Origin of the sequence: Mesorhizobium delmotii, from assembly GCF_900149755.1 — a bacterium.
GTDB lineage: Bacteria > Pseudomonadota > Alphaproteobacteria > Rhizobiales > Rhizobiaceae > Mesorhizobium > Mesorhizobium delmotii.
In genome coordinates this window covers 1-55,536 of the sequence record NZ_FUIG01000023.1, presented here as the reverse complement: position 1 = coordinate 55,536, position 55,536 = coordinate 1, and the positions used below count along the sequence as shown (strand labels likewise).

Here is a 55,536-nt window from a genome sequence, read left to right as displayed (position 1 = left end):
TGCTGAGAAGCCGCTTTGCCGGCCGGCTCGACGCACTGGCCATCGAATTGCCGCCGCCGAACCTCAAAGTGATGGGCAACCGGGTCCGGCTCGAACAGGTGCTGATCAACCTCTTCCAGAACGCGCTGGAAGCGCTGGACGGCCGCGACGATGCCAGGGTGCAGGTCTCGGTCGAAGAGAAGGCGGACGGCGTGACGGTCGGCGTGTCCGACAACGGCTCGGGCATTCCGCCTGCGATCCTTAAATCGCTGTTCACGCCGTTCAACACGTCCAAGGAAAAGGGCCTCGGCCTTGGTCTCGTCATCTCGAAGGACATCGTCGCCGACTACGGCGGCCGCATCGAGGTTTCGAGCGACGACAGCGGCACCCGCTTCACCATCCATCTTGCAAAAGCAGCGTAATGGCGAAAGCAGAAATGACGAACGATGACGCCGCGCCGGTCATCCTGATCGATGACGACAGCGATCTCCTGAAGGCCACTGCGCAGACGCTGGAGCTTGCCGGCTTTTCTGTCTCGGCTTTTTCGGTGGCGGCCGAGGCGCTGGCGACGCTCGACGCCGGTTTTGCCGGCGTGGTGGTGTCGGATATCCGCATGCCTGAGATCGATGGCCTGCTGCTTTTCGACTGCGTCCTGCGGCTGGACCCGGACGTTCCGGTCATCCTCGTCACCGGGCATGGCGACATCGCCATGGCGGTCAAGGCGATCAAGGACGGCGCCTACGACTTCATCACAAAGCCCTTCGCCGCCGACCGGCTGGTGCAGAGCGTGCGCCGCGCCGCGGAAAAGCGCCGCCTGGTGATGGAAAACCGCGCCTTGCGCGAAGCGGCCGGAGAGGCGCAGGACGGCCTGCCGCTGATCGGCCAGACGCCGGCGATGGAAAGGCTGCGCCGGACGCTGCGCCAGATCGCCGACACCGATGTCGATGTGCTGGTGACCGGCGAGACCGGTTCCGGCAAGGAAGTGGTGGCCAGCCTTCTGCATCGCTGGAGCCGCCGCGCCAGGGGCAATTTCGTCGCGCTGAATTGCGGCACGCTGCCGGAGACGGTCATCGAGAGCGAGTTGTTCGGCCATGAGCCGGGCGCCTTCACCGGCGCGCAGAAGAAGCGGATCGGCCGCATCGAACATGCCAGCGGCGGCACGCTGTTCCTCGACGAGATCGAAAGCATGCCGGTCTCGACACAGGTGCAGATGCTGCGCGTGCTGGAGATGCGCGAGGTCACGCCGCTCGGCACCAACGAAATGCGACCCGTCGACCTGCGCGTCGTTGCGGCCGCCAAGGTCGATCTCGGCGACCCGCACCAGCGCGGCACGTTCCGCGAGGACCTCTACTACCGGCTCAACGTGGTGACGATCTCCATTCCGCCGCTGCGCGAGCGCCGCGACGACGTCGCCCTGCTGTTCTTCTATTTCGCCGAGCGCGCCGCCGCCCGCTTCAGGCGTTCGGTGCCGGCGGTGCCGGCCTCGGTGCACCGCCATCTCAGGGAGCATGACTGGCCGGGCAATGTGCGCGAACTCGCGCATTTCGCCGAGCGGTTCGTGCTTGGACTGGAGGAAGGCGCCGGAGCGCCATCCCCTGCCCCAGCCCAGCCGGATGCCGCCATGAAGCTGCCGGAGCGGCTGGAGCGGTACGAGGCCGACATCATCCGCGAGACGCTTGGCCGCAACGAGGGCGACGTCAGGCGCACGATCGAAGCACTGGGGATTCCGCGCAAGACCTTCTACGACAAGCTCCAGCGCCACGGCATCGTGCGCAGCGAGTTTTCCAGATGAAGGCTGACAGGCCGGGGCCGCCCCTCATCTGCCCTGACTTCCAGCGTCGGTAATTGGCGAAAGCCGAATTGGCATCTAATCTGCCCCCTTGCGGGGGAGATGTCCGGGGGTGGGAGGGATCGCCAACTTCGACTCCAGCATTCTCAACCGGAAACAGCCTAAGAGGGTGGCTGTAATTTGGTTGACAGGTCGGAGGGACAGCACCCCCCTCTGCCTTGCCAGGCATCTCCCCCGCAAGGGGGAGATTGGCAGCTTCGCCGATGGCGCTACGCTGAAATCTTTAACGTAGGGCTGCAGCAGGGCAATAAGGGGCAGAGCACCAACATCTGCGAACATCCCTCCTCCGCAGCAACTCTCCTGACACGAACCCGATTCCGATCTCCGCCATCCTGCGCTACACTTGGTCTTCAACCGGACCACCATTTCATGATTGTCCAGACCTGCATCAATGGCGCGCGCAGCGCCGACTTCCACCCGCAACTGCCGCTTGACGCGGAAGCCATGGCGCGAGACGGCGCCGCATGCGTGGCCGCGGGTGCGGCCGAGCTGCATGTCCATGTGCGCGGGCTCGATGGCCGCGAAAGCCTCGCACCGGCGGCGATGGACCGCACCATCCTTGCGCTGCGCCGCGCCTGCCCGGGAACGCTGATCGGCGTCTCCACCGGCGCCTGGATCGAGAACGACGACGAGCGGACGCTTGCGGCGATCGCCGGCTGGAGCGAGCTGCCCGACTACGCCTCGGTCAATTTGAGCGAGGAAGCCGCGCCCGAGGTCATGCAAAGCCTGCGGCAGCGCGGCATCGGCATAGAGGCCGGGCTCGCCTCCGTCGCTGACGCCGAGCGCCTGGTCCGCCTCGACCATGGCGGCCAGATGCTACGCATCCTGATCGAGATCTCGGAGCAGGCGCTGGACGCTGCATGGGAAGTCAGCGAAGGCATCGCGGCCGTGCTCGACCGCGCCGGGATGCGCCGCGCCATCTTGCTGCACGGTTCCGACGCCACGGTGTGGCCGTTCGTGCGCAGGGCGGCGGAGCGCAACTGGTCGACGCGCGTCGGGCTGGAGGACGGCAAGGCGCTTCCGGACGGCACTACGGCATCAGGCAATGCCGCACTGACGGCTGCTGCCGTCGCGATTTTCCGGGTCGGTCGCTGATTCATCCCATAGGTTTCCGCGCCTTGCCCGATCTTTTCGGGACCCTGCGTCAGGCCACGTCCCGCAAAGTCGAACGCGGCGTCGCCGATTTGGTGCCGGCGCGATCCTCGTGAAGCGCGAAACTCGCGGCGCCCGGATCGCCCAGTTCGGGGCGGAGCTGCATGCTCGGGATATGGTAGTCCCCGCCATTCTGCTGCCGATAGGGAATCGGCCGGATTGTCTCGAGCGTCCGCATCCTTTCGCGCAGGCGCTCTGCGACAGGCTCGAAATCGGCCTCCCCGAAACGATCCACTCTGTAGACCACGAACGGCGGAAGCACGTCGTAGCCCGGATAGTAGAGAATCCCATGATTGATCGGGAACAGCAGGTCGTCGATCGGGCCGTTGACGCCGCGGGCTGAATAATGCTCCTCCCAGCCGCCGGTGGTCACGATCAGCATCGCGCGCTTGCCGGCGAGCGTTCCCTCACCAAAGCGGTCACCCCACCGCTTGTCGCTATGCTCGCCGACGCCATAGGCAAAGCCGTAGGCGTACACCCGGTCGACCCAGCCCTTGAGGATCGCCGGCATGGCATACCACCATAGCGGGAACTGAAGGATCAGGGTGTCGGCCCACAGCAGCTTGTTGATCTCCGCTTTGACGTCATCGGTCAGAGTGTTGGTCGCAAAAGCTTTTTTGGATGCCCCAGCCGGCAGGAAGCGTTCTTCGGGCGGCCACGACGGAAAGTCGGCAGGGTCCACCTCGGATTTCCAGCCATCGGCATAGAGGTCCGACACCCGCACCTCGTGGCCCTGGGCCTCGAGTTCCCTGATGGCGACGTCACGCAGTGCGCCGTTGAGCGAACGCGGTTCAGGATGAGCAAAAACAAGCAGGACTTTCATGGATCAACTCCGAAGAAGGACAATGAACGCTGAAGGTAGCCAGCCCGGGGTGATCCGCTATATCTAGGCAATGCATAAGATTGTGCCGAATAATGGATAGATCTGATGTGACCCTCGAGCGCATGCGCACCTTCGTTCGCGTCGCCGAGCGCGGCAGCCTGTCGGCGGTGGCGCGCGAACTCGGAGTTGGGCAATCGACGGTCACACGGCATCTGCGCGAGCTCGAGGAGGCCATCGGCGTGCCCTTGCTCAGCAGGACCACCCGGCGTGTCACGATGACCGATGAAGGCAGCCGTTACTATGCCGACAGCATCCAGATCCTGCGCCTCGTTGAGCAGGCCGGCGATGAGGCACGGGGCACGCGCGGGGCTTCAGCCGGCACGATCCGGATATCCTGCACGGCGGCGCTCGGGGTCTTGCACATCAGCCGGCTGATCTTCGCCTTTCAGGACCGCTATCCCGACATCGGGGTCGATCTCAGCCTCACCGACGAGCGCATCGACCTTGTGCGGGAGGGCGTCGACGTCGCGCTTCGCCTCGGTCCGCTCACCGACAGCTCGATGAAACTGCGGGCGCTCGGCCAGTCCCGGCGTCTGCTGGTGGCAGCGCCGGCCTATCTGGCGGCGCGGGGCAGACCGGCTGTCCCGCAGGACCTGCCTGGCCATGAAGGCATCCGGATGTCGAACATCGCAGGAAGCGACACGCTCGCCCTGCAGGGGCCGGGCGGTGAACGCCATGCGGTGCCTTTTGGCGGCCGATTTCGGATCGACCATGGGCTTGCCGCGCGCGAAGCGCTCGTCGCCGGGCGCGGCATCGCACCTGCCCATCACTGGCTTGTCGACGATCTCCTGGCGGCCGGCCGGCTGGAAGTGATCCTGCCGGACTACGCCCCGCCTCCCATTCCGCTGAGCATGCTGATCGTCCCGGAGCGCGCGGGCATTGCCAGGGTCCGGCTGCTGGTCGATTTTCTCGCAGAGCGGATCGGCGGCATTCCTGGGATCGAGAAGCCGCGTTAGCCGGCATGCTCCCGGTCGGCTGCGGCACCGGCAACGCCCAACCCCAGACCGATCGCAGCCGTGCCTTCCTGAGCAAGATCCTGCGGCATTAGGGTCAAACTCACTCAGTTGGCTGCGCCGATGGCCGAGAGGGTGGATAATCGCCTGAAGCCTTGCCAAGCTATTTGATCTTGATAACAACCTTGCCCTTGGCGCGGCCCTGCTCGATGTAGGCCAAGGCCTCATTGGTCTGCTCAAGCGGGAAGACGCGATCTATAACCGGGCGGATGACGCCCGTTTCGATGAGAGACGTGATTTTGGTCAACTGCTCCCCATTGGCCGCCATGAACAGGAACGAATATCGGACACCTGCGCGTTTGGCCCGCCTCCTGATGCCGGCGCTCAAAAAGCGCATGACCAAGTTCAGCACAACGCTCAGACCCTTCTCCCTGGCAAACGCAGCATCGGGCGGACCGGAGATCGAAACGGCGAGGCCACCTGGCTTCAACACACGCAGGGACTTTTCGAGGGTCTTGTTGTCCTGGCTGTTCAGGACGACGTCGTAGCCCGAAAGGACTTTCTCGAAGTCATCCTTCTTGTAGTCGATGATGACATCGGCGCCCAGCTTCCTGACCATATCCATGTTCGACGCGCTTGTTGTCGTGGCGACCGTCGCGCCGAGGTGCTTTGCCAATTGAATGGCGAATGTTCCCACTCCGCCGGAACCAGCCTGAATGAAAACCATCTGTCCTTTCTTCAGCTTCGCTCTTTCAACCAGCGCCTGCCAGGCGGTCAGCCCCACCAGGGGAATGGACGCAGCCTCTTCCATGCTGAGGTTCTTCGGCTTCAGGGCCAAGTCCGCATCATTTATGGCGATGTACTCGGCGAAAGCCCCGACCCGACCGTCGCGCGGTCGCGCATAGACCTCGTCGCCCGGTTTGAACTGTCGGACTTTCGAGCCGACGCGAATGACCGTTCCGGCCACGTCATGTCCTGCAACGAAGGGCGGGCGATAGGGCAGGATGAGTTCGAATTCTCCGTCCCTGATCTTTGAGTCCAGCAGATTGAGACTGGCGGCATGGATCTGCACCAGCACGTCATTCTCCCTTACTTCCAGCTCCGGAACCTCTCCAAGCCGTAGGGGAGCGTTCTTTGCGTATCGATCGACGATGAAGGCCTTCATTGTAGCTTTCCCAAATTGAGCGACATCTCCGATGCGTCGCCCCATTGCATTACGATCATTTAATGGTAATATGATCGTAATGCAATAGCTGATCGAAGGAGAAAAACATGCGTTACGAGAAGGGCAGGAAGGAAGCATCGCGGCAGCGGATCATGGATGTGGCGACCGACCGGTTTCGCTCCGACGGCATCGCTGCATCAGGTCTCGCCGGCATCATGGGCGAGGCGGGACTGACCAATGGAGCTTTCTATCCCCATTTTCCGTCCAAGGCGGCGCTTGTGCGTGAGAGTTTGGCGGCCGCCCTGGAGGTTCAGGCGACCCAGACTCAGGAGCTATTGGCCGCCGGCGGCCCGTCACTGGCCATCGACGCGTATCTGTCGGCGGAACACCGAGACAATCCAGGCAAAGGTTGCGCTTCAGCCGCGCTGTTGCCCGAAATTGCGCGTGAGCCGGTCGAGACGCGCCAAGTTTACGCCGAACACCTGCTCAAGCTCGTACGCCAGGTGGCGGCCGAACTGACGCCCGACGCCCGCGACCCCGAGGCTGTAGCGTTCGGTGTCTTTGCGACCCTGATCGGCACGCTTGAGCTGTCCCGCGCGGTGAACGGAACCGAACTGTCCGATCGCATTCTTGGGGCTGGCGCGGTAGCGGCGAAGGCGCTGCTCCAGCCCCGCGAGAACGACAAGCCAGAAGAAAGGAAACCATCATGAACGTGCATCAGCTGTCGCGACTATCGCGACCTGCCGCGATCATCAAACACAGGGACGTGCCGACGAAAACGGTCGACGTCGGCGGTACGAAATTCGCCTACCGGGAACTCGGGCCCACAACCGGGGTACCGGTGATCTTTCTTACCCATCTGAGTGCGGTTCTCGACAATTGGGATCCCCGGGTCGTCGATGGCATTGCCGCAAAACGGCGAGTTATTACCTTCGATAACCGTGGTGTTGGAGCATCGGGCGGCTCCACTCCCAACACGGTGGAGGCGATGGCCCGCGACGCGGTCGCCTTCATCCGGTCCTTCGGTTTCCAGCAGGTCGATCTGCTCGGCCTATCTCTTGGCGGCTTCATCGCCCAGGCGATTGTTCAGCTGGAGCCTAATCTGGTTCGCAAGATCATCCTCGCGGGAACCGGTCCAGCCGGGGGTACCGGCATCGACAGGGTGACGTTCGTCACCGTCTTCGACATGATCCGCGCCGCGCTGACCATCAAGGACCCAAAGAACTACCTCTTCTTCACCCAAAGCCCCAACGGCAAGAAGGCGGCGCGCGAGTTTCTTCAGCGATTGAAGGAACGGACCAATGACCGAGACAAGCCCATCGCGCTCGGCGCCTTCAACCAGCAGCTCAAGGCAGTCCGCGCCTTTGGCCAGGAGCGCCCTGCCGACCTGTCGCGTATCCGGCACCCGGTCCTCGTGGTCAACGGCGATCACGACAGAATGGTGCCCACCAGCAATTCCGTCGACCTGGCTCGGCGCTTTCCCAATGCCGAGCTGGTCCTGTACGAGGACGGCGGGCATACCGCCATTTTCCAGTATCACGGCGCCTTTGTGGAAAAAGCCCTGGATTTCCTCGAGGCCTAGCGCATCGGCCCGAAATTCGGAATCGATTTTCGGAAAGCACGATGCGCAGATTCGAAAGTGCTAGAGCGTACTTTGTGCGTCCAAGTGGACGCACGTCGCCCTAGCGGCGGCCCGCTTGGTCCGATCCATCGGGTGACGACCAGCTGTCACCTGCAAATGCAAGGTTGAACGACCGCTCAGAGTGATTGGATTTTTCCCTAAAACCTCAGCCTGCCGCGGCCGGCGTCTTCAGCCGAACGTCGCCAGAGGCTCAGTGCGGACCTCGACCCACTCGCAGCGCCGGCTGTCGTGATAGAAGGACAGGAAGGGCGGCGGGAACGATGGGTCGGCGAATGCGCCCACCGGAATGGCAATCAGACCGGGTTGGACATCGATCCGATAATGGACGGTGGTGCCGCAATCCGGGCAGAAACTATAGATGACACGGCCGCCCTCGTCACCAACGCGCGTGAACTCCGCCGCTCGTCCCTGGATCGACACATCATTCTCCGCAAACCGCGCGTTGAAGCTGAACGCGCTGCCCGTGCGCCGCTTGCAGGCCAGGCAATGGCAGACGGAGACGCGTACCGGCTCGCCCGGACAGGTGGCTGATAGCTGACCGCAGGAACATTCGGCGCGACGCGTCACCATGGCTGGCTCCTTTCAGCGAACGACATCACTGGGTTTCAGTATGGGCCCTGAGCTCAGCCCTCTTCTCGTCGGAGACGACGGCGAGGTCGAGCACCTTCTGCAATTCGGCGGCATGCCGGAACGACGGTTCGGGCGGAATGCCAGTGCGCGCCGCATCGACAAAGCGCTGGTAGTTGGTCGGCACCGTTCCGGCGTCGAGAACCTGCCATTTGGCGTTCTCGATGTTCTCGCCCATGCACGCTTTCAGCTCCGAGCCGTTCAGATTGTGCACGACTTCGATGCCGCCCTTGTCGCCATAGATGCGCAGCCGCAATTCATTGAGATGACCTGTTGCCCAGCGGCTGGCATGGACGACGCCGAAGGCGCCGTTGCTGAAATCCAGCGCCATGGTGAAACTGTCGTTGGCGTCGAGCTCGTACTCGCCGATCCGGTTGCCGGGCGCCTTGTCGAATGACCTGAGGCGGCAGAACACATGATCGATGTCGAGCGCGGCGCCATAGCTGGCGAAATCGAGGATGTGGATGCCGACATCGCCCAGCACGCCATTGGAGCCGTGGCCGCGCGACAGTCGCCACAGCCATTTCGGATCGGTGCGCCAGTCGCCCCAGAATTTGGAAACCAGCCAGCTCTGCAGATAGGACGCCTCGACATGCCTGATCTGCCCGATCTCGCCGGCAAGCACCATGGCGCGCGCCTTCTGCAGCGGGGCGACGTTGCGATAGGTCAGGTTGACCATGTTGATGATGCCGGCTTGCTCGGCGGCATCGGCCATCTCGCTGGCCCTCTGGTAATTTTCGGCCAGCGGTTTTTCGCACAGCACCGGCTTGCCTGCCGCGACCAGCATCATGGTGGTCGGATGGTGGATGCGATCCGGCGTCACGTTCGCCACTGCGTCGAACTTGTCCCATGCGAGCGCGTCTTCCAGCGACGCGAACCGGTTGGGGATACCGTAGCTGTCCGAAAACTTGTCGACACGCGCGCGGTCGAGATCGATGGCACCGATCAGTTCGACGCCCTCGATCTTGCTGAACTGCCTGGCGTGCTCTTCCGCCATCCAGCCGGTGCCGAGTATCAGGAGACGCATGATTCTTATCCTTAGGATGAGGCTTTATCTTCTTATTCGACCGTGGATTTTCCGAACCGAAGGTTCGGGATCATGGTCTAGCGATAGCCGGCTTCGCCCTCGGCATGGAGTTTTCCGCCGCGCTCGACGATCGGCTCGAGCGCCTTTTCCACCGGCACGTTCGGCGCATCGAGGATGGCTGGATGCGAGCCCTGCGGGTTGTGCGCCCATTTCACCGCATTGCGCAGCACCTTTTGGACATTCGCATCGTGATAGGTCGGATAGGTCTCGTGACCTGGCCTGAAATAGAAGATGTTGCCGGCGCCGCGGCGATAGGTCAGCCCCGACCGGAACACTTCGCCGCCCTGGAACCAGGAGATGAACACCGTTTCCAGCGGCTCCGGCACGGCGAACTGCTCGCCATACATCTCCTCGTTCTCGAGCTCGAAATACTCGCCGATCCCGGCAGCGATCGGGTGGTTGGGGCTCGTCACCCAGAGCCGCTCGCGCTCGCCCGCCTCGCGCCATTTCAGCGTGCAGGGCGTGCCCATCAGCGTCTTGAAGATCTTCGAGAAATGGCCGGAATGAAGGACGATCAGCCCCATGCCTTCCCAGACGCGGCGCGCCACGCGCTCAACGACTTCGTCGGCGACGGCGCCATGGTCCTTGTGTCCCCACCACACGAGCACATCGGTTTGCGCCAAACGGTTGGCCGGCAGGCCATGCTCCGGCTGCTCAAGGGTCGCCCACGATACGGAAATTTCGGGGTCGAGCTTTAGGGCGTTGGCAATCGTGGCGTGCATGCCCTCGGGGTAGATCCCCGCGACCACCTCATTGGTCCGCTCATGGATATTCTCGCCCCAAACGACAGCGCGTATAGTCATGACATCCTCTTGATTGGTTGAAGCCGCCGCTGCCCCGGTACCGGTCAGTCATAGTATCCCTGGCCGGGAATGAAAACGCTTTCGAGGTCGGTTGCTGACAATTGGGTGGAAATCCGGCGATCCCGGCGGGACAGCGCCCCCCTCTGTCCTGCCCTCTTTGCCACCACTTGGCATCTCCCCCACTTGGGGGGAGATTGGATGTCACGTCGGCTTCGCAAATCGCCAACGTTGTAGGAATGAGCGGAGCGTGGAAACTGCCGATCTCCCCCCTTGTGGGGGGCGCGAAGGATCGCTACAGAACGCCTTGTTTCTACACCGCCGCAGATGGTCAGGCGCCGCGCCCTTCCGACGCGACCTGCATCAGCGGCTTGGTTAGCCGCGCACGACGAGACGTTTGATCTTGCCTTTCTTGAAGGCGGCGAGGAAGCGGGCATAGTCCTTGAAAGCGACGCAGCCGCTCGATTCCGCGCGGCCGCCGCGCAGCAGGTAGGTGTGCGCAAGAAAGCCGTCGCGGCCAAATTTGTTCTTGCCGTCGATAGGAGTGAGACGCAGGGCCTCCACCCCATGGAAGCGCGATTCACGCAGCCTCAAATCGTAGGTGTGGGGCGGCGTCGGGCCGGCATTCTTCCGGTTGGCATAGCGCGGCTGGTCGGCCATCGAGCCCAGTCCCGAATGCGCCTCGAGCCGCGAGCCGTCCGGCATATAGACGGTTTTCGCCGAGATGTCGTAGACGGCGACGCCGCTGCCCATGCTGGGCTTGGTGAACAGGTTGCGGAAGACCCCACCGCCCGCCGGGCTGTCGGGCTTGGCGTAGGCCAGCATGTCTGCAGCCTTCGGCTTGCCCTGGCTGCCTTGCATGCCCGGGCTGCCCTGCATGCCCTGGCTGCTTTGCATGCTTGGTATCGCCGCCGGTGACGAACTCCTCGGTGACAAGGCTGGCGCCCGGGGCGTCTCGACCTGCGGAGCGTCGGCGGTCTGCTCCTTGTTGGCTTTGGATGGCTGAGACTGGGCCTTGGCGGCCTTCGATGCCTGGACCTTGGGCGCTTTGACCTTGGGTGCCTCGACCTCGGGCGCCTCGTCTGACTGATCGATTTCCGCATGCGGGCGAAAGGTCGGCAAGGGAACACTGTCGGGCATCTCGTCCTGCGGCGGCAGCGAGGCCAGCTGCACCTCGCCCTCTTGCGGCGCAGCAGGGTCGGCCGTCGTCACCTCCGGCAGCACGTCGATCATCTCTTCCGGCAGTGCATTTGCAAGCGCCAGCGCCAGACGGAAGGATCGTTCGATTTCCGCAACCTCGGGCCCGAAGCGCACGGACGCGGGACCATCCTGATCGGGCAGGCGCACCGGCTCCGCAGAGCGCGCGGCCGTTGGCAGACTGGCGACCGCAAAAGGGGCGGCCGCGCCGGAGGCTCGGGCAAAGGCAGCAGCAAGCTTTTGCGGCGACAGCGCGGCTTTCGCCACCACGCGGTCGAAGCGCGCTTGCGCCGAGATTTCTGCGACAACCGGCACAATATTCGACTTCGCTGAGGGCTTGAGACGCGCCACCTTGCCTTCATGCACGAAGCTCGCGGCGGCCTGCGCGCAACCGGCATCACATCGGCTGAGCAGCGACGCCTGACGCTGCCGGCTTGCCAGTGGCGCCCACGAATTGGTCCATGAATTGGGAAGCGTGCGCTGGGGATCGGCGAGCGCGATGGTGCGCGGCGCGAGCAGGTTTTGCGGAAGACTGTTGGAGGCGGCGGTGAGCGAGGTTCCCACCGAATGGAGACCGGCCACGGTCGCCACCGACCACAGAGCGATCGCCACGCCGACAATGGGAATTGCGGCCCAGCGCAGGCCGGGCCTCATCGAAGTCAATCCAGAATCAGGATTGTCACCCCGGTTTTTCAAACGCACAAACGCCATACACCAACCTCAATCGGCCTTGCGGCATGCGGGGCTCGCAGCCGTCACAATCACAGTCGCCTAGTGCCCCCTGCACGCTTCGCGTCTGTTGCCGATTGATTCAAAAGATGGACAAACTTGGTTAACCAATCCCTCTACCGATCGCCGATTGGGCGAAGGTCGATATCAAAAAAGCTCCCTCCAAAAACTATGAAAATGGCGGAAAAGCCCTCCGTGTCAGGCTTTGCTGCCCGTTTTTGCAGGCCGAGTCAAGAAAACGAAAGCACTAGACCTTGCCTGGGCGGGCGTCAGCTGAAGGATAAAAGCGTTCGCATCCCCATGATCGTGCGCGCAGGCTGCGCTGCCGGCGCCGCCTTGGCCCGCGTCCTCCGTCGGAGGCGCGGGCCATTGCGTGCTCCCGCCTATGCGGCGCGCAGGCTTTCCGCCGGGCGCAAATTCTGGTTCATGCGGAACAGGTTCAGCGGGTCATAACGCTGCTTGATTTCCAGAAGCCGCCGGTAGTTGCCGCCATAGGCTGCTTCGACCCGGTCGACCTCGTCCTCGGGCATGAAGTTCACATAGGCCGTGCCGGCGGCATAGGGCCTGGCCGCCTCGTAAACACCGCGCGCCCAGTCGATGCAGGCGCGGTCCATTTCCGGTTCGCGCCAGCGGGCGTGAACATTCATGACGAAATGCGCGCTGCGTTGCGGAAACGCCGTTGCATCCGCTGTCACGCGGCCCGCGGCACCGCCGATATGAGCGAAGAATATCTCGCATTCCGGCCCCGGAAGCCGGGGTATCGCGGCCGTGACGACCTCGATCGCGCTGTCGGAGAGCTCGGTGAAGTCATGGCTCTTCCAATAGTTGCGGGCGCCGGGCGTCAGCAACGGATCGAATGCCTGCTCCCAGCCGGTGAACGGGTTAGGGCCGACCACATCGGCAATCGGTGTGCCGATGGCGCGAAGCCTTTGCGTCGCTTTCTCGCCCTCCTGAAGGCCGCCGCAATAGCACATGGCCAGAACCAATACCTCCTTGCCATGCCATTCGGCCGGCAGGAACGGCAGCGGCGGCGCCTGCCGCATGACCACCCAGCAGGTCAGCTCATTGGGCGCTGCTTCGAGCGCAGCTCGGTATTCCCCCAACACGTTTTCGGCATCGGCGAAGGGATGAACGACAAGCCCCGATAGCACCTGCGGACCGACTTGGTGGAGCTTGAACTCGAAAGCCGTGACGACGCCGAAATTGCCGCCGCCACCGCGCAGCGCCCAGAACAGGTCCGGATTTTCGGTCTGGCTGGCGCGCAGCAGCTTGCCGTCGGCGGTAACCACATCGGCGCAGAGAAGATTGTCGATGGTCAGGCCGAATTTCCGCGTGATCCAGCCGAAGCCGCCGCCCAGCGTCAGGCCTGAAATGCCGGTGGTCGAGTTGATGCCGATCGGCACCGCCAATCCGAAGGCCTGCGTTTCCGCGTCGACATCGGCGAGCGTCGCGCCAGGTTCCACCCATGCCCGCCGCGTCGCCGGATCGACCCGCACCGATCTCATCGGCGACAGATCGATCATCAGGCCGCCATCGCAGACAGCGCTGCCGGCGATGTTGTGGCCACCGCCGCGAACCGCGACGAGCAGCCTGTTTTCCCTGGCAAAATTGACGGCGGCGATAACGTCGGCGGCGCCGGCGCAGCGCACGATCAGCCCGGGCCGCCGGTCGATCATGGCATTCCAGATGCTGCGTGCGTCGTCATAGGCGGCGTCGCCCTCCCTCAGCACAGTGCCGCGCAATTGTGCCGAAAGCGCGTCCAGAGCCGCGGCATCGACCGTCGTCTTGCTGCGATCAAGCGTGGTGAGGCTCATGCTATCCATGGCTTTCCTCCCGATTGTTTTTGAGCCGTTTTTCCCTCCACCCGTTTCGAAGTGTGCCCTTATATTAGAAGTCGCACAAGTTCCCAGCCGCTTGCTGAGCGGTATTGCGCAACCCGCCTACTGGTTAGCTCTCACTGAGACTAGGGCCCGGGTAAAAGCCCCGCCGGCAGGCCAAGCCGAGATGGGTGCTAGATCGCAGTAAGGCGGTCTCCGCCGGTTCGATCGAGGAACTACGCAGCGGTCCCCGGAGTTAGACGTATGAGCAACCAATGCAGAGGAGAGCTCTGATGGCACCGCGCAGAAAACCCGACGATCCGTCCGAAGGCCCGACCATCGAACAGCAGGATTGGGACGCGATCAAAGGCAGTAAAATTCTACCAGACAGCGTGCCGGGAAACGGCGACATCCGTTACGACGTCGAGAAGGAGGCTGAACTGCCCGAGGAAGACGACGACAATCCGTACCAGGAAAGCGACGAGGCGCTGCCCGACGACGAGGAGGAACGCGCCCTCTCGCGTAACCCCTCGAAGCAAGATATCGACGAGCCGTGAACAGCAGCATTCAATAGCGGCTAGCCGGCCCGTTTTGGGAGCGCTCCAATTCGTGAAAGTTCCTGCAGCGACAGAAAAGACCCCGCGGGGAGGAAGCGCGGGCCTAACCGGTTCAACAACCACAGACTCCGACGGCATGGGTGACCGGTGTAAGGAAACGGCAGGGGTCGACGCGGATGCAAACGCCGCCAGTGGCACTGCAACTTCGGACATGCAGAATTGCCCCAAGTGACAAAGCCAGCGCTTGTTGAGGAATACCTTGGTTTGCCCATGACGCGCCGCACCACTTGTTAGACAAAGCCGAGAACCGGCTTTGTCTTGCCGCTCAGTTGCGCGCCCAGAGTCAGTGCCTGCGGGAAATTCCGGACAGTCGCTGCCATCAAGGTGGCGCTACCGGGGCGAAGGGCAATGCCGGCAATCACTGCAGCGGCGTAGACCCGCGTCGAAAACAGTGTTTTCCAGGCCGCCTGATAGCGTCTGCCGGCAGCCTGCCGCCCTGCGCTGCCGCTTGGCGCGGATGCGAGTTCCGAAGCCAGCAGCCAGCCGGACTGAAGCGCCATCGAGATGCCCTCGGCGATGATAGGATGAGACTCTCCGGCTGCATTGCCGACGCGGAAGATGTCCCGTTCGTAGCAGGAGCGAATTCCCGGCCGGATCGGTCCTGCGGCAAGCCATGCACCGTCGGCGTGAGCTGACTCCAGGGCATCCCTGACACCGCGGCACGATTCCATTAGATAACGGGAGACCGCATCGGCGGCCGACAAATGGCTCTGGTGGTTGGGTTGTTTGCGCAACCGTGCGAGCATATCGCGCCGAATGCAGCACGAGATCGACAGTCGGCCATGATCTGCCGAAACCATGCCACCATAACCGCCGGGGAATACCAGCAGGGGCATCAAATCAGGCGCCAGGGACGACCCGATGAAATGCGCCTTGAAGCCGAGCAGGTCCGAAGGGCGGTTGGTCTTCCCGAGCTGACTGGGCAACGGTCCTGGTTCCCAGGAGCCGTGTGCGGCGACAATCACCGGCGCACGCAACATCGTCGTTTCGTTTCCGGCTTGAATTCGCACCATTTGCATCTCGCCATCCCGATCGATGGCGACGGCGCGGGAAGGCTGAAAGATCTCGACGCCCGCCGATCGCGCCGCCTGCAAAAGCAGACAGTCGAGAATGTCCCGGCCAAGCGCCCGGCCGAAACCATCTTTTTTCTCGCAGGGCCCATCTTTCGCAGGAGGCATTGGCGCCTCGACACTCGCATCGCCGCAAAAGAAGCCGACACGGCGGATTTCAGGGCCGGCATTGGCACGCCACGCTTCGCCGATCTCCAACCGCTCCAGAAGCGCAAGATTGCTTGCCGATATATACTCGCCGCAGACCTTGCGGCGCGGGAACACGCTCTTTTCCACAATAGCCACGGCCCATCCGCGCCGGGCCAGCGTCAGCGCGACCGAAGTGCCCGCCGGGCCGGCGCCTATGATGATCGCGTCATGGGTCGACAATCGCGTCATAGGTCATGACCGGCGCTGGCGCCGACGAAAATGTGGGAAAGAAGGCCGGCGCGCCGTTCTTCGACCGGTTTGCCGTTTGCTGCGAGCCAGAGACCGGAAAGCTCGTTGCCGCGAAAGCCGGCACGCACACTTTGAGCCGCGTCGTTTCGTGTGACGTCATTGGCGCCGATTGCCGCCAGAAAACGGGTCGCGGCCAACGCCAGTTTGGTCCGCGACGGCTCTGTCGCCAACAGCAGCGGGGCCTTCGGCGCCATCAGCGAAAACAGGCGCACGAGCTCGGCATCGTCGAAATGATGCAGAAACAGATTGACGGTGATCGCGTCGAACCGCGTGCCCTCCTTCTTTCTTGCCCAGTCGAAGACATCGGCGGTGACGCCTTGCACCGTCCATCCCAGCCTGTCGAAATCACCACGCAATTGCGTAGTGATGAGGTCGATGCGGTCGAGCATTAGCAGTTCGACCCCGGGCCATTGGCCGGCCATGCGCCGCGCTACCGCCAGCATGAAGGAGCCATCGCCAGCGCCGATCTCCAGAATCCGGCCTGGCGGTTTTGACACAAATTTCTGGAGCAGCGACGCCATGATCTTCGCCTGAAACATCAGCGCGTTGATGCGACGGAGGTCGCGGCGCGCGGCAAGCGCTCGCGGATCGTCGGCCGCAAGTCCGTCAAGGATTTCCGGCGCAAGCATACGGTGCTCCAGGCCACTCATGACACAGTTCGAAAAAGCATGGTTTCGGCCGTCAGTCCGGGTCCGAACGACATGCCGCAGCCGAGCAGGCCCGGCGGCGCCTTCAATATCTCTTTCATCACGAACATGACGGTCGCGGACGACATGTTTCCGTATCGGCGCAACACCTCGCGCGACGGCTCAAGCGCGGTCGGCGCAAGTTTCAGGGCCCGTTCGACGGCGTCGAGAACCGAGCGTCCACCCGGGTGCACGGCCCAGAGGTCGATCGCCTCGGTCGGCCGGTCGCCGAGGATGGCGTCCTGGTTGCTCCGCAACGCTTCATGGATCGCTGCCGGGACCTGGCCGGAAAGAACCATTTCGAAACCGTGGTCGCGAATGCTCCAGCTCATCAGGTCCCGCCGCTCGTCCGCCACGATAGAGTAAAAGCTTTCGAGCTCGATGCCGTGCGGCTCGGCGGTGACGAGCGCAGCCGCACAGCCGTCGCCCCAGAGGCAGAACGACAGCAGCTTTTCCAGTTCGGTCGTTTCGCGCAGATGCATTGTGCAGAGTTCGATATTGACCAGCAGGATCCTGGCGTGCGGGTCGGAGCGGACGATGTGGCGGGCAAGCTTGAGGCCGTTGATCGCCGCGTAGCAGCCCATGAAACCGATCATCGTGCGTTCGACCCTTTCCGGCAGGCCGCACCGCGCAACCAGCTCCAGGTCGATGCCCGGCGCTGTAAAACCGGTGCAGGTGGTGACGATGAGGTGGGTGATGAGGGAAGCGCCGCCATCAAGCTCCAATCCGTCGACGCCTTTTTGCGCCAGAACAGGTGCGGCATCTCCGAACATTGCCATTCTCTCGGCCGTTCCAGGAAAGGCGCCCCGGATGAACCTCCCGGCCAGATCTGCTGATGGTCCTTCGGGGTCGCCGGCAGGAGCAAAGCAGGAATAGCGGTGCTCGATGCCGGCAAGGTCAGCCATGCGTTTGAAAATTCTTCGGCGATCGGCCGCAAGCATGGAGGCCGCGAAACGCAGATAGAATTGATGAACCTCGTGCTCCGGCACCGCTGTCGCGATCCGGTTGATATACGCTTTGGCCGGCATATTCTGTCTCCTCGGCGTTGTGCACGGTATATTTTGGGGCCACCGCCGGAGGTTGTTTGGTCATCAGCACCTGATGTGGACATCAGGTTTTGAGTGTTGTTCGGTGAACGTTTCAGAGAACTGATTTCATCCCAAGGTTCAGCATGTGCTGTTTGCCAGGCTATGCTTCGGTTCGCCGGCACTAGGAACATAGGATCCATCACCGAGGCGTCCACCGAAGAGCCCGCGCTTCGGGCCGAGACGCCATTGCGTCCGGCCCTCACTGGGCGCGGTCTTTTTGCTGATCGATGGAACATTAGCGAATACTAACAGTTGTAAGATGACAGCGAATATCTCCAGGATATGGCTGCTGGATCGGGGCCCGTACCCCGGTCGGCCCGCGCTCCTCCAGAGGCGCGGGCTTCCCCGATCCTAAGAACAATTGCCGGCTTGAATATCCTCCAAGACCCAGCGCTCTCATCTGACGCCGCGTTTCCTGCCTTGAGCGGGTGACGTCCGCATCCGCTCGACCTTGCGTCGTTCCGCATGGTCCCAATCTACCGCTCGAGCCCTTTCCCGGCTGAGAGGGGCTGTGGCGCGTGAAAATCACCGCAGCGGTTGACCATCCAGCAGATGGAAGGTCTATTTTCCATGCAAACGGAGATTTTCATCATGAACATTGGCATCGCATCCGAGAAATCCGGCCTGCCGTCCAAGACGATACGTTACTACGAGGACATCGGGCTTTTGCGCCCGGCCCGGACAGACAATGGCTATCGTGACTATTCGGTAGCCGACATCCACCGCCTCCGGTTTCTGCAGCGCTCGCGCAGCCTGGGTTTTTCGGTCGACGAATGCCGCCAGTTGCTGTCGCTCTATCAAGACAAGGACCGCGAGAGCGCCGACGTCAAATCTATCGCAGAAGCCAAGTTGCGGGAGATCGACAGGAAGCTCGCCGAACTCGTGGGATTGCGTGGCCTGCTTCATCATTTGGTCGAGCACTGTCATGGCGACGAGAGGCCGGACTGCCCGATCATCGACGAATTGGCGGGAGAGGGCATGGTTCAGTGAAGTGGACCGCCGTGGTGATGCTGTCGCTTGCCTGCGCCTCCGCGGTGGTGGCCGCGGCCGGACCTGACCCAATCGTCGCGACGCGCCAGTCCTCGATGAAGGAGATGGCCGCTGCCGCAAAGACGATCGCCGGGATGTTCGATGGCAAGCTGGCCTATGACGCTGCGGCGTTCAAGGCGGCGGCCGGGACGTTACGTGCCCGCACCGGCCCTGCCCTCATTGCGGAATTTCCCAGCGCGACATTGGGTGCGCCTTCGGGCGCCAGGTTGGAAATCGACCAGGCCCGTTCGGAATTCGAGGCGCTGGCCCGTCACATCGGGACGCTGGCCAGCACGCTGGCCGCCAAGGCCGAGCGGGCGCCCGCCAGCATCACCGACGACATGAGGATGGATTCCGGCCCGGCGATGGGCGGCGGCAGCTTGCTTGGCAAGCGGCCGGCAGCGGCGGAAGCCGATCCTGCCAAGGCTCCCGCCGAGCACCTCCTGCATCTTATCCTGCAGGATTGCTCAAGCTGTCATTCGAAGTTTCGGCAGAAGGTCCTGTGATCGCCGACCGATCCGGGAGATCACTGGATGGCTCACCGGCCGGATGCGGCTTGATTGACGTTGCGGCGCCTTTTCTTCATTGTCCTTTGCCTGCTCCGAGGTTTCAGCAATGAAGCGCAGTCTCGCTTTCGGTGTGATTGTCGGCAGTGTGATCGCCGTCGGCCTGCTGGGCGGCAGCGCAATTTTGATTGCTGGTCAGTCCAGAGTCTCGCAAGGTGCAATCCAGTCGTCGGTTACCCGCACCCCTGAATTGATTGACAGTGCCTGGAATCTCCCCGTGGCTGTCACTTTCAATGCCGATGTCACATGGCAATCAAACGGATCAAGGTGCGGCCCGGCAAGCGTTGCAAACACATTCCGCTCCATCGGCGAACAGGAGACAACCGAAGCCGAAGTCCTCGCGGGAACCGGAAAGTGCTGGACAGGCTTTTGCATCATCGGGCTCACGCTGGACGAGCTTGCCGAGGTCGCTCGAACGAACACCAAGCGGAAGGTCTCCGTGCTTCGGAATCTGAGCGCTGATGCGTTTCGCGAGCACATGAGGCGCGCCAACGATCCCGGCCGCCGCTACATCGTCAACTTCACCCGTGAGAAGATTTTCGGCGCCGGCAGCGGCCATTTTTCTCCGGTCGGAGGGTATCTGGAGGCCGAGGACATGGTCTTCGTCCTCGACGTAAACGAGGACTACAAGCCCTGGCTGATCGAGCGTGAGCGCCTGTTCTCAGCCATGAACACAATCGACAGCGATGGCGACAAAAAGCGCGGCTTACTGCTTATCGAGTAGCACGGTCGCAAGCAGTTTCGCAGACCGCCAACGAGCGTAGTGCCTCGGCTCGGCCGCCAGCGCTGGTGCTATCTCGCGTGCTGCAAAAGGCGACCAGGGATGCGCGGGTCGAGGCGCTGTCGGGCTTCCGCAAGGAAGTCGCCGGCGGTAGCTATCCAGGGACGCCAAAGTCGCCGGCATTGCAGAAGCCGCGCTTGAGGAATTTCGCACGTATCCCGGAAGCGATTGCCTTGCCTTCAATCGACGAGCACAGCGACCACGGCGGCGCAGTCACCCGCATTGACCAGTCCGGGAAAATGGCGTGAGGCCAGAAGGCCGGACATTGTTGCCCTGATCTCTTGAGGTGCGGCACCGGTGCGGCCGATGGAGTGGATGCGCGCCAGGACCTGGCCCTCTTCGACCGGCTCGCCGAGATCGATCATCGTCTCGATCATCCCGTCGTCCTCGGCGAATGAGAAGCAATCGCCCGACGGCATGTCCAGCCAGCGGGTCGGCTGCATCTCGACCGCACCGGCGACAATGCCGGCATGGCGCAGCACATTGAGCACGCCGCGACGGGCGATCCGCACCGTTTCCGCGCGCGAGGTGCCGCCGCCGCCAAGCTCGGTGGTTATGAACAGCTTTCCCATCTCTTCGGCGGCAGTGTCGAACATGCCGACCGCATCGATCTCCAGCATCTTCATCGACCACGGTGCCGAGAACGCCTCGACCGCGGCGAAGCCTTTCGCTTCCAGCACCTTGTCGGGCCGGATATGGGCGGCGCAGAACGGCACGAAGTCGAGCGTCTTGCCGCCGGAATGGAAGTCGAGCGCGATGTCGGTGCGCGGCAAAAGTTCGCGCTGGAAGTAATCCGCGATCTTCTCGGTCACCGTCCCGTCGGGCCGGCCGGGAAAGCTGCGGTTGAGATTGCCCTTGTCGATCGGCGAGGTGCGGGTGCCGGCACGGAAGGCCGGATAGTTCATCGCCGGCACGATAATCACCGTGCCGCTGACTTGCTTCGGATCGAGCGTGCGGGCGAGATCATAAAGCGCCAGCGGCCCCTCATATTCGTCGCCATGATTGCCGCCGGTTAGCAATGCGCTCGGCCCGCTGCCGTTGCGGATCACGCAGATCGGGATCATCACCGATCCCCAGGCGGAATCGTCACGGCTGTAGGGCAGCCGCAGGAACCCGTGCTGCACGCCGTCGCGGTCGAAATCGACGGTCGGCGTAATCGGTGATGGGCGAAGGTGGGACATCGGGCTCAATCCTTCACCACCAGCTTACGCGGCACATTGGCCAGGCACTCGACCCCTGTCTCGGTGATCAGGATGGATTCGGTGATCTCGAGCCCCATCGTCTCCAGCCACAGGCCGGTCATGAAATGGAAGGTCATGCCCGGCTTCAGCTCGGTGCGGTCGCCGGGGCGCAGGCTCATCGTGCGCTCGCCCCAGTCCGGCGGATAGGAAAGCCCGATCGGATAACCGGTGCGGTTGTCCTTGACGATGCCGTATTTCTTCAGCACCGCGAAGAAGGCATTGGCGATGTCCTCGCAGCTGTTGCCAGGCTTTGCCGCGGCCAACCCCGCTTCCATGCCTTCCAGCGTCGCCTTTTCGGCATCGAGGAATTCCTGCGTGGGTTTGCCAAGGAACACCGTCCGGGAAAGAGGACAGTGATAACGGTTGTAGCAGCCGGCGATCTCAAAGAAGGTGCCCTCGCCCGATTTCATCGGCCTGTCGTCCCAGGTCAGATGCGGCGCCGACGCATCGGCGCCCGACGGCAGCAGCGGTACGATCGCCGGATAGTCGCCGCCAATCTTTCCCTCTGGCCCGTCGACACCGCGCGTGCCGGCATCATAAATCTCGGCGACCAGGTCGCATTTGCGCATGCCGACTTCGATCTTGTCGACGATGCGCTGGTGCATCACTTCCACGATGCGGGCGGCCTTGCGCATATAGTCGATCTCGGTCGGGCTCTTCACCGCGCGCTGCCAATTGACGAGTGCCGTGGCGTCGACGAAGCGGGCGTTGGGCAGATGCTTCTGCAGCGAAGCGAAGGCAGCGGCCGAGAACCAGTAATTGTCCATCTCGACGCCGATGCTGAGCTTGCCCCAGCCGCGATCGGCCAGCACCTGCGCGAGAAAATCCATCGGGTGGCGTTCGGTCGACTGCACATAGTGGTCGGCATAGCCGACGATGTTGTCGTGCGCGAGATAGGCGGTGCGCTTGGCGCCGTTGGCGTCCTGGCCGCGCCCGTACCACAGCGGTTCGCCCGACGGCGGCACGATGACAGCCTGGTGCACATAGAACGACCAGCCATCATAGCCGGTCAGCCAGGCCATGTTGGACGGATCGCTGACAACAAGCAGATCGACGCCCTTGGCCTCCATGGCCTTCCGTGTCTTGGCGAGGCGCTCCGCATATTCGCCGCGCGAGAATTTCAAATTAGGCTGCATTGTTCTTGGTCCTCGTTTGTTGGGCCTTGCGGCCAGCATCAGCTTTCGAAAATCGTACCGGTGTTGGCCGCCCGGGCACGGTCGCGGGCGAGCGTGGCGATCGCCGTGTCCTGCACGCCGGTGCCGGTCAGGTCGGCGATGGTGATGTCGCTGGCCGAGCGCCGGCCATGTCTTTCGCCGGCGATGATCTGGCCGAGTTCGGTAATCTCGGCATCGGCCGCCATCACGCCCGTCGCGATGGCATGATGCAGTTCGCCCAGCAGCCGCGTCTGTTTCGCGCTGTCGGCGACGTAGAGATCGGCCATGCGCAGGATCGCCGGCGCGATCTCGTTCTTGTGCTCGGCGTCCGAGCCCATAGCGGTGATGTGTTGGCCGGCCGAGATGAAGCCGGCCTTGATCAGCGGCTCGGTCGACGGCGTCGTGGTGACGATGATGTCGGCGCCGGCCGCCGCCGATGCCGCATCGGGGTCCGCACGCACGACGATGCCTAGTTTTTCGCGCAATGTGTCCGCCGCGGCTTCGGCTTTGGCGGCGTCCCTGGCCCAGATGCGGGCCTCGGCGATCGGCCGCACCAGCATAAGCGCCTCGAGCTGCAGCCCGGCCTGGACGCCGGCGCCGAAGATCGCGGCGATCGAGGAGTCCGATCGCGAAAGGTGTTTAGCCGCGACCGCTCCGGCGGCGGCGGTACGGATGTCGGTCAAATAGCCGTTGTCGAGCAGCAGTGCGTCGACCAGCCCTGTTTTTGACGACAGCAGCACCATCATGCCGTTGACGCTGGGCAGGCCGAGCTTCGGATTGTCGAAGAAGCCGGGACTGATCTTGATCGCAAAACCGTCGATCCCAGGCACATAGGCGGTCTTGACGTCGACCTCGCCGCGATGCTCGGGAATGTCGAGCCGCAGGATCGGCGGCATCGCCACCGGCAAGATAGCGAGCGCTCGGAACGCATTTTCGACGCAGGCGACGGCATCGAGATCGAGCTTCACGATCCCGCGCAGTTCGGCTTCGGTGAGTATGGTCATCCGGCTCATGCGGCGCTCTCCTCAATTGCTTCGCCACAGATGATTTTCCTGTGCAGCGTCATGTCGATGTTGCGGCCCGACAGAATGAGCACTGTGGTGCCGCTCGCCCTGACCTTGCCGGCCAGCACGGCGGCGATGCAAACCGCGCCGGCGCCTTCGACGATCTCGCGCTCCTGTTCGTAGGCATGGCGGATGCCGGCGGCGATCTCGTCCTCGCTGAGCAGGATTACGTCGTCGAGCAGGTCGCGGCACATCGAGAAGGTCAGCCGGTTGTCAAGGCCGACGCCGCCGCCGAGCGAATCCGCCAGCGTTGGCAGTTCCTCGACCAAAACTGGATGTCCGGCGTCGAGGCTCGCCTTCATCGCCGCACCCCGCGCCATCGAAACGCCGAGGACCTTCGTGCCGGGGCTGACGCCCTTCACGGCAGCGGCGACACCAGCCGCCAGCCCGCCGCCTGACAGCGGCACCAGCGCGAGGGCGGCGTCCGCAACCTGCTCGATGAGCTCCAGCCCGAGCGTGCCTTGCCCGGCGATGATATCAGGATGGTCGAAGGCCGGCAGCATGACCAGTCCCTCTTCCGCGACCAACCGGTCGACCTCCTGCTGCGCATCGTCCTGGCTGTTGCCGACGATGCGGATATCGGCGCCGAGCCGGCGGATCTCGTCGAGCTTATTCTGCGGCACCAGTCGCGACATGCAGATCGTCGCGCGCATGCCTTCGAGCTTCGCCGCGTGGGCCAGCGCCCGGCCGTGATTGCCGGTCGAGGCGGCGACCACGCCACGCGCCTTCTCCTCGGCGTTCAGCGAAGCAATGGCGTTCGAGGCGCCACGCAGCTTGAAGCTGCCGGTGGTCTGCCGATGTTCGAGCTTGAGATAAACGGGCGCGCCCAAGTGCCCGGAAAGACTCGGGGAAAGCACGGTCGGCGTGCGCTCGACCTTGCCTGCGACGCGCTCGCGCGCGGCGCGGATGTCGGAGAGGGTGATAGGCGCAAGTGTCATGGCCTCATTGTCCCAACGGCAGCGTCATCAGACGGCCGAATTCGGCGCGCGGCTCGTCGTCGCCGCAAAGCCGCAGGCAGTTCCAGGCCGTTGTCTGGTTGCTGGTCACGACCGGACGGCCGATTGCCTCTTCCATGCCGACCACGGCAAGTGCGGCCCGCAGCGCCGTGCAGGAGACGAACAGCGCGTCCGCTTGCGCATCGGTCGCCTCGCGCGCCAGATCGACCAGCGTGGCCGGTGCAATCCGCGCCATCTCGCGGTCGTCCTCGAAACCGAGACAGGTGAAGCTGGCGATCTCGAAACCGTGCGCCGCGAAATAGGCCGCCACCGGCCGGCTGGTCTCGACCGTGTAGGGAGTGAGAATGCTGATCGTCCTGGCGCCCAGCGCCTTCAAGCCACGCGCCCCTGCCATCGGCGGTGTGACCACGGGCACGCCAGGCTTGGCCGCCTGCACCGCCGCCTCGATCTCGGCATCGCCGATGACCACGGAGGCCGAGGTGCAGGAATAGCAGATCGCGTCGAGCGGCTCATCGGGCAGGATGAGCGCGGCGCCCGCCGTCAGCGACGGCTGCATCTTGCGCAAATTCTCCGGCGTCGTCGGATTGGCATAGGGAATGCGCGCGACATAGACGCCGATCCGCTCGCTCGCCACCATGCGGCGAAAATCCGGTTCGGTCGTATGGTCGGTGGCAAGGACGATCAGGCCGATGCGCTTTTCCAGGGGACGCGCTTCGAGCGCCGGCCGTGTCGGCGTCAGTCTGATTTCGGGCAAGTGTTTCATGAAAGACTACCTCTCGATCTTGCCGTAACGGCGTTCCAGCCAGCGCAGCAGCACGACCGAGAATAGGCTGATGACGAGGAAGAAGGCGCCGACCAAGGTCATCGGCTCGACATAGCGGTAATAGGTGTTGGCGACGCTCTTGGCCTGGTTCATCAGTTCCAGCACGGTGATCGCCGAAAGCAGCGGCGTCTCCTTGAACATCGCGATGAAGTAGTTGGCAAGCGCCGGGATCATCGGCGGAATCGCCTGCGGCATGATGATGTGGGTCCAGGTCTGCCTGGCGTTCAGATTGCAGGCCTTGGCGGCTTCCCACTGGCCGCGTGGCACATTGTCGATGCCGGCGCGATAGACCTCGGCCGTGTAGGTGCCGTAATGCAGCCCGAGGCCGATGACGCCCGCCACCAGCGGCGGCAGCAAGATACCGATATCCGGCAGCACGTAGAAGATGAAATAGAGCTGCACCAGCAGCGGCGTGCCGCGGATGAACTCGGCGAGGAAGCCGACGGTGCGCGATAAGCGCTTGTTCGGCGAGCGCCGCGCCAGGGCGATGGCCAGCCCGACGATCGCGGCCAGGACCGAGCCGAGCAGTGTCGCCAGGATGGTGATCTTCACGCCCTCGATCAGCGTCGGCATGATCTCCCAGACGAAATTCCAATCCCACTCCATTACAGGGCCCGATCCATCAGACGCGCACCCCGTCGAGGCCGCGCGCCATCCGGCGTTCCAGCGAACGCACGCCCCACGAGATGATCAGCGCAAGGCCGAAATAGATGACGAGAATGGTGGTGAACGGCACCATCGTGTTGCCTGTCTGCGAGCGCACCACCTGCGCCTGGAAGGTCAGGTCGGTGAGCGAGATCAGCGAAACGACGGCGGTCGCCTTGAGCAATTCGATGGCGTTGTTGCCGAAGGTCGGCAGCATGACCAGCAGCGCCTGCGGCAGGATGACATGGCGCATGGCTTGCCAGCGGCCGAGATTGAGCGCGGTGCAGGCCTCGTACTGTTCGCGGCCGATCGACTGGATGGCGCCGCGCACCACTTCCGCCGCATAGGCGCCGACATTGAGGCCGAGCGCCAGCACGCCGGCCTGCAGCGGCGTCAGCGAAATGCCGATGAAGGGCAGCACGAAATAGGCCCAGAACAGCTGCACGAAGATCGAGGTGCCGCGGAAGAATTCGATATAGGCGGTGGCCAGCGCCCGAATGGCGAAAAAACGCGACAGCCGCCCAAGCCCAGCGAGAAAGGCCATGATCATGGCAAGCACCGACCCCATCAGCGTCAGCTCGATGGTAACTAGCGCTCCCTGCAATATCAGGCCGAAATAGCCGGACCATTGGGTCATGAAGTTCGAAATTTCCAACGTTTACGGTTGTAGTCTTGGCCCCTTCTCCCCGTTCACGGGGAGAAGATGCCGGCAGGCAGATGAGGGGCAGAGCCAATCCGGCAGAACTGGAGCTGCCCCTCATCCGGCCTTGTTTGTGCATGTCGTTATCCCAAAACCGCTGCGCACTTTTGGGCGACATGCATTCGGGCCACCTTCTCCCCGTGAAAGGGGAGAGGGAAAAGGCCCTACTTCGCCGAGCAGAGCTTGTCGCGGCTCGTCGACATCGCCGCCGCTGCCGAGAAGCCGTAAGGCTCGATGATCTTGGCGAATTCGCCGGACTTCTTCAGCTTGGCCAGTTCGACGTCATAGGCGTCGCGCAGCGCCTCGTCGCCTTTCTTGAAGGCCGCGCCGTCGCAATAGACCGGCGCGCCGACGACCGGGGCAACGACTTCGAGGTTCGGATCGTTGGCCTTCTTGACCAGATCGTTGATCGACAGCACCGGCAGCGAATAGACGTCGATGCGGCCATCCTGCAGCATCTTCAGGCCGCTCTGGCCGTCCGGCACGACGATGACGCGGTCGCGCGGCACGCCGGCAGTGAGCGCCAGCTTCTCCTCGGTGCCGCCGCCCGGCGCCCCGATCGTCGCGGTGGCATCCTTGGCGACATCCTCGTAGCTCTTGAAGCCCTTCGGGTTCCCCTTCTTGACCAGCATCGCCTCAGCGTCGCACAGCACCGGCTCCGAATAAGCGACCGCCGCGCAGCGCTCCGGTTTCATGAACAGGCCGGCGGTGACGACGTCGAAACGGCCCGCCTGCAGGCCGGGGATCATGGCGCCATATTCCGAGATCGAGGCGACGATGTCGTTGACGCCGAGGCGCTTGAAGATTTCACGCGCCACGTCGGGCGCCGCACCCGAAACCTTGCCGTCGGCCGCAACCGCCGTATAGGGCGGTTCATTGGCGATGGCGACGCGGGCGAAGCCCTGTGCCTTGAGCTCTTCGAGCTTGCTGTCGTCGGCCGATCCCGCGGTCGAGGCAGCCAGAATCGCGGTCAGTGCAACACCGGCCAGGCCGGCCAGAATGCCAAGTTTCTTCATTGTTCCCAACTCCTTGTTTCTCTCTTGGTTTGGTTCGGGACGACTTTGCCGCCCTTGAGGGCGTCGTTGCCGCCTCTGCATGGCGGTCAGACGCGATGTCCGGCCGCGATGATCTTCTTCAGGAAGCCTTGCGTGCGCTCCTGCTTGGGATTGCGGAAAATCTCGTCGGGCTTGCCTTCTTCGACAATCTTGCCGCGGTCGAAGAACAAAACCCGGTCGGCGAAATCATGGGCAAAACCCATTTCGTGGGTGACGAGCAGCATGGTCATGTCGGTCTCGGAGCAGAGCCGCCACAAAACATTCAGCACCTCCTCGACCAGTTCCGGATCGAGCGCCGATGTCACCTCGTCGAACAGCATGATCCTGGGCTGCAGCGCCAGTGCCCTGGCGATCGCCACACGCTGCTTCTGCCCGCCGGAAAGCTGCGCCGGCATCGCTTTGGCCTTGTCGGCCATGCCGACCATGTCGAGCAGCTCCATCGCCCGTTTTTCGGCGGCGGCGCGCGGCATGCCCTTGGTCAAGATCGGCGCCAGCGTGACGTTGTCGATGACGCTCTTGTGCGGAAACAGGTTGAACAGCTGGAAGACCATGCCGATCTTCTGGCGCATTCTTGCCAGATGCCGTTCGTCGGCGGCCAGCAACTGGCCGTTGCGCTCCATGTGGTAAAGCTGCTCGCCGTCGATCTGGATGTGGCCGCTGTCGATCCGCTCCAGCGTCATCAGGATGCGCAGGATCGTCGTCTTGCCCGAGCCGGATGGGCCGATCAGCGCCAGCTTCTCGCGCGGCATGACCTGCATCGACAGGCCGTCCAGCACCTTGAAGGTGCCGAAGCTTTTCGAAATGCCGTCGATCTTGATGATGGGCGCGGACACAATGAATTCCCCGTGCTGGAGAAGCTTGGTGCCTTCAACGATGCGGAACGCGCCAAATCATGTCAATCAGAAAATAAACTCATGACAATGTTTCTGGCTCCGCACAATTTCGCGGCAATGTCTGCCTAGATCGCCAGCAGGAGATGCTCCGGATCGCCGAGCAGAAGTTTGGTCACAACGCTCAGGCCGGCGCGCAGTTCCCCCTCGGTTGTCGAGCCCAGCGAGATCCGAACCGCTGGCTGCCAGGGCGCCGCCGAGATACGGAACGATGTGCCTGGTGCGATCGCCACGCCCTGCAGGCGGGCCTGCGAGACGAAGCTTTCCTCGGCGCGGTCGCCGGGCAGCTGCAGCCACAGATGCAATCCGTCGCGATGGACACGATAGTCGACCCCGGCAAGCACCTGGGCGGCAATCTCCTGCCGCCGCCGCAGCGCCGAACGTTGCCAGCGGACGAGCCCCATCGCCGTGCCGTCGGCCACCCATTTTGTCGCGATCTCCGCCACCAGCGGCGTCGCCATCCAGTTGGAGACGAGATGCCGGTTGGCGACGGCGGCGGCATAGCGGTCGGGCGCCGCGAGATAGCCGATGCGCAGGCCCGGCACCACGATCTTGGTGAACGAGGTGACGTAGAGCGTACGCTCGGGCGCGAAGGCGGCGACCGGCGGCGGACGGCCCTCGACCAGCGGGCCGAGCACGTCGTTCTCGATGATCGCGATGTCGTGCCGGCGCGCCACCGCGGCGATCTGCTCGCGCCGCGCGGCATCCATAAGCGTTGCGGTCGGGTTGATCACCGAGGGCTGCACGAACACGGCGCGGATGTCGGAAAGCCGGCACGCCTCGTCCAGCGCCTCCGGGATCAAGCCGTTGTCGTCGATCGGCAGGCCCTCGAGGTTGAAGCCGAGATAGCGCGCCAGCGGGATCAGCGTGTGGTGGCCGATCGCCTCGGTGGCGACGGTCGAACCGGGCGGCGCCACGCTCATCAGCGCCACCGTCATGCCGGCCGTGGCGCCGTTGGTCAGGCTGACATTCTGCGCGGACACGTCGAGACCGCAGTGCCGCAGCCATTCGACCGCCACCGCGCGGTGGCGTGGGAACACCATGTTCGGCCTGAACGAGAGCGCCGAGCTCGACGGCAGGTTTTCGGCAAGCCAGCCCAGCGCCTGCTTCAGCCGCTCCAGATGCATCGGCTCGCAGACCGGCTTCAGGATCGAGAGGTCGATGACCTCGCCAAGGCGTTCCGGCAGATAGGGCGGCTCCGGCTCGCGGCGCTGCGTCTGCACGAAGCTGCCGCGGCCGATCTCGCCGGAGACCAGGCCCCGGCGGATCAGTTCCTCATAGGCGCGGCTGACTGTCTGCACCGAAAGCTTCAATTCGTCGGCCAGCCGGCGATGCGTCGGCAGCCGCGCGCCATTGGCCAGCCGCCCATCATGGATGGCGCGCGCGAACTGGTCGGCGAGCGATTGATAGGCCGGCCGCCGGATGAGTGCGGGATCTGGACGCCACAATGTCATGACATATTAGAGATCGAAATCAGTGCAATTGACAATCGAAATAATGCGCCGTCATGGTGTCGGGGACGAAAAAGTGGACGCTCATGGCCGCACCGAAACTCGATCAGATCGACCTGAAAATCCTCGACGCGGTCCAGCGCGACGGGCGCATCACCAAGCTGGCGCTCGCCGAAAAGGTTGGCCTGTCGCCGACGCCGTGCTGGATGCGGCTGCGCAAGCTGGAAAAGGCCGGCATCGTCTCCGGCTATCACGCCAAGGTTGCGATGCGCGCCGTCGCGCCGGTCGCAACCGTCCTGATGGAGGTGACGCTGGCCAGCCACCGCCAGGCCGATTTCGACCGTTTCGAGCGCGTCATCCGCGACGTCCCCGAAATCGTCGCCTGCTGGTCGGTGGGCGGCGGCGTCGACTATCTGCTGAAAGTGATGGCGCGCGACATCGACGCCTACCAACGGTTGGTCGACGCCCTGCTCGAACGCGAGATCGGCATCGACCGCTATTTCACCTACATCGTCACCAAGACGGTGAAGGAGGAGATTGTCTTGTCGGTGGCCGACCTGCTGTCGGCACAGTCGTGAGGCAAATCGCAAAGAGCCCCCTCATCCGGCCGCTTCGCGGCCACCTTCTCCCCGGCGAAGAGGCTGGCGCCGGCGCTGGCGATCTCCTCTCCCCTCGGGGAGAGGTCGGATTGCCCCGAATTGCCCTTTGCAATTCGGTTGGCAATCCGGGTGAGGGGGCACTTCCCCAATGCGATAGCCCAGCCTAAAGCTGGACAGATTGTCTGTCCGAGCAGATGAATAGAGACAATCTCTCTACGCGTGGGCGCCCAAACAGTCTCTCTGTCTGCACCGCGCGCATAGTCTCTCCGCATCGCCTCGACATCGGGAGACCTCGAACATGTCCGCGCATTTTGCCCGCCCACAACGCCACGAAGCGCTCGACCGCCTCGCCGACCGCCGGCTGCTGCGCGAACTCGCCTATGTCGACGGCCACTGGACGGCGAGTGAGGCCGCCGAGAGTTTTGAGGTGACCGACCCTGCTACAGGCGCCACCGTTGCCTGGGTTGCCGCGCTCGATAGCAGGCAGACGAGCAAGGCGATCGACGCGGCATCGCGTGCCTTTCCCACGTGGCGCGCGGCTCTCCCGCAGGAACGCGCAAGAATCCTGCGAAAATGGTTCGATCTGATCATCGCTGCCAAGGAGGATCTGGCCCTGCTGATGACGCTGGAACAGGGCAAGCCGCTTAGGGAAGCGCTTGGCGAGATTGACTACGCCGCCTCGTTCGTCGAGTGGTATGCCGAGGAGGCAAAGCGCCTCAACGCCGAAAGCGTCACCAGCCATTTGCCGAACGCCGAAATGATGGTGCGGCGCGAACCGCTCGGCGTCGTCGGCGTTGTCACGCCATGGAATTTTCCCGCGGCCATGCTGACCCGCAAGGCAGCGGCCGCGCTTGCCGCCGGCTGCACCATCGTTGCGCATCCTTCCTCGGAAACGCCGCTGTCGGCGCTGGCGCTGGCCGAACTCGGCGAACGCGCCGGCCTGCCGGCTGGCGTCTTCAACATTCTCACCGGCAAGGCTTCGACCATCGTTGGGCGGATGTGCGAAGACGCTCGCGTCCGGGCCATGAGCTTCACCGGCTCGACCGAGATCGGCAGGCTTATCGCCGCGCAAAGTGCGCCGACGATGAAGCGGCTGGTGATGGAGCTTGGCGGCCATGCGCCGCTGATCGTCTTTGCCGACGCCGATCTCGACAAGGCTGTGACCATCGCCGTCGACGCCAAATTCGCCACGTCCGGCCAGGATTGCCTTGCCGCCAACCGCATCTATGTCCAGCGTCCGATTTATGATCGTTTCTGCGCCGCCTTCGCCAGGCGCATCGAGACGCTGCGGACAGGCAATGGCCTGGCCGATGACACTGACATTGGGCCGTTGATGCACGAGCGCGGCGTCAAGAAGGTCGAGGAGCAGGTTGCCGATGCGCTCGCCCATGGCGCGCGCTGCCTCACGGGTGGCAAACGCGATTCTGCAGGACCGCTGTTCTACCAGCCGACCCTGCTCGCCGATGTCACCGACGACGCGCTGATCATGCGCGAGGAAACTTTTGGTCCGGTCGCCGCCGTGACGCCCTTCGACAGCGAAGATGAGGTCATCGCCCGCGCCAACGCCTCCGAATACGGGCTCGTCGCCTATGTCGTCACCGAGAACGGCGGCCGCCAATTGCGCATGGGCCGTACGCTCGACTACGGTATGGTCGCCATCAACCGCGTCAAGATCACCGGCGCGCCGATCCCGTTCGGCGGCGTCAAACAGTCCGGCATCGGCCGCGAGGGCTCGCGCCACGGGCTCGAAGCCTTTACCGATCTTAGATATCTCTGCCTGGACGTGGCCTAGGTCGTAGTGACGCCCGAGAACCGCGCCCGACACTTTTCCTCAGGAGTAAAAAATGCTCGACCAGTCCAACGAACTCGCCGCCTGGGACCGCGACCACTTCTTCCATCCCTCGACCCACATGGGCACGCATGCACGGGGTGAATCGCCGACCCGCGTCATCGCCGGCGGTGAAGGCGTCACCATCTGGGACAACAACGGGCGCAAGAGCATCGATGCCTTCGCCGGCCTCTATTGCGTCAATGTCGGCTATGGCCGCCAGAAGATATCAGACGCCATCGCCGCGCAAGCCAGGAACCTGGCCTACTACCACGCCTATGTCGGCCACGGCACCGAGGCGTCGATCACGCTTTCCAAGATGATCATCGACCGGGCGCCGCAAGGCATGTCGAGGGTCTATTTCGGCCTCTCCGGCTCCGACGCCAACGAAACCAACATCAAGCTGATCTGGTACTACAACAACGTGCTCGGCCGTCCCGAGAAGAAGAAGATCATCTCGCGCTGGCGCGGCTATCACGGCTCCGGCGTCATGACGGGATCGCTGACCGGGCTCGATCTGTTCCACAACGCCTTCGACCTGCCGCGTGCGCCGATCCTGCACACCGAGGCGCCCTACTATTTCCGCCGCGCCAACCGCTCGCTGAGCGAGGAACAGTTTTCCCAACACTGCGCCGACAAGCTCGAAGAGATGATCCTGGCTGAGGGCCCGGACACGGTTGCCGCCTTCATCGGCGAGCCGATCCTCGGCACCGGCGGCATCGTGCCGCCGCCCGCCCTCTATTGGGAAAAGATCCAGGCGGTGCTGAAGAAGTACGACGTGATGCTGGTCGCCGACGAAGTGGTCACCGGCTTCGGCCGGCTGGGCACCATGTTCGGCTCCGACCATTACGGCATCAGGCCCGACCTGATCACCATCGCCAAGGGCCTGACCTCGGCCTATGCGCCGCTGTCGGGCGTCATCGTCTCGGACAAGGTCTGGCAGGTGCTGGTGCAGGGGTCCGACAAGCTCGGCAGCATAGGCCACGGCTGGACCTATTCGGCGCATCCGATCTGCGTTGCCGCCGGCGTCGCCAACCTGGAACTGATCGACGAGATGGACCTGGTGACCAATGCCGGCGAAACCGGCGCCTATTTCCGCGCCGAACTGGCGAAAGCCGTCGGCGGCCACAAAAATGTCGGCGAGGTGCGCGGCGACGGCATGCTGGCGGCTATCGAATTCGTCGCCGACCGGGACGAACGCGTGTTCTTCGACGCCGCGCAAAAAATCGGGCCGCAGGTTGCGACCGCCCTCGGCGAGCGTGGTGTCATCGGCCGCGCCATGCCGCAGGGCGACATTCTCGGCTTCGCGCCGCCGCTGTGCCTCACCCGCGAAGAGGCTGACATCGTCGTCTCCAAGACGGCGGATGCGGTGAAGAGCGTGTTTGCCAATCTCTAATTTGTAGACCTTGGCGCTGCCCCTCATCCGCCTGCCGGCACCTTCCCCCGTAAGAAACGGGGAGAAGGGTCAAGCACCCAGCGCCGGCGCCCCCCTCTCCCCGTTCTTCACGGGGAGAGGTAAGGGTGAGGGGCAGCGCGACCCGGAATTCTGGAAGCAACATCGATGACCGCAAAACCCTCCCTCCCCGCCACCATGGCCGCGGTGCTTCTGACCGGTCACGGCGGACCGGAAAAGCTTGTCTATCGCACCGACGTGAAAGTGCCCTCACCCGCCCCTGACGAAGTGCTGGTCAAGGTCACCGCTTGCGGCATGAACAACACCGATGTCTGGGTGCGACAGGGCGCCTACGGCACGGAGGAAGATGCTGCCGCCGTGTCGACCTGGCGGCGTCAGGGCAACACGCTGACTTTCCCGCGCATCCAGGGCACCGACACCGTCGGCAACATCGTTGCCGTCGGCGATGGTGTTTCTTCGGCCCGCATCGGCGAGCGGGTGATGGTCGATTTCTCGATCTACAACCGCGACGATGATTCACTCGCCGACATCGACTATATGGGCCACGGCCGCGACGGCGGCTATGCCGAATACCAGGCCGTGCCGGCCGAAAATGCCCATGTCGTCGCTACCGACCTGACTGACGTCGAACTCGCCACTTTCTGCTGCGCTTACCTTACCGGCGAACAGATGCTGGAACGCGCCGCATTGATGGCCGGCGAGCGCGTGCTGGTCACCGGCGCGTCGGGCGGCGTCGGCTCCGGCATCGTGCAATTGGCGCGGGCGCGCGGCGCGATCCCCTATGCCGTCGTCGGCAAGGGCAAGGAACAGGCCGTGCTCGACATCGGCGCCGAGGCGGTGATCACCCGTGGCGTCGCCGATCTGCCTGCTGCCGTGAACGACGCGACCGACGGCCAACCGATCGACGTGGTCGCCGACCTCGTCGGCGGTGCGATTTTCAATGACCTCTTGCGCATCCTTCGGCCCGAAGGCCGCTACACCACCGCCGGCGCGATTGCCGGCCCGGTCGTGCAGCTCGATCTGCGCACCATGTACCTGAAACATTTGCAGCTGCACGGGTCGAGCCAGGGCACGCGTGCGGACTTTCGCCGTATCGTCCGCTACATCGAGGACAAGAAGATCCGGCCGCTGGTCGGCGGGGTCTACAAGCTCTCCGATTTCCACCGCGCCCAGGCGGATTTCATCGCCAAGGATTTTGTCGGCAAGTTAGTTGTCGTGCCTGATGCTGTCTCGGATCTCGCAGCAACCCGTTGACAGCCAAGATTATCGCTCTCGCTTAGTTCTGCGATCGACATGATGGGCCAAAAGCTGGCTCAGACGCCGACCGGTTCGTCCGCTACGGGCAGCCGTCGTCGTCTAGTTGGCACGGGTAGTGTGGCAGGAATATTACCCCTCGGCTGCGAATACGTAGCTGTTGCCATCCTTGGACAGCGTGCCGACGTTCGGCATCAACCAGTGAGTACCCGAAATGGTGAGCTTGTCGGCGACCGCGCGATCGAAGATCTTCTTTCGCGTTTCGACGGCCATTTGCGGATCCTGGTCGATAGCAAGCTGCCACTCGGGATTTGTTGAAATGTGGGGCGCAAGATTGACCACGTCAGCGCTGATCAGGAACTGTTTGCCGCCCGAGGTCACCAGATGCGCGACCATTCCCGGGCTATGACCAGGCGCCTGAACGGCGTGCACGCCGGGCAGGAGTTCTGGTTCACCCTCAAAAGTCCTGACGTTTTTCCACGTCGCCACGGTAGCCTGAATGCGCCGGGCGAGGCCCTTGCGCGTCGGTCCGAGATCGATCGACTCGACCCCCGGGCGCGTCCACCATTTCAATTCCGCGGCGGGCACCACGATGTCGGCATCCGGGAAGACCTGCGCATTGCTCTCATTGTTCATGAGGCCATAAATGTGGTCGCCGTGGAGATGGGGGATCAGGATCGTCTTGACTGCCTTGGGGTCAAGGCCCGCCGCGGCCATGCTCTCGAATAGCCGGCCGTTCCCTTCACCATAAATCGGATGACCGCCCGTGCCCGAGTCGATCAGGACCACTTGATCGCGCAGCTTGAGCGCCATGACGATAAACCGCAGGGGCGCCTGATTGTCGGGAAAACCGGCACCACGCAACGCCGCCTTGACCTGTTCGACGCTGACATTCCTGACCATACCCTCCCGCAGCGGAACGTCACGCATGCCATCAATCAGAGAGAAGACTTCAATGTCGCCAACCTTGTATTTTCGGAAAGGTTGGGCGACGGCCTGTTGAGCGCAGGCCGCGTCGACAAACGTGATCGGCTTGTCGAGTCCAAATGCAGCATGAGCACCGGCTGCGCCAAGTGTCAGGTCGCGACCCGAGATATCGAACATCCTTCCCCGCTGACTGAATGATCGAGCATATCAACGGCGGTCGGCACTGCACAAGGTCGGCTGGGGTCGTGAGCCGCAAGTTAAACTGAGACACCACCCGACCGCGCGAACCTTCGCCCCGAAGGCCGCTACACGGCGGCCGGCGCGATTGCCGGCCCGGTCGTGCAGCTCGATCTGCGCACATGTGTCCCAAGCAGTTGCAGCTGCACGGGTCCAGCCAGGGCACGCGACACGATTTCCGCCGTATCGTCCGCTACATCGAGGAGAAGAAGATCCGGCCGCCGGTCGGCGGTGTCTACAAGCTCTCCGATTTCCACCGCGCCCAGGCGGATTTCATCGCCAAGGACTTTGTCGGCAAGCTGGTAGTCGTTCCGGATGCCGTTTCGGATTTCGCTGCAACCCGTTGACAACCAACACTAACAAGGGCTCGGGCTGTTCGCCGACACGGTAAAGTCGAGCGCGACATGGCCTTGCGGCGCGCCGAAGCGAAGGAAGGCTTCCGATAGCGTCGCGAACACCGGTCCGGCATCGCCTCTAAGCTTGGTGCAGAAATTCTTCGACCTGTCGAAGACGCCCGAAGTCTTGAGAAAGTCGATGCAGCCGTAGATCTCGTCCATGTGGTGGCCCTCGCCGAGCGGATAGAGCGAGAACTGCGCGGCGACCTCTTGTCCGAGCTTTTTCGCGCTGTCGACATGCGCCCGCGCCGCGCCGATGCGCTCGGCCAGGGACAGTTCGTGACTGCTGCCGGAAATCGGTGTGCAGATCGGATCGTCAGGCTCGCCAGGGCAGCCGCGCGACACCGTTGCCGATAATACGCAATGCACGCCACTTGCCGCCGCCGATGCGAACAGGTCGCGCATGGCCGGGAAAAGCTGTTCCGGCGGGCCGACGATCAGCGTCGAGATGTCGTCGGTCTCGATGCGGAAATTCGGCCGATAGGAATCCATCGCCGAAATCGCTTTGAGGATGACGCCGACGAAATCGTCGCACATCGGATACAGGGAAATCTGTGCACCTGAAAACATGGTCGCCTCGCTCCGCTGGCATTACCCAGATCAGCTTGAGGGACCGAAGGCTTGGCACCTTCCATCTCAGCCCCGGCAGTACGGAGCGCCCCTGTCGATGGGAGCGACGTAGCACCTGCGCGAAGGATGTTCAAGTATGGTCCAGGCAGTCGCTTCGGACCAATTGCCGATCGTGGCGCCGCCGGCGAAGCTGCCGATCTCCCCCTGCGGGGAGATGCCCGGCAGGGCCGAAGGGTGCTGTCCCTCGAACCTCTCAAGACCTGGGTTCCTCGCTCCCGCGAAGCGGGGGAGAGGTGGCCGCGAAGCGGCCGGAGAGGGGGCTTTCGTAGGGCGCGGTTCCCCCTCTCCGTCTCGGCTTCGCCGAGCCACCTCTCCCCCACTCTGGTGGGGGCGAGGAACCCAAGCTGGAATGAAGCCGCGATCCCCTCTGCCCTGCCGGACATCTTTCTCGCAAGGGGGGGAGATTGAATGTCGCTTCGGCTTTCGCCAATCACCAGCGCCCATTCAGCCTCTTTGTTTCGCTGCCCTGTTCAGCTCGGTGATCCGACCTGGCCGGCGGCGGCTTCAAGCGATCTTTCGAACGCGTCGATCATCTCATCGACCTGTGGCTCGGTGATGATCAGCGGCGGGCAGAAAGCCAGCGCGTCGCCCATGTTGCGGGATATCACGCCGTTCTGCTGCATGAAACCGTTGACGAGCCCGCCCAGCGCGCCGGCCGTCTCCCACGGCGTCTTGTTCGCCTTGTCGCCGACCAGTTCGACCGCCGCGATCAGGCCGACGCCGCGCACCTCGCCGACAAGCGGGTGCGACGCGAGGCTGCGCAGCCGCTTCTGCATATGCGCGCCGACCCTGCACGCATTGCCGACAAGGTCGCGCTCCTCGATCAGCTTCAGGTTCTCGAACGCGACCGCCGCCGCGACGGGGTGGCCGCCGCCGGTGAAGCCGTGGCCGAAGGTGCCGATGCGATTGCTTTCGTCGGCAATCGGCTCGAACATTTTTTCGTTGATCAGCAGGGCCGAGATCGGCAGATAGGACGAAGAAATCTGCTTCGACAGCACCATGATGTCAGGCCTGATGCCGAAGGTCTGCGAACCGAACATCTCGCCGGTTCGACCAAAGCCGCAGATCACCTCGTCGGCGACCAGCAGGATGTCGTATTTCGACAGCACCGCCTGGATCTTCTCCCAGTAGCCGGCCGGCGGCACGATGACGCCGCCGGCGCCCATGATCGGCTCGCCGAAGAAGGCAGCGATGGTTTCCGGTCCTTCGGCCAGGATCAGCTTTTCCAAATCGTCGGCAAGCCGGCTCGAAAACTGCTCTTCGCTTTCATTTGGCAACCCATCGCGCCAATGGTGCGGCGTCGCCGTATGCAGCACATTGGCAATCGGCAGGTCGAAGGAAGTGTGGTTGTTGGGCAGGCCGGTCAGGCTTGCAGCGGCAATGGTGACGCCGTGATAGCCACGATTGCGGCTGATGATCTTCTTGCGTGCGGGCTGGCCGATCGCATTCGACCGGTACCAGATCATCTTCATGGCCGTATCGTTGGCCTCGGAGCCGGAATTGGTGAAATACGCCTTGCTCATCGGCACTGGCGCCATCTGCACCAGCTTCTCGGCGAGATCGATCAGCGGCGAATGCGATTTGGAGCCGAAGTCGTGATAGTAAGGCAGCTTGGACATCTGGCGCACCGCCGCATCGACCAGCCGCTTTTCCGAAAAGCCGACCGCGACGCTCCAAAGCCCGGCCATCGCCTCGATATAGCGGTTGCCGGCGAGATCCTCGACATAGATGCCGTCGCCCTTCTCGATGACGAGTGGCCCTGCTTCCTCATGCTTGCGGGCATCGGTGTAGCCGTGCAAGTGGTAGCTGATGTCGCGGGCTTCGGGAGAATTCGGTCGAGCGTCCATGATAGCTCCTGTCCTGCATGCCGGGACGTGCGCCCTGCCGCCGTTCGGCGCGCGCATCGGCCTCTGGATTAATGCTGTTTGGTGCATCCGTTTCTTGTAAGGGTGTCAAGCCATTTCGGAAGGGCTGGCGGATGGACGGAAGACATGCAGAATTTCAGCTTCGAGGCTGCGGAACGCGAGAACCTGCGCCAAGCCGGCGGTGCGCGTCGCCAAGACTTGATCCCCGAACGGGTCACCAGCAGGCACAACAACAAGGCTGAGGTGGCCTGATCGTGGACCATGTCGACTGCATCGTCGCCGGCGCCGGCGTCATTGGCCTTGCGATCGCGCGAGAGATGGCGCGGCGTGGCATGGATACCCTGATCCTCGAGGCCGAGAACGCCATCGGCACCGGGACCAGTTCGCGCAATTCTGAGGTCATCCATGCCGGCATCTACTATCCGGCCGAATCGCTGAAGGCCCGGCTCTGCGTGCCAGGCCGGGAAAAGCTCTACCGTTATTGCCAAGAGCGGGCGGTGCCGCATGCGCGCTGCGGCAAGCTCATCGTCGCCACGGATGCCGAACAGGAGCCGGTGCTCGCTTCCATCCTGGCCAACGCCTCTGCTTGCGGCGCGGGCGATTTGGCGCCCTTGACTGCAGCAGAGGCGCGCAGGCTGGAGCCCAAGCTGCGGTGCACGGCCGCCCTTTTGTCTCCGGCCACCGGCATCATCGACAGCCATGCCCTGATGCTTGCGCTGCTGGGCGACGCCGAGGAGCACGGGGCGGCGCTCAGCCTCAACACCCGCATCGTCTGCGGCCGCATCGAGGGCGGGCGCATCGCGCTCGACACGGTCGACAGCACAAGCGGCGAGCGCTTTGAAATCGCCACCACGCGCTTCATCAACGCCGCCGGGCTTGGCGCCACAGCACTTGCCGGCGCGCTTGACGGGCTCGACCCGCAATTCGTGCCAGATCTTCGCTATGCCAAGGGCAATTATTTTTCGGTCGCCGGCCGGGCGCCATTCTCGCGGCTGGTCTATCCCGTGCCCGAACCCGGCGGGCTCGGCGTCCATCTGACGCTCGACCTCGACGGCGTCGCCCGCTTCGGGCCTGACGTCGAATGGACGGATCAACTCGACTATCGCGTCGATCCAACGCGTGGCGAGCGCTTCTACGACGAGATCCGCAAATACTGGCCGGACCTGGCCGATGGCAGTCTGCAGCCGGCCTATAGCGGCATCCGGCCGAAGCTCTCCGGTCCCGGCGAAGCCAATGCCGACTTTGTCATCCAGGATGCGGCGGTGCATGGCGTGGAGGGCCTGGCCAATCTGTTCGGCATCGAGAGCCCCGGCCTGACCTCAAGCCTGGCGATCGCCGACCATGTCGCGCAGCGCCTCGCGCCGAAGGCGAGCTAGCCGAGGGCGACCCGCGCGAGCGCGCCCGTAAGCCATCCGTAAGCCGGGGTCGCGGAACCTGGGTCCGACGATCACCGGGACCATCGATATGAAGAACCGTTTCGAAGCCATGCCTAACCCAAGCTGCCGGTTCGAGATCTGGGACAATGAGACTGGCGAGCCCGTGGTCCATCACGATCGGCTGCTCACCTTCGCCTCGGCGAAGTCGGCGGCAAGGATCGCCGACTTCCTCAACGGCAGCAGCAGCCATCGGCGCCGCGCCGGCGCCGCCGAATGGCGCGTTGCGGCCCGCGATGTCGGCTGGGGAGGATGATCGTCAGGCTGCTCCACCTGGCGATCGGCATGGCGGAGCTTCGGCGGCTCGTCTTCCAACGAAACTTGGCGCAGGATCGAACGCTTTGGTACCGAGCGTCGGAGGAGTCTCGCCATGACCGATGAACCAAGCCGTGAACCGGCGCGTGATCCCCAGGATCTGGAGCGCCTGCTGATCTCCCGGCAGTGGGCGGGAGACATCGACGGCATGGCCGCGCTTTTTGAGCCGCATGCCGTCGTCGACAGCGGTGAAGGCCGACTGACGCGTGGCCGCGAAGCGATCCGGGCACTCTTCGCCGACATCACCGCAACGGGCCGAAAATTTGCTGCCGGAACTCAGGCACCGGCAGTTATCAGCGGAGACTTGGCGCTCACGTCAACCCGTCTTCCCGATGGCACAGTAACCGCCGAGGTCGCCCGCCGCCAAGGCGACGGGACATGGCTGTGGGTCATCGATCGATTCTCCGTTGCGTAGCGTCGGCCCGGATGACCCCGGAAATCGATTTTCGCTGGGAATCATGCGCAGAACCAAGTGCTCGCGCGTCCGGGCGTGCGGCCCTGTAGCGCAAAGGAGTGACTCCAGTACGGTTGTGGATTCGAAGTTCCTGAACGCCGATGCCGTCGATCGAGCAGGAACCTCAAATCTGGTTATGATGCATCAGTGCGCCGTCTGCGAATGGTCACCGCCCGGCTGCGAAATGCCGCCCAGCGCTTCGCCGGCCCAGGCGGGCTCGCCATTCGTGGCGAGGTCGCCGAGCGAGACAATGCCAACCAACCGCCGGTCGCGGCTGATCACCGGCATTCGCCGCAGTTTGAGATCGCGCATATTCTGAAGGACATCGCCGACTTCCTGGTCATCAAAGCAGCACTGTACCTCCGCGCTCATCACATCCCTGATCTTGGTGTCGGGACCTCTGCCCTCCGCGATCCCACGGACGGCAATGTCGCGGTCCGTGATCATGCCGACCAGCCGCTCATTCTCACCCACGGGCAGAACACCGGCGTCAAGATCGGCCATGGCTCGTGCGGCATCCCGCAAGGACTGGTCCGGACTGGCGACCTGAACTTTCCGTGTCATGCACTCGCTGATTCTCATGGCTTTCTCCTCGAGCTGCAGCGCCCCGCCGATCTGTGATGAAGGTGTGATCAAGGAGAATGAACGCCTGTCGGAATCGTTCCATGTTTCGACCACGCCCGACGGGATACGCTCCACCATGGCCATATCCGTGACAGACGGGAACCATAATCCGGCACGATGGTTGTGTGATCACCGAGTGATCCTCCCCGAGCAAAACGGAAAACGGAAGGAACGATCATGCGCATGTTGACGACAATTGCCGCCCTTTCGGGATTGGCCCTGGCGCAGCCGATCCACGCGCAATCCACCGACCCGCAGCTTCCCCAAATCGCACCCCCGGCTCCGGAAGCCCTGCCCGATCCAAGCTTGCCTAACCAAACGCCTGACCAGGCCCTGCCTGACCAAGCCCTGCCGGATCAAGGTTTCACCGACCAGAATTTTACTGGCATTGCGATTGTCGCCCTCGAGGATTTGCCGCCGGAACTCAAGACACAAGCCGAGGCCGTGATCACCCAGACCAGCGTTGAAGATCTGCTTACCCTGCAGAGCTCGATCGATGCGTCGCCGCAGGCAGCAACGGCGCTGGCGGCGAGCGGACTGGATTCCTCGCAGGTTGTTGCCGCCAACATCGATGGCGACGGCATGCTGACGCTGATCATCCAGACAACCACCTGATCGGCGATCCGGGCGTGGCGGACCAGACCACCCGGCTTCGGCCCTGAAAACCCGGTACAGCGGAGCAGCGTCATGGCCGAAGCCGCAGTTCGCAACTTCACCCTCAACTTCGGGCCGCAGCATCCCTCTGCTCACGGCGTCCTGCGGCTGGTGCTGGAACTGGACGGCGAGATCGTCGACCGCGCCGATCCTCATATCGGCCTGCTCCACCGCGGCACGGAAAAACTCATCGAGTACAAGAACTATCTGCAGGCCCTGCCCTATTTCGACCGGCTCGACTACGTCGCGCCGATGAACCAGGAGCATGCGTTCTGCCTCGCCGCCGAGAAGCTGCTCGAAATATCGGTCCCGAAGCGCGGACAGCTCGTCCGTGTTCTCTTTTGCGAAATCGGCCGGCTCTTGTCGCATCTCCTCAACGTCACGACACAGGCCATGGATATCGGCGCGCTGACGCCACCGCTCTGGGGTTTTGCCGAGCGCGAGAAGCTGATGGTGTTCTACGAGCGCGCCTCCGGCGCCCGCATGCATGCGAACTATTTCAGGGTCGGCGGCGTGCACCAGGACCTGCCTCCGAAGCTCCTGGACGACATCTGGAATTTCTGCGGTCCGTTCCTCAAGGTCTGCGACAACCTCGATGAATTGCTCACCGGCAACCGCATCTTCAAGCAGCGCAACGTCGATGTCGGCGTGATCGGCCTCGACGACGCCTGGGCCTGGGGCTTCTCCGGCCCCATGGTGCGCGGGTCGGGCGCACCGTGGGACTTGCGGAAGGCACAGCCATATGAATGCTACCCGGAGATGGATTTCGACATTCCCATCGGCAAGAACGGCGACTGCTATGACCGCTACCTCGTCCGCATGGAGGAAATGCGCCAGTCGGTGCGGATCATGAAGCAATGCCTGGAAAAATTGCGATCGCCCGAGGGCCAAGGGCCGGTGGCAATTCCAAACCACAAAATCACGCCACCGCCGCGGGCGACGATGAAACGCTCGATGGAAGCGACTATCCACCATTTCAAACTCTACACGGAGGGTATTCGCGTGCCCGCCGGAGAGGTCTATGCCGCCGTGGAGGCGCCGAAGGGCGAATTCGGCGTCTATCTGGTTTCGAACGGCAGCAATACTCCCTATCGATGCAAGATCCGCGCTCCGTCCTTTGCCCATCTGCAGGCGATGGATTTTCTGTCGCGCGGGCACATGATCGCCGATGTTGCCGCGATCATCGGGTCGCTCGATATCGTGTTCGGCGAGATCGATCGCTAGCGCATTTTGCAGCCAAGTGGAATCTCTTGGCGTCGCAGAAATGCGGCTAAAGCAAACAGATAGAGCGGGATGTCTAGTTCAACTTAAACGTGTCCCGCTCTAACCACGCGCAGGGTGTTTCAGATTTCGAGCAAAGCGTAGGGACGGCCGGTCGGCTTCGCCACGTGCATGGCGACGTTGTAGACCGGGGCGCCGCCGGGCGTGCGACCTTCATAGACGCCGCGATGCGCGTGGCCATGCACCACGGCGCTGACCTTGAACCGATCGATCGTCTCCGCCAGCCGCGACGAGCCCAGGAACGGAAAAATCTCCAATGGCTCGCCGGCGACCGTCTCGACCACCGGAGCGTAGTGCAGGACGACAACCGTACGTTTGGTGCGAACCTGCCGCATTGCGTTTTCGAGCCGCATCGACTCGCTGACGCTTTCGGCGACCATCGCCTTGATCGCCGGCTCGCCGAAGGAGCCGAGCATGCGCGATCCAAAACCGCCAATAAAACCCTTCACGCCGACAAAGCCGACCTCCTTGATTTCCGTCGTCTGGCCGTCAAGAAGATGGACGCCCGCCTGCCGAAGAATGTGGGCGACGTCCTCGACCGCACCGGATTCATAGTCATGGTTGCCGAGCACGGCGACGACCGGGATTGCGCAGGCGCGCAAATCCTCCGCAAGGATTTCGGCCTCACGCGGCTTGCCGAGATTGGTAAGGTCGCCAGCGAGCACGAGGACGTCCGCTTCGCGCGAGACCTCGCCGAAAAGATCACGACAAGAGGCCTGGGCGTCTTCCTTCACATGCAGGTCGCCGACAGCCGCAATCTTGACGGTGCCGCCGTTCCCAACCGTTGCCGTGGCAGTTGTGCGCTTCTCAGCCATCACGAAATTCTCCTGTTCCGCCGACGCCGGCAAAGCCCCATTCCTTGACGTCGATCTCGTAGTCGGTCGGCGAAAGCAGGCGCCCGCGGCAGATCTTCATTCGGGGAGTAGGCAACTCCCTCTGCTTGGCGAGCCGGTCAAGCAATTCGTCCAGCAGCCAGGCGGGAATGTGATCGCGCTCGCTCGGATAGATCCATCGAAAATTCAGAAGCTGCATCAACAGCACCTCCCAGTGAACTTCGAGGTAGGAAAGCAGCCGGTGCCAATCGATCTGATCCTGCGCCTTGAGGATGGTATGAGCGATGTCGGCGCCGTCGTGGCGGCGTCTGTCCTGGATGAAGCATTTGGACCAGATAAGCTCGGTCGGACCTACGATCCGCACCTGACTGCCCAGCAGCTCGATCTGCCGTGCATGCTCCAGCCACTGGTCGCCGACCGGCATGGTGCCGTTTGCCGATGCGAATATGACGTCAAAAAAATGCGTGCTTTTGAAGACCTTTCCAAGCCATCGGTCGTCCACGATCTCGACCGCATAGCCGGCTTGCTTGAAATGGGCGAGGATGCGGGCGTAGTCGCCGGCCTTGCAGAAGATGTCGAGGTCTTTGGTCTGGCGCGTGACGCCCGTATAGGCGCTCACCGCGTAGGTGCCGGCGACAAGAAAGGGGATGTCCGTCGCGGCGAGTTCGCGGATCGCCTCTGTATAAAAGACCTCGGCCTCGGCGTGCTGAAGCGTCGGCGCCGCTTTTGGATCGATCGTCGGAACAGATGCCGGGATGGCGCCTCCCGTTGGAGAATCGTTGGTCATGAAATCGTGGCTCCGAAGCCCAGCAACCTGCAGCTGTCCGTCCTTAACAAAGCCGCCGCCGCATGGTTCCGTCGCCGACATCATGCGGACGGACGTCTCCATCGGACTGCCGGGCAGCCCAATTCGTTAAAAATGCGAAGACGGAGCCTTTTCCGCCGCTGGTGAGTTGAAGAGTGAGAAAACCACCAGCACGGAGGTGACCATGGAGGACGAGCGCAAGGCGGTACGCGTCAGGCTCAATGGAAGGGTGCAAGGCGTCTCTTTTCGCGTGTGGACACGGACCGAGGCCGAGAGGCTCGGTCTGTCCGGATGGGTTCGCAACGAGGATGACGGATCCGTAACGGCACTGATCGTCGGGGCCGAAGACGCGGTTTCGACGATGATGAACCGGTTTTGGAAAGGGCCGACCGGGGCGTTGGTCTCCGGCGTGACATCCCAAGATGTCGATCCCGGCCAGGAGCCGAACGGCTTCAGGATCATCGGCTAGAAGTGGGTGCCGGCTTTGGGAAAACCGACGCTCAACCAAAAGCCAGGCCTCTGCGACTCTTGCCTTCCGCCACCGGGAACAATCGACAGCCAGCGCCGTTGGGACCAATCGGCCACCGATTACCGGCGGCCATGACAAACGATGATGGGATTCGGCCAATGGAAGTCACCCGAGCAGATAGCTTTCCGCTCAGTTTCAGCGAGAAAGCATCTCGGGCTGGCTTTCGAACTGCCGACGACAATTCGATGTATGCTCTTGCTCTAGCCACTGACTACGACGGCACACTCGCGGAAAACGGGGTCGTTTCCGATGCGACCCGTGCCGCGCTCGAGCGGCTGAAGGAAACCGGCCGCAAGTTGATAATGGTCACCGGTCGCGAGCTTGCCGACCTCGAAAGCGTTTTCCCGGAGCTTGGCATTTTCGACAAAGTCGTCGCCGAAAACGGCGCGCTCGTCTACACGCCGGCTTCGAAGGAGGAGCGCATCCTGGCGCCTGCGCCTCCGGCGGAATTCGTCGACAGGCTGATGATGCGCAAGATCGCCCCCCTGTCGATTGGACGTTCCGTCGTCGCCACCAGGGAGCCCAACGAGACCATCGTGCTGGAAGTGATCAAGGACCTTGGCCTGGAGCTGGAGATCATCTTCAACAAGGGTGCCGTCATGGTGCTGCCGAGCGGGGTCAACAAGGCGACCGGTCTTGCGGCTGCCCTTGAGGATCTGGAATTGTCCGCCCACAATGTCGTCGGCATCGGCGATGCGGAGAACGACCATGCCTTTCTGCGCGCCGTCGGCTTCGGAGTTGCAGTCGCCAATGCACTGCCGAAGGTAAGGGAGACGGCGGGCCACGTGACGAATGGTGCCCGCGGCGCGGGCGTGAGGGAGTTGATCGAGGGCCTCATCTCGCATGACGCCGCCTTGCTGGACACGGCGCGGCAACGCATTGAGATTGGCGCGGACGACGGATCGGGCGCGGTGATGCACCTTTCACCGCGCGCCGGCGGCGTGCTGCTGGCCGGCACGTCGGGGATCGGAAAATCCACCCTCGCCACCGCCCTGACCGAGCGCTTCGTCGAGCAAGGCTTCCAATTTTGCGTGCTCGACCCGGAGGGCGACTACGAGGACCTGGAGGACGTGCTGGTGGTTGGCGACGCCAAAAGCCCGCCGAGCTCGCGCGAAATCTTCGACCTCTTGTCCAAGCCGTCCAACAATGTCGCCGTCAACATGCTCGGGATCAAGACTGCGGAGCGGCCAAACGCCTTCGCCAAGCTGCTGCCGGAGCTTGCCGCGCTTCGCGCCCGCACCGGACGCCCGCACTGGCTGATCATCGACGAGGCACACCACCTGTTGCCGCACGCGCGCGATGGCACAGCCTTTGCGCTTCCAAAAAGCCTTTCGGCGACCATTCTGGTCACAGTACATCCCGATCTGGTTTCGCGGGATGTGCTGGCAGGTGTCGACACCGTGCTGGCTCTTGGCCCGGAAGCCGACAAGGTCGTTGAAAGCTTCTGTGGCGCAATTGGCGAGGGCGTACCGCCGGGCGTCGTGCCGCCACCGGAAAACAAGGTCTTGTATTGGAACCGGTCGACAGCCGATCCCGCAAGACCGATCTCAATCGAGCGTCCCCGGCAGGAACGCAAGCGCCATATTCGCAAGTATGCCGAGGGCGATCTTGGCGACAACAGTTTCTATTTCCGCGGCGCGGACGGCAAGCTCAACCTGAAAGCGCAAAATCTCATGATGTTCCTCCATATCGCCGAGGGGATCGACGACCGCACCTGGGAGCATCACTTGCGCGCGGGCGACTATTCGGCCTGGTTCCGCGACCAGGTCAAGGACCAGGGACTTGCGGAGGAAGCGGCTGTCATCGAGGATGACGATAGTCTCGATCCGCATAGAAGCCGCGCCGCCATCGCGGAAGCGGTCCATCGCCGCTACACCGCGCCCGCCGACTGAAATCTGCCCATGCCCTGTGGTATCGAGGCCGATTGCATCGAGCTTCGCCGATGGCGGATCGCCGCCGAACGGCATATCCGCACATCAACGACCACTGATGCGAGGCGTGGAAATCGCTTCGCCGCCTCCATCACCCGAACGTGCCGGCCCCTAGCTTGAATGCCGGCGGCGTCAATGCCCGTAGCGTCAATGCTGCGTCAATGCATGAATGTTCCTCGCAGCCAGGCGAAGAAGCCGAATCTCTCGGACATTGCCGCACGGACGCGGGAGGCAGCCCATCGCGCTCGTATCGTGGCGCCGACATGGCAATGGCAGACGATTTCGTGCAACTGCCAGTCGGTCAGTTCGAAGAAGCGCCTGGCTTCACCGTAGGTGTCGTCTCTCAAGCCTTGTGCGCGAAAGATCGGGTCCTCGAAGGCAACCGTGAGAGGCGAGTCGTTGTAACGCATCTTTTCGCGTATCTCAGGGGACTTGTATTCGGTGCCCGTCAACGCTTCGAGACGCCGATCGGGATTTTTCTCCAGCAGTTTCGCCCAACGTTCGAGACGCTGGCTTCGGGTCGCTACGAGGTCTGTTGCTTCAGCATGAACGTCGGCAACGGTATGCAGTTGGTCAAGTGTTTGGTGCTTCACGGCCGCCTCCTATTCAACAGGTGAGTTCGTCCCACCCTGAAATGGAAATTATGGCGCTCCACGACGCCGACAAGGCCCTCATGCGCGTACCATTCGATCACTTTTCTGACGGCGCCGTCCTGCCACGAGTGCCTGATGCCTGCGGGAGGAGGTTGCCATCGGAACCATAGGCACGCGTGGTCGTTCTGCGTGCATCAGCCCGTAGAGCGAAACCGGTCGAAACGGGTGGCGTCAAAATCCCGGCCGACGTCGGTGACCCGCCAAGGCAGAGTGCAGCGAGCGGAAGGAAATCACACCATGGCCATTCTTCCCACTCCCGAACCAACGCCCACTCCGGCGCCCACGCCACCGCCGCTTCCTGAACCGAAGCCGGTGCGTGAGCCGGACCCGGACAGACTTCCCGACGAAGCTCCCGTCCCCAATCCGGATGAAAATGATGCGCCGCTGAAAATCGGTCCTAAAACATCCAATCCCGACATTTGACGGAGCGGATTGGTGTGAAGCGATCGGGGAGACGCTCGCTCCAGATCGCCCAGTTCCTCATGGAGGCCGGTCGGTGCATTGCGCGGCCATCGAGCGCGTGGCGCTCAGGCGGCGCGGAATGATGATGGAATGATGCTCACCGTCGCAGGCATCAGATCGAGCGCTGCGGCGAAGCGAACTCGGAGGCCTGCCGTAGATGCTGGCGCAGCAGCGCCTCGGCCCATTCGATCTCGCCCGCTTCGACAGCATCGAGGATGGCCAGATGTTCCCGGCATGACTGCTCGATGCGTTCCGACGGCAGTTCCTCGAAACCTGCCGATTCCTGCAACCGGCGCAGATTGTTCTGCTGGCGCACCGCATCCGCCAGGAACCGGTTGCCGGAACAGGCCGCAAGCCCTTCGTGAAAGGATGCGTTGATCCGGAACCATTCGTCGCCGCCGATCAGCGTCTTGCCCGTCGACACGATCGCCCGGATGCGCTCGTGAGCGCGCCGGACCGGCGCCAGCTGCTGGGGATCGGCATTGAACATGGGCGACCGCAGCGCCGCGCATTCGACGGCCATCCGGAATTCATAGCTTTCCCGGTAGGCGTCCTCGCCGACAAGTGTGTCGGCAAATCGCCAGCCATGCCCCGGCAGGCGCTGCACCAGTCCTTCGGCGGCAAAGCGGAGCAAAAGCTTGCGCACGATGCCGCGCGACACCTGATAGCGCGGCATCAATTCCGCCTCGGACACCTCCTGGGGCAACTGACCGAGCGCGCGCTCCCGCATCATCCTGCGGTAAAGCTCCTCGAGCGGAGAACTGGGCAGGATATCCTCAGGGTCGAGGTCGGCGACATCGCGAGCCAATTGCAGCCCCCTTGTCTCGAAGGGGCTTAAGATGCCCTGGGCGACCAGCAGTTCCAGCGCCGCGCTGACGGGGGAACGCGAAACGCCGAACGTGCGGGCAAGGTCCGGCACCGAGACGCGGGTTCCAACCGTCCAGCCCGAATCCTTGATCCGCTCCAGGATCCGCCGCGCCAGATCGATCTGCAGCGGACTGGCCGCCTCGCTGCGTGCCGGCCGGTCGATCATCGTTTCGTTCATAGGCGCTTCCTCAAGCGTTCGTATTATAGATATGCGCCACGCAGTTCGAACTGGCAATCTAGCGAATCTTACTGCTTTTCATTCAATCAAAATGCATTAGTATCCGGACTCACACGAGTTGAGGCTTCCCTTTGATGACAACAGTCGCACCTTTTCCGCTTGTCGAGATCGATGGAGCGCCAAGAGCGCGCGGCATGGCCTATGGCGAACAGGCGCGCGGGCGTATCGGCGCTTCGGTAGCGCTCTATGCCGGCCAGCTCGACCGTTTCGGCTACAGGCGGGACGATGTCGCGCGGTTCTCCGGCATCTTCCTGCCTCGCTTGCGGCAATGGGCGCCCGATCTCGTCGAGGAGATGGAAGGGATTGCGTCAGGCGCTAACCTCGAACTGTCCTCGATCGTCCTGGTCAATGCGCGTACCGAAATCCTGCAGCTTGCCCGGCGCGAGAAAGGCATGTCCGACGACGAGCCCGACGGATGCACGGGCGCGGCGATCCTGCCGGAGGCAACCCGGAACGGCAGGCTCATCCACGGCCAGAACTGGGATTGGAAGGCCGAGTGCGCCGAGACCTCGGTGGTGCTGCGCATCCGGCGAACGGACGGGCCGGACCTCCTCACCTTCACCGAAGCCGGCGGACTGGCGCGCAGCGGCTTCAACGCGGCCGGCATCGGCATCACCGCGAACTATCTCGAATCGGACCGCGACTATCGCGAGATCGGAATTCCGCTTCCCTTCGTCCGGCGCCGGGCTCTTGAGGCGCAGCATTTCGCCCATGCCATCAAGGTGGTGGCGACGACGCCGAAATCCGGCTCCAACAACATGATCCTGAGCACCGCCGAGGGGTTCACGGTCGATTTCGAATGCGCGCCGGACGAGGCCTTCGCCATCTATCCGGACAACGACATGATCGTCCACGCCAATCACTGGCAGAGCCCCGTGGCATTGTCGAAGCTGCGCGAAACCGGACTTCGCGACGTGCCGGACAGTCTCTATCGCGACCACCGCGTGCGCCGTCACCTGTCGGCGCGGCATGGGGACATCACCATCGACGACCTGAAGGAAGCCCTGTTCGACGACTTCGCTTCGCCGTTCAGCGTGTGCCGTCCGCAGATCAGGAAGGAAGGCGGCAATCTCTCGGCGACGGTGGCGATGATCGTCTTCGAACCAGCCGCCGGCGCCATGGAGATCGCGCCGTTGCCGGCCAAGAACCGCGAATTCACCCGCTACGAACTCACCATCGAAGACGAGATCCTCGAGCGCGCGGAGAAGGCAGTGCCGGCGCGGGAGAGACCTTCGATATCACAGGAGAAACGATGGTCCGCTTTGTCCTGACCCGGATCGCCAGCGCCATACCGACCCTCATCCTGGTGTCGGTTGCGGTGTTTGTGATGATGCGCTTCGTCCCCGGCGATCCCGCGACGCTGATGCTGGGAGACCTCGCGCAGCCCGGACAGGTCGATGCGATGCGGCATCAGATGGGGCTCGACCAGCCTGTGGTGGTGCAATATCTGATCTGGGCCGGCAACGTCCTTTCAGGCGATTTCGGACGCTCGATCGGCAGCGGGCAAGAGGTGCTGCCGCTGATCCTCGACCGTTTCGCCGTCTCCTCGACCATCGTCTTTCTCGCCGTGCTTGTCGCCTCGGCGATCGCCGTGCCTGCCGGCATGCTGGCTGCCTGGAAGCAGGACAGTCTCCGCGACGTCACTGTCGTCGCCACCTCGACCATCCTGCTCTCGATCCCCAGTTTCTGGCTGGGGCTGATGCTGATGCTGATCTTCGGCCTCTATCTCGGCTGGCTGCCGGTTGTCGGCTATGTGCCCTTCAGCCGCGACTTCGCCCAAGCCGCTCTCTATGTGATCCTTCCCGTGGTTACCCTGGTGCTCGTCGAATCCGGCCCGATTGCACGCATGGCCAGGGCCAGCACGATCGAGGTGGCGCGCCTGGAATACATCACCCATGCGCGGGCGAAGGGGCTTTCGGAAAGCGCGGTGATGTGGCGCCACGCTTTCAAGAATGCCTTCGCGCCCACCTTGACCCTGATCGGCTTGGTGCTCGGCAGCCTACTTTCTAGCATCGTCGTCATCGAGACCGTCTTCACCATTCCCGGCCTCGGCCGGCTGCTGGTCGATGCGATCTATGCCCGCGACTATCCCGTGATTCAGGGGTACGATGCTGTTCGTTGCCTTCATCTATGTCGTGGTCAACCTTGTCGTCGACCTCGTCTATCCGCTGCTCGATCCGAGGGTCGCCGCATGATCGCCCGTGTGCTCGGCCGGCCCGGCCTGAAATTCAACGCGATCTTCGGGATCGCCGTCACCGGGACATTGATCGTTCTGGCCGTGTTCGGCCCGTGGATCGCGCCCTACGATCCGCTCAAACTCGATCTGCCGTCGCGCCTCAGCGGGCCCTCGCCTGTGCACCTGCTCGGCGCCGACGAGTTCGGCCGCGATGTGCTCAGCCGCCTCGCCAGCGGCGCGCGGACCAGCGCCTGGATCGCTTTTGCGACGGTCGTCTTCGCATTGATCCTCGGCATCGTGTTCGGCGTTCTCGCCGGTTTCCTGCGCGGCTGGGTCGATCGCGTCATCATGATGGTCAACGACGCCTTTCTCGCCTTTCCCGGCCTGCTTCTGGCGCTCGGCCTGATGGCGGTGATCGGCGCCAGCCGCGAGGGCATCATCGTTGCGCTCGGCCTTGCCTACATGCCGATCGTTGTGCGCGTGGTGCGGGCCTCCGTGATGTCCATTCGCGAGCGGGAATATGTCGAGGCCTCCCGCGTGATGGGCAACAGCGAGATCATCACCATGGCGCGGCATGTGCTGCCCAATTGCGTCGCTCCGATCATCGTGCTCGCCACCACAATGTTCGGATGGATCATCCTGTCGGAGAGCGCGCTGAGCTTTCTGGGGCTGGGCGTCCCGCCTCCGGCGCCGAGTTGGGGCAACATGCTGTCGACCGCACGGCCCTATATCGGCCAGGCGCCGCATCTGATCATCCTGCCAGGTCTCTGCATCTCGATCACGCTGCTCGGCATCAACATGCTGGGCGACGCGGTGCGCGACTGGCTCGACCCGAAAATGTAGGTGCTGGAAACGTGCCGAGCGGGGACAACAACACGATGCTTTCAGTACGCAACCTGTCGATCTCGGTCGGACCATCGGGAAAGCGGATCGTCGACAAGCTGAATTTCGATCTCGCCTCTGGCGACATGCTGGCGCTGGTCGGCGAATCCGGTTCGGGCAAAACGATGGCGGCCCGCTCGATCCTGAACCTGCTCCCAGCCCCGCTGGTCACGACCCCGGACAGCAGCATCCGCTTCGAAGGACGGGAACTCACCGGCCTTGCCGCAAAGGCGCTGCGCCAGATACGCGGTGCGCAGATCGGCATGGTTTTCCAGGAGCCGATGGTCTCGCTCAATCCAGCCGTTACCATCGGCGAGCAGATGGCCGAAGGGCTTCGCCTGCATCGCGACATGTCGCGCGCCGAGATAAAGGATCGCTCGCTGGCGATGCTGGAGAGGATCCAGATCAAGGATCCCGGCAAATGCCTCGCGGCCTATCCGCACGAATTCTCGGGCGGCATGCGCCAGCGCATCATGCTCGCATCGGTCATGCTGCTCAAACCGCGCCTGCTGATCGCCGACGAGCCGACCACGGCGCTCGACACGCTGGTGCAGCGCGACGTGCTCGACCTGATGGTGGAGCTGACGCGGGAGAATGGAACCGCGGTCCTGCTGATCAGCCACGACCTCGGCATGGTGTCGCACTATGTGAACAACGTGACGGTGATGTGCGAAGGCAAGGCCGTCGAACAGGGAAGCAGCGCCCAGGTCCTTCACGCACCGCAGCACGATTACACCAGGCGGTTGGTGGATGCGCTTCCCAAGCGCAGTGCCGGCGGATCGAGAAAAACCGTCGACGGCCCGCCCCTGGTAGAGATCAGCAATGTCGTCGTCGACTATCCGGGCCGTCCCAGGCTGTTTGCGCGCGCGGCGCCGAAGCGCGCCGTCGACGGCGTCGACCTGACCATCCGGCGCAGCGAAACCCTGGCGCTGGTCGGCGCGTCGGGCTCCGGCAAGACGACGCTCGGGCGCGCTATTGTCGGGCTCGTCAGGCCGTCCAGCGGATCGATCTCGTTTCTTGGCAAGGCGATTGCGAATGGACGATCGGCTGACGCGCGTTTGCAGCGTCGCGACATGCAGATCGTCTTCCAGGACCCCTATTCCTCGCTCGACCCTCGCCAGTCCATTGCCGAGATCGTCACCGAGCCCTTAAAGCTCGACACCGAATTGGACCGCAAGCGGCGGACCGCGCGCATGGATGAGGCCATTGAGGAAGTGGGGCTGACGCGCGACCTTCTCGAGCGTTTCCCGCATCAGCTGTCGGGCGGGCAACGCCAGCGCGTTGCGATCGCGCGGGCGATCGTCAGGCGACCGGCCTTCATCGTCGCCGACGAGCCGGTCTCGGCGCTCGACATGACGGTGCAGAAACAAATCCTGCTCCTGATCCGGTCGTTGCAGGAACGCTACGGTTTCGCCTGCCTGTTCGTTTCGCATGATCTGGGTGCGGTAGAGCAGGTTGCCGACCGGGTCGCCGTCATGCAGGACGGAAGGATCGTCGAGATCGGCGACCGCGACGACGTCTTCGACCGGCCGCGCCACGCCTATACGCGCGCCCTGCTCGATGCGGCGATGCTGATCGATCGCCGTTTCATCGACGGCGCGGGCGCACGCAAGGCAGTGGCGCAATGACGGCGATATGGCTCGACCCAGCATCATGACACCGTTCGGCCATATCAAGGAAATCTGGCGATATCCCGTCAGTTCGATGGGCGGCGAACGGCTGGACGGGACGGAGCTTGTGGAGGGCGGAATCCCTGGCGACCGGATCTGGGGCATCGTCGACCGGCGCGATGGAATTGTTGCCGCGCCGGAGAAGCGAAAACATTGGCGGCCGCTGCCGAACCTTCTTGCAAGGCTGCGGGGCGAAAGGCCGGAAGTTGGATTGGGCGATGGCCCCTGGATCGACGCCGGCTCCAGCCTCGCAGGCGAGTTGGTTTCGGCCTTCCTCGATTTCCCGGCGGCGCTGCACCCACATATCCGCTTCGGTTCGGACGCCCAGGATCATGTCGCGCCACGCTATCAGCGCGCCGACATCCACATCGTCACGTCAGCCTCGATGAACAGGCTTGCCGGCCTGCTTGCGGATCCGTCGCAAGTGGATTCCAGGCGGTTCCGGC

The 55,536-nt window shown here is 63.3% G+C and carries 55 protein-coding genes, 2 pseudogenes and 1 riboswitch (1 of these 58 only partly in view); of the genes and pseudogenes, 29 read left to right on the top strand and 28 right to left on the bottom strand.

Annotated features, from left to right (window positions below):
• The 3 genes from BQ8482_RS13625 to BQ8482_RS13615 form a co-directional block, all read left to right on the top strand.
• Positions 1-401, top strand: partial view of a sensor histidine kinase gene (locus BQ8482_RS13625; RefSeq protein ID WP_123148109.1) — the 3' end only. It extends 1,459 nt beyond the left edge of the window; only the last 401 of its 1,860 coding nucleotides appear in the window; its start codon lies off the left edge, out of view; it ends in the stop codon at positions 399-401.
• Positions 402-415: 14 nt separating this feature from the next.
• The gene (locus BQ8482_RS13620; protein ID WP_123148165.1) at positions 416-1,771 is read left to right on the top strand and encodes a sigma-54-dependent transcriptional regulator; all 1,356 of its coding nucleotides are present in this window, start codon (positions 416-418) and stop codon (positions 1,769-1,771) included.
• Between the two features lie 426 nt (positions 1,772-2,197).
• The gene (locus BQ8482_RS13615) at positions 2,198-2,923 is read left to right on the top strand and encodes a 3-keto-5-aminohexanoate cleavage protein (RefSeq protein ID WP_123148108.1); all 726 of its coding nucleotides are present in this window, start codon (positions 2,198-2,200) and stop codon (positions 2,921-2,923) included.
• Positions 2,924-2,972: 49 nt separating this feature from the next.
• Here BQ8482_RS13615 and BQ8482_RS13610 read toward each other — a convergent pair whose 3' ends face one another.
• Complete coding sequence (locus BQ8482_RS13610) at positions 2,973-3,803, bottom strand: NAD(P)H-dependent oxidoreductase (protein WP_123148107.1); 831 nt, start codon at positions 3,801-3,803, stop codon at positions 2,973-2,975.
• Between the two features lie 92 nt (positions 3,804-3,895).
• Here BQ8482_RS13610 and BQ8482_RS13605 point away from each other — a divergent pair, with 92 nt between their 5' ends.
• Positions 3,896-4,819, top strand: coding sequence for a LysR family transcriptional regulator (locus BQ8482_RS13605; RefSeq protein WP_123148106.1), 924 nt, complete (start codon positions 3,896-3,898; stop codon positions 4,817-4,819).
• A gap of 160 nt (positions 4,820-4,979) precedes the next feature.
• Here BQ8482_RS13605 and BQ8482_RS13600 read toward each other — a convergent pair whose 3' ends face one another.
• Positions 4,980-5,981, bottom strand: a complete 1,002-nt coding sequence (locus BQ8482_RS13600) for an NADP-dependent oxidoreductase (protein WP_123148105.1) — start codon at positions 5,979-5,981, stop codon at positions 4,980-4,982.
• 107 nt (positions 5,982-6,088) lie between these two features.
• Here BQ8482_RS13600 and BQ8482_RS13595 point away from each other — a divergent pair, with 107 nt between their 5' ends.
• Together BQ8482_RS13595 and BQ8482_RS13590 are read left to right on the top strand one after the other, a co-directional pair.
• A complete protein-coding gene (locus tag BQ8482_RS13595; protein WP_123148104.1) occupies positions 6,089-6,691 on the top strand; it encodes a TetR/AcrR family transcriptional regulator in 603 nt (200 codons plus the stop codon).
• 2 nt (positions 6,692-6,693) lie between these two features.
• Entirely contained in the window at positions 6,694-7,563 is an 870-nt protein-coding gene (locus BQ8482_RS13590; protein WP_425294100.1) for an alpha/beta fold hydrolase, read from the top strand.
• 228 nt (positions 7,564-7,791) lie between these two features.
• On the opposite strand, the gene BQ8482_RS13585 is transcribed toward BQ8482_RS13590, so the two are convergent.
• The 5 genes from BQ8482_RS13585 to BQ8482_RS13565 all read right to left on the bottom strand — a co-directional run bounded on the left by BQ8482_RS13585 (position 7,792) and on the right by BQ8482_RS13565 (position 13,886).
• Positions 7,792-8,193: a GFA family protein gene (locus BQ8482_RS13585; RefSeq protein ID WP_123148102.1), complete on the bottom strand. Its 402-nt coding sequence runs from the start codon at positions 8,191-8,193 to the stop codon at positions 7,792-7,794.
• A 25-nt stretch (positions 8,194-8,218) separates the two neighbouring features.
• Positions 8,219-9,277 (bottom strand): Gfo/Idh/MocA family protein, encoded by a 1,059-nt coding sequence (locus tag BQ8482_RS13580; RefSeq protein ID WP_123148101.1) that lies wholly within the window; start codon positions 9,275-9,277, stop codon positions 8,219-8,221.
• 77 nt (positions 9,278-9,354) lie between these two features.
• Positions 9,355-10,140 carry a ThuA domain-containing protein gene (locus tag BQ8482_RS13575; RefSeq protein ID WP_123148100.1) on the bottom strand — a complete coding sequence of 262 codons (786 nt, stop codon included), beginning with the start codon at positions 10,138-10,140 and terminating at the stop codon, positions 9,355-9,357.
• A gap of 372 nt (positions 10,141-10,512) precedes the next feature.
• Positions 10,513-11,988, bottom strand: a complete 1,476-nt coding sequence (locus BQ8482_RS13570; protein ID WP_123148099.1) for a tlde1 domain-containing protein — start codon at positions 11,986-11,988, stop codon at positions 10,513-10,515.
• Between the two features lie 458 nt (positions 11,989-12,446).
• Entirely contained in the window at positions 12,447-13,886 is a 1,440-nt protein-coding gene (locus BQ8482_RS13565) for an FAD-binding oxidoreductase (RefSeq protein WP_123148098.1), read from the bottom strand.
• Positions 13,887-14,173: 287 nt separating this feature from the next.
• Between BQ8482_RS13565 and BQ8482_RS13560 the strand changes: the two genes are divergently transcribed.
• Positions 14,174-14,437 (top strand): hypothetical protein, encoded by a 264-nt coding sequence (locus BQ8482_RS13560; RefSeq protein WP_123148097.1) that lies wholly within the window; start codon positions 14,174-14,176, stop codon positions 14,435-14,437.
• A gap of 290 nt (positions 14,438-14,727) precedes the next feature.
• On the opposite strand, the gene BQ8482_RS13555 is transcribed toward BQ8482_RS13560, so the two are convergent.
• From BQ8482_RS13555 to BQ8482_RS13545, 3 genes are read right to left on the bottom strand one after another with little or no spacing between them, the layout of a single operon-like run.
• Complete coding sequence (locus BQ8482_RS13555; RefSeq protein WP_123148096.1) at positions 14,728-15,945, bottom strand: NAD(P)/FAD-dependent oxidoreductase; 1,218 nt, start codon at positions 15,943-15,945, stop codon at positions 14,728-14,730.
• Positions 15,942-16,634, bottom strand: a complete 693-nt coding sequence (locus BQ8482_RS13550) for a methyltransferase domain-containing protein (protein ID WP_244602787.1) — start codon at positions 16,632-16,634, stop codon at positions 15,942-15,944. The genes BQ8482_RS13555 and BQ8482_RS13550 overlap by 4 nt, the downstream gene beginning before the upstream one ends.
• 17 nt (positions 16,635-16,651) lie before the next feature.
• Entirely contained in the window at positions 16,652-17,719 is a 1,068-nt protein-coding gene (locus tag BQ8482_RS13545; RefSeq protein ID WP_123148094.1) for a type III polyketide synthase, read from the bottom strand.
• A 651-nt stretch (positions 17,720-18,370) separates the two neighbouring features.
• Here BQ8482_RS13545 and cueR point away from each other — a divergent pair.
• The 3 genes from cueR (at position 18,371) to BQ8482_RS13530 (ending at position 20,098) form a co-directional block, all read left to right on the top strand.
• Positions 18,371-18,769 (top strand): Cu(I)-responsive transcriptional regulator, encoded by a 399-nt coding sequence (cueR, locus tag BQ8482_RS13540; protein WP_123148164.1) that lies wholly within the window; start codon positions 18,371-18,373, stop codon positions 18,767-18,769.
• Positions 18,766-19,314 (top strand): cytochrome c, encoded by a 549-nt coding sequence (locus tag BQ8482_RS13535; RefSeq protein WP_244602786.1) that lies wholly within the window; start codon positions 18,766-18,768, stop codon positions 19,312-19,314. The genes cueR and BQ8482_RS13535 overlap by 4 nt, the downstream gene beginning before the upstream one ends.
• 109 nt (positions 19,315-19,423) lie before the next feature.
• Complete coding sequence (locus tag BQ8482_RS13530; RefSeq protein WP_123148093.1) at positions 19,424-20,098, top strand: phytochelatin synthase family protein; 675 nt, start codon at positions 19,424-19,426, stop codon at positions 20,096-20,098.
• Between the two features lie 236 nt (positions 20,099-20,334).
• On the opposite strand, the gene doeB is transcribed toward BQ8482_RS13530, so the two are convergent.
• The 10 genes from doeB to ehuR form a co-directional block, all read right to left on the bottom strand.
• Positions 20,335-21,336 (bottom strand): N(2)-acetyl-L-2,4-diaminobutanoate deacetylase DoeB, encoded by a 1,002-nt coding sequence (gene doeB / locus BQ8482_RS13520; protein ID WP_123148092.1) that lies wholly within the window; start codon positions 21,334-21,336, stop codon positions 20,335-20,337.
• A 5-nt stretch (positions 21,337-21,341) separates the two neighbouring features.
• Entirely contained in the window at positions 21,342-22,532 is a 1,191-nt protein-coding gene (gene doeA, locus BQ8482_RS13515) for an ectoine hydrolase DoeA (protein WP_123148162.1), read from the bottom strand.
• Positions 22,533-22,570: 38 nt separating this feature from the next.
• On the bottom strand, positions 22,571-23,563 hold the full coding sequence (gene eutC, locus BQ8482_RS13510; RefSeq protein WP_123148091.1) for an ectoine utilization protein EutC: 993 nt from the start codon (positions 23,561-23,563) through the stop codon (positions 22,571-22,573).
• Positions 23,560-24,552 (bottom strand): hydroxyectoine utilization dehydratase EutB, encoded by a 993-nt coding sequence (gene eutB / locus BQ8482_RS13505; RefSeq protein ID WP_123148090.1) that lies wholly within the window; start codon positions 24,550-24,552, stop codon positions 23,560-23,562. Before eutB ends, eutC begins: the two co-directional genes overlap by 4 nt.
• A gap of 4 nt (positions 24,553-24,556) precedes the next feature.
• Positions 24,557-25,333, bottom strand: coding sequence for an ectoine utilization protein EutA (gene eutA / locus BQ8482_RS13500; protein WP_123148089.1), 777 nt, complete (start codon positions 25,331-25,333; stop codon positions 24,557-24,559).
• Between the two features lie 6 nt (positions 25,334-25,339).
• On the bottom strand, positions 25,340-25,999 hold the full coding sequence (gene ehuD / locus BQ8482_RS13495) for an ectoine/hydroxyectoine ABC transporter permease subunit EhuD (RefSeq protein ID WP_123148088.1): 660 nt from the start codon (positions 25,997-25,999) through the stop codon (positions 25,340-25,342).
• A 16-nt stretch (positions 26,000-26,015) separates the two neighbouring features.
• The gene (gene ehuC / locus BQ8482_RS13490) at positions 26,016-26,675 is read right to left on the bottom strand and encodes an ectoine/hydroxyectoine ABC transporter permease subunit EhuC (protein ID WP_123148087.1); all 660 of its coding nucleotides are present in this window, start codon (positions 26,673-26,675) and stop codon (positions 26,016-26,018) included.
• Between the two features lie 227 nt (positions 26,676-26,902).
• Positions 26,903-27,754, bottom strand: coding sequence for an ectoine/hydroxyectoine ABC transporter substrate-binding protein EhuB (gene ehuB / locus BQ8482_RS13485; RefSeq protein WP_123148086.1), 852 nt, complete (start codon positions 27,752-27,754; stop codon positions 26,903-26,905).
• 86 nt (positions 27,755-27,840) lie between these two features.
• Complete coding sequence (gene ehuA, locus BQ8482_RS13480; protein WP_095489141.1) at positions 27,841-28,626, bottom strand: ectoine/hydroxyectoine ABC transporter ATP-binding protein EhuA; 786 nt, start codon at positions 28,624-28,626, stop codon at positions 27,841-27,843.
• A gap of 125 nt (positions 28,627-28,751) precedes the next feature.
• Complete coding sequence (ehuR, locus tag BQ8482_RS13475; RefSeq protein WP_123148085.1) at positions 28,752-30,137, bottom strand: MocR-like ectoine utilization transcription factor EhuR; 1,386 nt, start codon at positions 30,135-30,137, stop codon at positions 28,752-28,754.
• Between the two features lie 83 nt (positions 30,138-30,220).
• Between ehuR and BQ8482_RS13470 the strand changes: the two genes are divergently transcribed.
• From BQ8482_RS13470 to BQ8482_RS13455, 4 genes are all read left to right on the top strand, one after another.
• Positions 30,221-30,712, top strand: coding sequence for an Lrp/AsnC family transcriptional regulator (locus BQ8482_RS13470; protein WP_123148161.1), 492 nt, complete (start codon positions 30,221-30,223; stop codon positions 30,710-30,712).
• A 319-nt stretch (positions 30,713-31,031) separates the two neighbouring features.
• Positions 31,032-32,525 (top strand): NAD-dependent succinate-semialdehyde dehydrogenase, encoded by a 1,494-nt coding sequence (locus BQ8482_RS13465; protein ID WP_123148084.1) that lies wholly within the window; start codon positions 31,032-31,034, stop codon positions 32,523-32,525.
• 52 nt (positions 32,526-32,577) lie between these two features.
• Positions 32,578-33,957, top strand: a complete 1,380-nt coding sequence (locus BQ8482_RS13460; RefSeq protein ID WP_123148083.1) for an aspartate aminotransferase family protein — start codon at positions 32,578-32,580, stop codon at positions 33,955-33,957.
• A gap of 165 nt (positions 33,958-34,122) precedes the next feature.
• Entirely contained in the window at positions 34,123-35,229 is a 1,107-nt protein-coding gene (locus tag BQ8482_RS13455; RefSeq protein ID WP_123148082.1) for an alcohol dehydrogenase family protein, read from the top strand.
• Positions 35,230-35,361: 132 nt separating this feature from the next.
• Here the strand turns inward: BQ8482_RS13455 and BQ8482_RS13450 are convergent, their stop codons facing one another.
• Positions 35,362-36,333 (bottom strand): MBL fold metallo-hydrolase, encoded by a 972-nt coding sequence (locus BQ8482_RS13450; protein WP_123148081.1) that lies wholly within the window; start codon positions 36,331-36,333, stop codon positions 35,362-35,364.
• A 111-nt stretch (positions 36,334-36,444) separates the two neighbouring features.
• On the opposite strand from BQ8482_RS13450, the pseudogene BQ8482_RS13445 reads away from it, so the two are divergent.
• Positions 36,445-36,740 (top strand): annotated as a pseudogene (locus tag BQ8482_RS13445) (zinc-binding dehydrogenase); the annotation flags it as partial.
• 9 nt (positions 36,741-36,749) lie between these two features.
• On the opposite strand, the gene BQ8482_RS13440 reads toward BQ8482_RS13445, so the two are convergent.
• Both BQ8482_RS13440 and BQ8482_RS13435 read right to left on the bottom strand, forming a co-directional pair.
• Entirely contained in the window at positions 36,750-37,358 is a 609-nt protein-coding gene (locus tag BQ8482_RS13440) for a YkoF family thiamine/hydroxymethylpyrimidine-binding protein (protein WP_123148160.1), read from the bottom strand.
• A riboswitch (TPP riboswitch) is annotated at positions 37,349-37,461 on the bottom strand. (Overlaps the previous gene by 10 nt.)
• A 427-nt stretch (positions 37,462-37,888) precedes the next feature.
• Positions 37,889-39,265 carry an aspartate aminotransferase family protein gene (locus BQ8482_RS13435; RefSeq protein ID WP_123148080.1) on the bottom strand — a complete coding sequence of 459 codons (1,377 nt, stop codon included), beginning with the start codon at positions 39,263-39,265 and terminating at the stop codon, positions 37,889-37,891.
• Positions 39,266-39,409: 144 nt separating this feature from the next.
• On the opposite strand from BQ8482_RS13435, the gene BQ8482_RS40070 reads away from it, so the two are divergent.
• The 4 genes from BQ8482_RS40070 to BQ8482_RS13420 all read left to right on the top strand — a co-directional run bounded on the left by BQ8482_RS40070 (position 39,410) and on the right by BQ8482_RS13420 (position 41,446).
• The gene (locus BQ8482_RS40070; RefSeq protein WP_258123042.1) at positions 39,410-39,535 is read left to right on the top strand and encodes a hypothetical protein; all 126 of its coding nucleotides are present in this window, start codon (positions 39,410-39,412) and stop codon (positions 39,533-39,535) included.
• 2 nt (positions 39,536-39,537) lie between these two features.
• Positions 39,538-40,659 carry an NAD(P)/FAD-dependent oxidoreductase gene (locus BQ8482_RS13430; RefSeq protein ID WP_123148079.1) on the top strand — a complete coding sequence of 374 codons (1,122 nt, stop codon included), beginning with the start codon at positions 39,538-39,540 and terminating at the stop codon, positions 40,657-40,659.
• A gap of 88 nt (positions 40,660-40,747) precedes the next feature.
• Positions 40,748-40,972 carry a hypothetical protein gene (locus BQ8482_RS13425; RefSeq protein ID WP_123148078.1) on the top strand — a complete coding sequence of 75 codons (225 nt, stop codon included), beginning with the start codon at positions 40,748-40,750 and terminating at the stop codon, positions 40,970-40,972.
• A gap of 114 nt (positions 40,973-41,086) precedes the next feature.
• On the top strand, positions 41,087-41,446 hold the full coding sequence (locus BQ8482_RS13420; RefSeq protein WP_123148077.1) for a YybH family protein: 360 nt from the start codon (positions 41,087-41,089) through the stop codon (positions 41,444-41,446).
• A gap of 183 nt (positions 41,447-41,629) precedes the next feature.
• Here BQ8482_RS13420 and BQ8482_RS13415 read toward each other — a convergent pair whose 3' ends face one another.
• Positions 41,630-42,067: a CBS domain-containing protein gene (locus BQ8482_RS13415; protein ID WP_023797834.1), complete on the bottom strand. Its 438-nt coding sequence runs from the start codon at positions 42,065-42,067 to the stop codon at positions 41,630-41,632.
• A gap of 255 nt (positions 42,068-42,322) precedes the next feature.
• Here BQ8482_RS13415 and BQ8482_RS13410 point away from each other — a divergent pair, with 255 nt between their 5' ends.
• Both BQ8482_RS13410 and BQ8482_RS13405 read left to right on the top strand, forming a co-directional pair.
• Complete coding sequence (locus tag BQ8482_RS13410) at positions 42,323-42,724, top strand: hypothetical protein (protein ID WP_244602785.1); 402 nt, start codon at positions 42,323-42,325, stop codon at positions 42,722-42,724.
• Between the two features lie 72 nt (positions 42,725-42,796).
• Positions 42,797-43,987: an NADH-quinone oxidoreductase subunit D gene (locus BQ8482_RS13405; RefSeq protein ID WP_123148075.1), complete on the top strand. Its 1,191-nt coding sequence runs from the start codon at positions 42,797-42,799 to the stop codon at positions 43,985-43,987.
• A gap of 119 nt (positions 43,988-44,106) precedes the next feature.
• Here BQ8482_RS13405 and BQ8482_RS13400 read toward each other — a convergent pair whose 3' ends face one another.
• The gene (locus tag BQ8482_RS13400) at positions 44,107-44,859 is read right to left on the bottom strand and encodes a metallophosphoesterase family protein (protein WP_123148074.1); all 753 of its coding nucleotides are present in this window, start codon (positions 44,857-44,859) and stop codon (positions 44,107-44,109) included.
• Complete coding sequence (locus BQ8482_RS13395; RefSeq protein ID WP_123148159.1) at positions 44,852-45,664, bottom strand: nucleotidyltransferase family protein; 813 nt, start codon at positions 45,662-45,664, stop codon at positions 44,852-44,854. Before BQ8482_RS13395 ends, BQ8482_RS13400 begins: the two co-directional genes overlap by 8 nt.
• 202 nt (positions 45,665-45,866) lie before the next feature.
• Between BQ8482_RS13395 and BQ8482_RS13390 the strand changes: the two genes are divergently transcribed.
• Together BQ8482_RS13390 and BQ8482_RS13385 are read left to right on the top strand one after the other, a co-directional pair.
• Entirely contained in the window at positions 45,867-46,151 is a 285-nt protein-coding gene (locus tag BQ8482_RS13390) for an acylphosphatase (protein ID WP_123148158.1), read from the top strand.
• Positions 46,152-46,396: 245 nt separating this feature from the next.
• A complete protein-coding gene (locus BQ8482_RS13385; RefSeq protein ID WP_123148073.1) occupies positions 46,397-48,103 on the top strand; it encodes an HAD-IIB family hydrolase in 1,707 nt (568 codons plus the stop codon).
• Positions 48,104-48,300: 197 nt separating this feature from the next.
• Here BQ8482_RS13385 and BQ8482_RS13380 read toward each other — a convergent pair whose 3' ends face one another.
• Positions 48,301-48,735: a hypothetical protein gene (locus tag BQ8482_RS13380; protein WP_082982175.1), complete on the bottom strand. Its 435-nt coding sequence runs from the start codon at positions 48,733-48,735 to the stop codon at positions 48,301-48,303.
• A gap of 297 nt (positions 48,736-49,032) precedes the next feature.
• Here BQ8482_RS13380 and BQ8482_RS13375 point away from each other — a divergent pair, with 297 nt between their 5' ends.
• Positions 49,033-49,218, top strand: a complete 186-nt coding sequence (locus BQ8482_RS13375; protein WP_123148072.1) for a hypothetical protein — start codon at positions 49,033-49,035, stop codon at positions 49,216-49,218.
• A 151-nt stretch (positions 49,219-49,369) separates the two neighbouring features.
• Here BQ8482_RS13375 and BQ8482_RS13370 read toward each other — a convergent pair whose 3' ends face one another.
• Positions 49,370-50,302 carry a GntR family transcriptional regulator gene (locus tag BQ8482_RS13370; RefSeq protein WP_123148071.1) on the bottom strand — a complete coding sequence of 311 codons (933 nt, stop codon included), beginning with the start codon at positions 50,300-50,302 and terminating at the stop codon, positions 49,370-49,372.
• 134 nt (positions 50,303-50,436) lie between these two features.
• Here BQ8482_RS13370 and BQ8482_RS13365 point away from each other — a divergent pair, with 134 nt between their 5' ends.
• From BQ8482_RS13365 to BQ8482_RS13350, 5 genes and pseudogenes are all read left to right on the top strand, one after another.
• A complete protein-coding gene (locus BQ8482_RS13365; protein ID WP_123148070.1) occupies positions 50,437-51,633 on the top strand; it encodes a C45 family autoproteolytic acyltransferase/hydrolase in 1,197 nt (398 codons plus the stop codon).
• A pseudogene (locus BQ8482_RS40325) lies at positions 51,615-52,557 on the top strand (ABC transporter permease). The gene BQ8482_RS13365 and the pseudogene BQ8482_RS40325 overlap by 19 nt, the downstream one beginning before the upstream one ends.
• The gene (locus BQ8482_RS40320; RefSeq protein WP_342210951.1) at positions 52,554-53,381 is read left to right on the top strand and encodes an ABC transporter permease; all 828 of its coding nucleotides are present in this window, start codon (positions 52,554-52,556) and stop codon (positions 53,379-53,381) included. Before BQ8482_RS40325 ends, BQ8482_RS40320 begins: the two are co-directional and overlap by 4 nt.
• A 35-nt stretch (positions 53,382-53,416) precedes the next feature.
• Positions 53,417-55,048 carry an ABC transporter ATP-binding protein gene (locus tag BQ8482_RS13355; protein ID WP_123148157.1) on the top strand — a complete coding sequence of 544 codons (1,632 nt, stop codon included), beginning with the start codon at positions 53,417-53,419 and terminating at the stop codon, positions 55,046-55,048.
• A 7-nt stretch (positions 55,049-55,055) separates the two neighbouring features.
• The coding region (locus BQ8482_RS13350) for an MOSC N-terminal beta barrel domain-containing protein (RefSeq protein WP_208867675.1) at positions 55,056-55,536 on the top strand (481 nt) is incomplete at its 3' end.

Bases quoted from the DNA above. Each gene is read 5' to 3' on its own strand.
- BQ8482_RS13420 (WP_123148077.1), top strand. From the start codon at position 41,087: ATGACCGATGAACCAAGCCGTGAACCGGCGCGTGATCCCCAGGATCTG.
- cueR (WP_123148164.1), top strand. From the start codon at position 18,371: ATGAACATTGGCATCGCATCCGAGAAATCCGGCCTGCCGTCCAAGACG.
- BQ8482_RS13395 (WP_123148159.1), bottom strand. From the start codon at position 45,664: ATGACCAACGATTCTCCAACGGGAGGCGCCATCCCGGCATCTGTTCCG.
- BQ8482_RS13465 (WP_123148084.1), top strand. From the start codon at position 31,032: ATGTCCGCGCATTTTGCCCGCCCACAACGCCACGAAGCGCTCGACCGC.
- BQ8482_RS13450 (WP_123148081.1), bottom strand. From the start codon at position 36,333: ATGTTCGATATCTCGGGTCGCGACCTGACACTTGGCGCAGCCGGTGCT.
- BQ8482_RS13460 (WP_123148083.1), top strand. From the start codon at position 32,578: ATGCTCGACCAGTCCAACGAACTCGCCGCCTGGGACCGCGACCACTTC.
- BQ8482_RS13370 (WP_123148071.1), bottom strand. From the start codon at position 50,302: ATGAACGAAACGATGATCGACCGGCCGGCACGCAGCGAGGCGGCCAGT.
- BQ8482_RS13425 (WP_123148078.1), top strand. From the start codon at position 40,748: ATGAAGAACCGTTTCGAAGCCATGCCTAACCCAAGCTGCCGGTTCGAG.
- ehuR (WP_123148085.1), bottom strand. From the start codon at position 30,137: ATGACATTGTGGCGTCCAGATCCCGCACTCATCCGGCGGCCGGCCTAT.
- BQ8482_RS13570 (WP_123148099.1), bottom strand. From the start codon at position 11,988: ATGAGGCCCGGCCTGCGCTGGGCCGCAATTCCCATTGTCGGCGTGGCG.
- ehuB (WP_123148086.1), bottom strand. From the start codon at position 27,754: ATGAAGAAACTTGGCATTCTGGCCGGCCTGGCCGGTGTTGCACTGACC.
- BQ8482_RS13390 (WP_123148158.1), top strand. From the start codon at position 45,867: ATGGAGGACGAGCGCAAGGCGGTACGCGTCAGGCTCAATGGAAGGGTG.
- BQ8482_RS13565 (WP_123148098.1), bottom strand. From the start codon at position 13,886: ATGGATAGCATGAGCCTCACCACGCTTGATCGCAGCAAGACGACGGTC.
- ehuD (WP_123148088.1), bottom strand. From the start codon at position 25,999: ATGGAGTGGGATTGGAATTTCGTCTGGGAGATCATGCCGACGCTGATC.
- eutA (WP_123148089.1), bottom strand. From the start codon at position 25,333: ATGAAACACTTGCCCGAAATCAGACTGACGCCGACACGGCCGGCGCTC.
- BQ8482_RS13560 (WP_123148097.1), top strand. From the start codon at position 14,174: ATGGCACCGCGCAGAAAACCCGACGATCCGTCCGAAGGCCCGACCATC.
- BQ8482_RS13555 (WP_123148096.1), bottom strand. From the start codon at position 15,945: ATGACGCGATTGTCGACCCATGACGCGATCATCATAGGCGCCGGCCCG.
- BQ8482_RS13620 (WP_123148165.1), top strand. From the start codon at position 416: ATGACGAACGATGACGCCGCGCCGGTCATCCTGATCGATGACGACAGC.
- BQ8482_RS13400 (WP_123148074.1), bottom strand. From the start codon at position 44,859: ATGGCTGAGAAGCGCACAACTGCCACGGCAACGGTTGGGAACGGCGGC.
- BQ8482_RS13455 (WP_123148082.1), top strand. From the start codon at position 34,123: ATGACCGCAAAACCCTCCCTCCCCGCCACCATGGCCGCGGTGCTTCTG.
- doeA (WP_123148162.1), bottom strand. From the start codon at position 22,532: ATGCAGCCTAATTTGAAATTCTCGCGCGGCGAATATGCGGAGCGCCTC.
- BQ8482_RS13375 (WP_123148072.1), top strand. From the start codon at position 49,033: ATGGCCATTCTTCCCACTCCCGAACCAACGCCCACTCCGGCGCCCACG.
- BQ8482_RS13550 (WP_244602787.1), bottom strand. From the start codon at position 16,634: ATGCTTGCGCCGGAAATCCTTGACGGACTTGCGGCCGACGATCCGCGA.
- BQ8482_RS13355 (WP_123148157.1), top strand. From the start codon at position 53,417: ATGCTTTCAGTACGCAACCTGTCGATCTCGGTCGGACCATCGGGAAAG.
- BQ8482_RS13470 (WP_123148161.1), top strand. From the start codon at position 30,221: ATGGCCGCACCGAAACTCGATCAGATCGACCTGAAAATCCTCGACGCG.
- BQ8482_RS13435 (WP_123148080.1), bottom strand. From the start codon at position 39,265: ATGGACGCTCGACCGAATTCTCCCGAAGCCCGCGACATCAGCTACCAC.
- BQ8482_RS13605 (WP_123148106.1), top strand. From the start codon at position 3,896: ATGGATAGATCTGATGTGACCCTCGAGCGCATGCGCACCTTCGTTCGC.
- BQ8482_RS13415 (WP_023797834.1), bottom strand. From the start codon at position 42,067: ATGAGAATCAGCGAGTGCATGACACGGAAAGTTCAGGTCGCCAGTCCG.
- eutB (WP_123148090.1), bottom strand. From the start codon at position 24,552: ATGACACTTGCGCCTATCACCCTCTCCGACATCCGCGCCGCGCGCGAG.
- ehuC (WP_123148087.1), bottom strand. From the start codon at position 26,675: ATGACCCAATGGTCCGGCTATTTCGGCCTGATATTGCAGGGAGCGCTA.
- BQ8482_RS13365 (WP_123148070.1), top strand. From the start codon at position 50,437: ATGACAACAGTCGCACCTTTTCCGCTTGTCGAGATCGATGGAGCGCCA.
- BQ8482_RS13600 (WP_123148105.1), bottom strand. From the start codon at position 5,981: ATGAAGGCCTTCATCGTCGATCGATACGCAAAGAACGCTCCCCTACGG.
- BQ8482_RS13585 (WP_123148102.1), bottom strand. From the start codon at position 8,193: ATGGTGACGCGTCGCGCCGAATGTTCCTGCGGTCAGCTATCAGCCACC.
- doeB (WP_123148092.1), bottom strand. From the start codon at position 21,336: ATGTCCCACCTTCGCCCATCACCGATTACGCCGACCGTCGATTTCGAC.
- BQ8482_RS13595 (WP_123148104.1), top strand. From the start codon at position 6,089: ATGCGTTACGAGAAGGGCAGGAAGGAAGCATCGCGGCAGCGGATCATG.
- BQ8482_RS13545 (WP_123148094.1), bottom strand. From the start codon at position 17,719: ATGCCGGCCAAAGCGTATATCAACCGGATCGCGACAGCGGTGCCGGAG.
- BQ8482_RS13580 (WP_123148101.1), bottom strand. From the start codon at position 9,277: ATGCGTCTCCTGATACTCGGCACCGGCTGGATGGCGGAAGAGCACGCC.
- BQ8482_RS13440 (WP_123148160.1), bottom strand. From the start codon at position 37,358: ATGTTTTCAGGTGCACAGATTTCCCTGTATCCGATGTGCGACGATTTC.
- BQ8482_RS13610 (WP_123148107.1), bottom strand. From the start codon at position 3,803: ATGAAAGTCCTGCTTGTTTTTGCTCATCCTGAACCGCGTTCGCTCAAC.
- BQ8482_RS40070 (WP_258123042.1), top strand. From the start codon at position 39,410: ATGCAGAATTTCAGCTTCGAGGCTGCGGAACGCGAGAACCTGCGCCAA.
- BQ8482_RS13405 (WP_123148075.1), top strand. From the start codon at position 42,797: ATGGCCGAAGCCGCAGTTCGCAACTTCACCCTCAACTTCGGGCCGCAG.
- BQ8482_RS13385 (WP_123148073.1), top strand. From the start codon at position 46,397: ATGTATGCTCTTGCTCTAGCCACTGACTACGACGGCACACTCGCGGAA.
- BQ8482_RS13615 (WP_123148108.1), top strand. From the start codon at position 2,198: ATGATTGTCCAGACCTGCATCAATGGCGCGCGCAGCGCCGACTTCCAC.
- BQ8482_RS13530 (WP_123148093.1), top strand. From the start codon at position 19,424: ATGAAGCGCAGTCTCGCTTTCGGTGTGATTGTCGGCAGTGTGATCGCC.
- eutC (WP_123148091.1), bottom strand. From the start codon at position 23,563: ATGAGCCGGATGACCATACTCACCGAAGCCGAACTGCGCGGGATCGTG.
- BQ8482_RS40320 (WP_342210951.1), top strand. From the start codon at position 52,554: ATGATCGCCCGTGTGCTCGGCCGGCCCGGCCTGAAATTCAACGCGATC.
- BQ8482_RS13575 (WP_123148100.1), bottom strand. From the start codon at position 10,140: ATGACTATACGCGCTGTCGTTTGGGGCGAGAATATCCATGAGCGGACC.